Origin of the sequence: Helicobacter pylori (assembly GCF_003637665.1) — a bacterium.
GTDB lineage: Bacteria > Campylobacterota > Campylobacteria > Campylobacterales > Helicobacteraceae > Helicobacter > Helicobacter pylori_CK.
Genome location: NZ_MVWR01000005.1, coordinates 1 through 57,671, shown reverse-complemented (window position 1 = coordinate 57,671; position 57,671 = coordinate 1). Strand labels below are relative to the sequence as shown.

Here is a 57,671-nt window from a genome sequence, read left to right as displayed (position 1 = left end):
TTAAGGAAAAAAAGCATTTGATTTTCCCGGTGAAATTAGGGGATAAGACTTTTGAAGTCGTGGTTCAAGAATACCAAAAAAACCCTGTTACTAACGAGCTTATCCATGTGGATTTACTCGCTGTTACTAAGGGCGTGAAGTCTAAGTTTAAAGTCCCCGTTAAACACCAAGGCACTCCAGTGGGCTTGAAAAATAAAGGGATTTTGATGCTCTCTAAAAAGCGTATCAGCGTGGAATGCACTCCAGAGCATTTGCCCGATCACTATTTAGTGGATGTGGCCCCTTTAGACGTGAATGAGTCTATTTTGGTGCGCGATTTAGAAAAACACGAGAATGTTAAGATTTTAGATCATGATTCTATCGCTGTGATCGGTGTGATTAAGGCGAAGTGATTTCAGGCTATGACGCTTTTAGTAGGTTTAGGCAACCCTACTTTGCGTTACGCTCACACCAGACACAACGCTGGTTTTGATATTTTAGATTCGCTCGTTAGCGAGTTGGATCTTTCTTTCACTTTTTCTTCCAAACACAACGCTTGTTTATGCGTTTATAAGGATTTTATCTTACTCAAGCCCCAAACTTACATGAATTTAAGCGGCGAGAGCGTTTTAAGCGCTAAAAATTTTTACAAAATTAAAGAGCTTTTAATTGTCCATGACGACTTGGATCTACCTTTAGGCGTTGTGAGGTTTAAAAAGGGTGGGGGGAATGGGGGGCATAATGGCTTAAAGTCCATTGATTTATTGTGTTCGAATTCTTATTATCGCTTGAGGGTGGGGATTTCTAAAGGGATTGGCGTGATTGAGCATGTGCTTTCAAAATTCCACAAAAACGAAGAGCCTTTAAAAAACGCTGCGTTTGAACATGCCAAAAACGCCCTAAAATTTTTTATAGAAAGCCATGATTTTAACGCCATGCAAAATCGTTTCACGCTTAAAAAACCTTTAAAAATAGAAAGTTAGGGGTTTAAAGTGCGTTTGTTTAGATTTGTGGGGTGGTATTATTTCAAATACTTTTTAATCGTGCTTTTGGCTTTGGAATTGTTTTTTGTAGGCATTGACAGCCTGAAATACGCCGATAAAATGCCCGATTCTGCGAACATGATCATTTTATTTTTCACCTATGATATTTTATTCGCCCTCAATTACACCTTGCCCATTTCCTTGCTTTTGGCGATGGTTTTATTTTACATCGCATTCATTAAATCCAACCAATACACCGCCCTGCTCTCCATTGGCTTTTCCAAATGCCAGATTTTAAGCCCTATTTTTTTGATTAGCCTGTTTTTCACGGCTATTTATGTGGGGTTGAACGCGACTCCTTTTGTGTATATGGAAGAAAAAACGCAAAATTTAATCTATAAAGACAATTCTTTGAGCGTCTCAGAGCATTTGTTAGTGAAATATAACGATGATTATGTGTATTTTGATAAGATCAATCCCTTATTGCAAAAAGCCCAAAACATCAAGGTTTTTCGCCTAAAAGATAAAACTTTAGAATCTTACGCTGAAGCTAAAGAAGCTTTTTTTGAAGACAAGTATTGGATTTTGCATGACACTACTATCTATGAGATGCCCTTGAGTTTTGAACTGGGCGCAAACGCTTTAAGCACCACGCGTTTAAAAACCTTTAAAACGCTCAAAAATTTCCGCCCTAAAGTTTTAGACACCATTTATCAAAACAAGCCTGCGGTTTCTATCACAGACGCTCTTTTATCCTTGCATGCTTTAGTGCGCCAAAACGCGGACACGAAAAAAGTGCGCTCGTTTTTGTATGTGTTTGCGATCTTGCCCTTTTTTGTGCCGTTTTTAAGCGTTTTAATCGCTTATTTTTCGCCCAGTCTCGCCCGCTATGAAAACCTGGCTCTTTTAGGGCTAAAGTTTATCATTATCACGCTCGTTGTTTGGGGGCTATTCTTTGCTTTAGGGAAGTTCAGCATTTCAGGGATACTCATTCCTGAAATAGGCGTGCTATCGCCCTTTTTTATATTCTTAGCTCTTAGTCTTTGGTATTTCAAAAAGCTTAATAAGAGATTGTGATTTTTAAATCTTATATGTTACTAAGTGGTTTTATTCTTTTAGTTTAAAGGTGGCTAGTGGAAAAATTTAATCTAAAAAACCGCCGGTATATTGGCTCAAAAACCAAGCTTATAAAGTGGGTATTTGGGAGTTTAAAATTAAATAATATCAAAAGCGTGTGCGATATTTTTGCCGGAAGTGGGGTAGTGGCTGGTCAATTTGCCACTATTCCTAACATTAAAAATATTATTATAAATGATATTTTATTTTCTAATGAAATCATTTATCATGCTTTTTTTATGGGGCAAGACGCTGATTTTAAGGTGCTTGAAGAGCTGAAAGAATATTATACTCAAGCTTTAAAGCTAGAAGAAAATTATTTTAGCCAACATTTTAGCGACAAATTTTTCAGCTATAAAGATTGCGTCAAAATCGGTAGCATTAGAGAGCATATAGAAAGCTTGAATTTAGATAAATTAAATAAAGATATTTTATTAACAAGCTTGATTTATTCAATGGATAAGATAGCTAACACGGTGGGTCATTATGAAGCTTATAGGAAAAAAGAGATTTTGCAAGATAGATTTATTTTTGAGCTTATTAGCCCTATAAAGCATGATAAAAATATCATGATAGAGAGAAAAAACGCTAACGAATTGGCTAAAACCTTAAAAATAGACTTAGTCTTTATTGACCCCCCATACAATTCAAGGCAATACAGCCGGTTTTATCATCTCTATGAAAACCTAGTGCAGTGGAAAAAACCCAAACTCTATGGAACAGCTTTAAAGCCATTATGCGAGAACATGAGCGAATATTGTCGCTCTAATGCCAAGAAAGAATTGAGCGATTTAATTGAAAAACTAGATTGTAAAAGGATTGCTTTAACTTATAATAATACCTATAATTCTAAGTCTAGCTCTTCGCAAAATAAAATAGGCTTTAAAGATTTAGTGGAAATTTTAAGCCAAAAAGGAAAATTAAGCGTTAAAGAAAAGGCTCATAGTTTTTTTAATTCAGGAAAAACTGATTTTAAAGAGCATAAAGAATTTTTATTTATAGTGGAAGTGAAACCTTGAAAAAAGGCATTCGTTCTCCCTTTTTCTATGTAGAGGATAAATATAAACTCATGCCACAACTCAATAAGCTATTCCCAAATAACATTAATCAATTTATTGAGCCTTTTGTGGGTGGGGGTAGCGTGTTTTTAAACACTAAGGCTAAAAGATACTTAGCTAACGACATAGATACCAATATTATCAATTTACATAAAACTTTAAGCAAGTTCAATATTTGTGAGCTTTTTGATGAATTGTCTAAAATTATCATTCATTATGGCTTGTCTTTCTCTTTTAAGGGGATTACAGCCCCTGATGAATTAAAAAAACAATATATAAAAACTTACTACGCTAAATACAATAAATTAGCTTATGAAAAACTAAGGGCTGATTTTAACTCCAATCAAAACAACATGCTCTATTTATATTTACTTTTAATTTATGGGTTTAATCACATGATTAGATTTAATTCTAAAGGGCTTTTTAATTTACCTGTAGGTAATGTGGATTTCAATGAAAATGTTTATAATGCCCTAAAAAACTACATAGATTTTATACAGCAAAACACCATTATTTTTCACAATGATGATTATATTGATTTCCTTAACCACACCACTTATTTAAAAGATGATTATGTTTATTTTGACCCCCCTTATTTAATCTCCAATAGTGAATACAACAAGTTATGGGATAGCGATAATGAGATAGCCTTATATGGTGTTTTAGATAGCCTAGATAAAAAGGGAGTTTTATTTGGTATAACTAATCTTGTTTATCACAAGGGAGAGACTAATTTTATTTTAAAAGAATGGGCTAAAAAATATTATATTTTTAATATCAAGAGTAATTATATCAGTTATAATGACAATACTATTAAAGAAGATAGTCAAGAAATCTTTGTAACTAATTATAGGTAATTATTATGACTAAAAAACCGGCACGAAAAATTTTAAGCTTTTCAACCACCATGCGAAACCCTAAAAGAATAGGGCAATTTTTAGCTGTTTTAGGAAAATTTGAAAATCAAATCCTTCAATCTTCAACGATCATGCAAATTATCAAATCCGTTTTGGCTCATAGGCTTTATAGACCTACTTCTATCAATCAAAATAAAGAATTGAAAGAAAAATTTGACTCCAATGAATATGTCTTTAGCGATGAAGAGTTAGAACGCATTATAGAAATATCCCCACAACAGCATAAAGAAATGGGCTTTGAGCATGGATGGGAAAGTCGGTTTGACACTTGGTATAAGCTTATGTGTGAGTTTGGTTTTTGCTACTATGCAAAATATGAGAAAATACTCATCAGCGATAGCGCTAAGATGCTTATTCTTGCTTATTACGATAAAGAAAACGATGCTTTTAAAGAAAGCGTTGATGAAAGCGTAGTTGGGGCTATATTTTTAAACGCTCTGTCTAAATATGAAGCAAGAAACCCTTACAAAAAGAACTTAAACCATAACAACCCTTTCAAACTATTACTCTCGCTTTTGAAACGACTCAAAAATGCCCATCTAACTCCCCTATCTGTCAAAGAAATCCCTATTTTACTTTGTTGGAGAAACGATAACGCTAATGATCTTTATGACTATATCATTCATTTAAGACAAGAAATCGTTGCTATCAATAAAACAGAATTCAGTTACTCAGATGAATTTATCTGTAAAAAATGCCTAAAACTTTTAGAAAGCATCAATAAAATACGATTTAAAATGAGCCAAATCACTAACGAAGCTGTTGATGAATGCATTAGAAAAATGCGTATTGTAGGACTTATTTCATTGCGTGGTAATGGTAGGTTTATTGATATTAACACTAATGAAAATAATAAAATAGATTATATTTTACAAACCCATAAGGCTTTTAAGGGGGATTATTTAGATGACACTCAAGCTAACAAACTCGCCTTTTTTAACCATAGGCGAGTGTGGATAGCTTTCTTGTTAGCGTTACTCCAATCAGCACTAATGAGAGCGTTAAATCAAGCAAATTGAATGAACTAGCAAACACTTATACTAAAGATTTTATCAAGCAAGAATTGCTCATCGCTTGCAACAAGAAACAAGAATCAAAAGATAGTTTCTTAAAATTCATCAATAGGCCTTTACGCTTGGAATTTTTAAGCGCTATTTTCTTGAAACAACATTTTAAGTATTTAAGCGTGATACCCCATTATAAAAGTGAAGGCTTGCCCGTATATACAGCAAGCGGTAATAAACCTTGTAGCTTATAGACAGCCCAAAGTTATACAGAAGTGAGCTTGATTAGAGACAGGAGTCAAAGCAAAATGATACCCAGACACTTAAAAGATTTGATCAACAATAGCACCGATATTAGAGAAAAATTCAGTGTTTTTGTGGCTCCAAATACCCATGATGATGCCAAAGAATATGCAAAATTTGCCCCATTCAAAGACAATATTAATATATGCTACTATGCTATCAATGATTTTATCAAAAAAGCAGAAAACAGTGCAGAGTTATTGCAACTCAATGATGGTTTGAAAGCTTGAAGCACAAAGCTTTCATGTCTAAGCCTTGCCTAAAAACCCTACTGAATTTAAAAAGTATAGACATAGCGTAAATACATGGAATACTGACGGCGTAAGGTTTGGGTTAAACTGAAATTGGTTTCTGCTCCGGTGATAGTGGTCGGATTCCCATTCTCTAGCGGGCCTTGTTTTTTCGCTTTTATAGTGGTAGAGCCTTTGAAAAAATGATTAGGGAGCGTGGGGATTTTGATACCAAACTCAATGCCATGGTGTTCAAAAATATTGGTTCTAACCCCTACATTCACCAAAAATTGGAAAATCGTGTTATTCACTTTAGCGTTTAATTTTCCTGTAGTATAGACGCTGTTAGGGTTGATCCCCACATTGCAACTCGCCGGCGTCGTGTCCCCACAAGTGATTGTGCCATCAGCGTTAGTCATGTAGGCGTCAGCGTCAGTATTAACGCCATAAACATACCCGTCCTTAAAATACCCCACACGATTATTGGTCCAAGTGTTACCTGCAAAATTCACGCCCACAAAAAACCCGGCCGTGGCTTTAGGCTTATCTATAATATTAAAAAGCATGTCTGTGCCAAAACCATAAGTATACATGTCGGCTTTTTGATCGCTCAAATAAAAAGGCGATATAGCGTTAGCGGCTCTAGAATTAGAAAAATTGGAATGCCCATAATCAAAGAAACCATAATAGCGTAGCCCAAACCACCTTTTTTTACCCATAAAATGCTTATAGCCTGTGATCACGCCTAGCCCATACATCGGCTGGTTACGGCCAGGAATGTTTTTATTGGTGCTTAGCATGGTGCGAGAAGTCCAATTGACCACGCAGTTAGCTTGAGTATAGCCTGGCGTTCCTGGTGTCCCTGAAGCGGGCTGACAGCCACCAGTCTGCCCATCAGGCACTTTGCCATCATCATTAGCCGAAACATCGCCAAAAGGCACTTGAAACAATTCGCCGTTTTTGTAAGCGTTGGTTTTTTGATCAGCCCTACCCACTTCTAAGCTAATCCCCACAAACGCGCCATTTTTTTCATAAGCGCTTAAGGGGTTTGTCAGCCATAACGAACTCAAAAGAGCGCCTAAAACTACCGAGCCTTTTTTAGAAATATTTAAAGATTGAGCCATCAAAACAGATTCCTTACGATTAAAATTTTTACAAACCATCTTGCAATCTTGCATTCTATTTTCTTCTTTGCTATAAAATTGATCACCACTCTCTAGGGCGTTCCGCTTAAGTATTACTTTTTTAATTATTTTATTATAGCTAATTGCAGTCTTAAAAGTCAAACAAAAACCACCCTTAAAATTCCCATAATAGTGGGATACTTGACAATAAAATCCTTTTATAGTAGATTAGAAACTCTTTAATTTTCCCATGAATAAAGGATTTTGAATGGATGCGATTTATCCTTATGCGTTGGTTGTTCATTTATTGTGCGCCATTATTTTTATCGGTTACTTGTTTTTTGATGGGGTGATTTTCCCTAATGTGAAGAAAATGTTTGGCGAAGATTTTGCCAATAAAGCAAATGCAGGGATCACTCAAAGAGCGGTTAAAATCATGCCCTTATGCGTTTTAGGGCTTGTTTTAACAGGGGGAATAATGCTTAGTCGGTATATGGGAGGCGATAAAGGCTGGTGTGAAACCCCTTTTCAAAAGATACTGATGGTGAAGGTAATCTTAGCGTTAAGCGTTTTTCTTTTAGTGCTTTTTTCTTTATTGTGTAAGTTTTTGGGCAAGAAAAACCCTATTGGCAAATATATCCACCCTATCGCTCTAACTTTTGGTTTTTTAATTGCCATTTTAGCCAAAACGATGTGGTTTGTTTAAGAGCGTTTCAACCTCAAAGAATTTAAAACCACTAAGAGTGAGCTAGCGCTCATGCTCAAACTCGCTATTAAAGGGTTGATGTATCCTAGCATAGCGACTGGGATTAAAACAGCGTTATAAATCAAGCTCAAAACAATGTTTTGCAACACCACTTGATAGACTTTTTGAGCGTTATGAAACGCTTTTTCTAGCAAACTCAAATCCTCTTCTAAAAGCAAAATATCGCATGCGCTTTTACTCAAAGCGCTTTTTTCAAACCCTAAAGAAACGCTCGCTTTTTTTAAGGCTAGCACGTCATTATTGCCATCGCCTATCATCGCGCACACGCCCTGATAAGAGCTGACGATTTGAGCCTTATCTTCAGGGGTCAAATGGGCATGATACTTAGAAATCCCTAATTTTTTCGCGCACTCCTTAACCGAGCTTTCATTATCCCCGCTTAAAATTTCTAATTCTAAGCCTTTATTTTGTAAAGCCTGAATGACTTCTTTAGCGTTATTTTTCAAACGCTCTTCTAAAATGAATAACGCGCATAAAGTCTTGTTTTTCGCAAAGCCTACCATGATATTAGCGCTCTCTTTAGTCTTTATATCAACCCCCATAGCGTTTAAAAATTTCAAACTCCCCACTAGCAAAGTTTCGTTTTGATAATTCGCTTTCAGGCCATGAGCGAAAAACTCTATCTGTTCTAAATTAACCTCATCGCCATCTAATGTTTTAAGAATCGCATTATGGGCTAAATGCTCTCTCACTTTTAAAAGGCTCTTCAAAAGCCTTTCATCAAATTCTTCATAAATGATTTTTTCTTTTAAAAGGACTTCTTTTTGCGTGAGAGTGCCGGTTTTGTCTATAAAGATTTTTTCCACTTTAGCCAGAGTTTCTAAAAACAACGCTTCTTTAAACACGATCAAAGGGTTTTTAAACACCCCTATCACTAACGCAATGGGCGTAGCCAAGGCGAATGCGCAAGGGCAGCTGATGACTAACACGCTAATACACACCATTAAGGCTTTTTCAAAATCACCCCCCAAACCAAATTGCCATAATAAAAAGCTTATAAAGGCTAAAAACAACACCGCTTTAGAAAAAATATCCGCAATTTGATTCGCGCTGCTCTCAATTAAGGGCTTTTCTAAAAAACTCTTTTTTAAAGTTTCTAACAAACCAGAAAGGCGTGAGTTTTGAAAAGTAGCGCTCACTTGATAGCTAAAAGGCATGCCCACATTCACATAACCCCCTAAAATTGGATCATTAACCTCCAATTCCAAAGGCTTAAACTCCCCGCTGATCAAAGACGCATCCACGCTCGCATGATTTAAAAGCACGCCATCTAAAGCGATTTTAGCCCCGCTTGGCACCCAAACAACAGAGCCTATCGCCACATCTTTAGGGTGTTTTTCTATTTGTTTGTCCTTTTCTACAACGATCACGCTATGGATTTCATGCGATTCTAGGGCCAAACATTTTTCATTCGCAAACAGCCTGGCTTTTAATTCCAAAAACTTAGAGCCAAAAACAAGCGTTAAAATCGTGCTGCTCGCTTCAAAATAAGTCTCTTGGGACACCAGCATGGCATAAAAAGAATAAACAAACGCCGATAACGCTCCAAAAGACACGCTCAAATCCATGCCCAAAACGCCATTTTTTAGCCCATAAAACGCCCCCTTAATGAAAAAACGCCCCACCACCACTAGCACCAACAAGCTTAAAAAGAGCGATACGAGATCCAAATTCCTTTGCATGAGCTTATCCATGCCAGTGCCATAACTCGCACCGCCATAACTCGCGCTACCATAACTTGCGTATTTGGCAATGGCAATAAACATCAAATTCATGGTGGCAAAAAACCCAACGCTTAAAGTGAGCAAGTAGGAGCGCTGCTCTTTTTGGGCTTTTAGGGTGTAATTTTTTGCGTTATAAATTTTAGCCCCATAACCCAAACTCTCAATTTTTTGAACGATTTCTTTAGGGTCTAAGGACTTCTCAAACACGATTTGTAAATGGTGGGTGGTGAAATTCACGCTCACTTTTTTAACCCCCTTTAAGCGCTCTAAAACCTTTTGATTGAGCCACAAGCAAGCGTTACAATGCGTTTTTTCTAGCAAAAGATTAAGGATTAATTCGCCTTTATTGTTTTCTTCAAGGGCTTGTTCTAATTCCAAAGCGCTCATTGAATCTTGGGGCGTTACAGGGGCTAAAGTGGAATCGTTTAATTTGTCATAAAAGCTCTCTAAATTCAAATCCAATAATAACGCATACACCCTAGCGCACCCCGTGCAGCAAAAATACAATTCTTTATGATGGATCACCTCTTTAAAAAGCTCACTTTCTTTAAACTCCAACTGGCAATGCGAACATTTCATTTTTTAATCCTTAATTTAAGGGCGCTAATTGAGAAGCGCTTTGATAGAATAAGTGTTACAAATTTGATAGATGCTTAGAACTTCCTTGGTGTTGTCGCTTTGGTTTTTGGAATGGTGCGTGATTAAAGGGGGCAAAACTTTTAGAGCGCTTTTGGAATTATTCCTAGCCGCTCCAAGCATCAAATGGGCGTTTTTGTCTTTAAAACTTTGGACAAACCTTAAAGTTTCTAGCGTGAGCTTAACGCTTTTTAAGCTCTCTATGACCAAGCAAAGCGACAAGGCTTCATAGCAAAAAATAAAATACCCTTTAGGTTTTAAGCATTTTTTCACTTTAGCCACCAAAGAAGCGAAGTCTAATTCGCTCTGGTGCCTCGCATGCCCTTTAATTTGAGATTTAATAGAGCCTAAAGCGTAAAAAGGAGGGTTGCACACAATCACATCATACAAAATCGGGGGGTTAAAATCTAAAAAATCGCTTTCAAACACTTGAGCGTTGGGGAATTTAAGGGCGTTTTTTTGGGAGCAAAACGCCATTTTGCCATCCTTTTCCACTAAATGAACGATCGCTAGCGGGTTGTCTCTAGCGCAGAGTAAGCCTAAGATTCCACACCCTGATCCTATGTCTAAAATCGCGCCGCTATTTTTAATCAAAGGGCGTGAAAAATCGTATAAAAAAAGCGAATCGCTGTTGTAAGAATAAGCGTTTAAAGGCTGGTATAACCTTAAGAGTTTTCTATCCATAAAAGGGCTTCATTTTCCAAGATTTGCGCATGCAACAACCGCCCCTTAAAAGGGGTTTTTAAAGCGAATGCACTAAACGCTTCGCCAATCATAGACGCATGCGAATGCAAAAGCAATGCGTCTGTTTTATCCCTCAAGCTCTCAAACAATTCCCACCCCCCTTCAATGAAATTAAACCCCTTCTCTATGGGTAAATCTTTAGGGTCATAGAAAGCATTAACCAAACGATTGGGCGCAGAAAAAACTTTTGAATGGGGGTTGATTGGACGCTTGGATAAAATAGCGATATTGGGGTTTTTATTGTGATAAAAGCTGCCGCAAAAGCGAGCGTCTAATAAGGGGTTGTCCGTTCTTATGGTTTTCCCAGAAACAATAAGCGTGTCGCATACCGCTCGCTGGTTGTGCGTGAAAATAACGCTTTTTTGCCCGGTGATCTTACCATGATAATAATCCCCATTCATTCTTAAAGCGAGTTTGAACAAATTAAAACGCCCCTTTTGTTCCATTATCCTAAAAGGCAAGAGCAAGTCTTTAGCCTTGTTTTCTAAATTGTGGCAAATCATTGTTTCAATACGAGCCTTTTTTAGCCTTGCTAAACCCCCTTTTTTAGCTTCGTTTTCTTCTGTGGCAATGACCACTCTTTTAGGCTTTAAAATTTCTAACAATTCGCTGCACGCCGGGGTTTTGCCATAAGAATTGCATGGCTCTAAGGTGATTAAAAAAACGCATTCTGTAAAAGCGTTATCGTGGTGCGTTTTTAAAAAATCGCTTAAAGTTTTAGGGTCTTCTAACTTTTCTAAATCGTTTTTCAAACTGGGGCGTAAAATCTTTAGCGCTGATTGGGCGGCTAAAACTTCTGCATGCGGGGTTTTGGCTTTTTTGTGGGTTTCTAAACTCAAGATCTCATGGTGTTTATCTAGCACCATGCAAGCCACGCTTGGGTTTTCTAAGGCTAGGGTTTGATGCTCCCATGCCTTATTCAAGCACATTTCTAATAAACTCTCATAAAGTCTCATGACGGGAAAAAAGGCAAGAGCAAAAAGCCTTTAATCGCTAAAGCGTTGATAATATCCACAAAAAACGCTCCCACTAAAGGCACGACGATAAACGCTACATGCGATGGCCCGTAGTGGTTGGTGATGGTTTGCATATTCACCATAGCCGTTGGAGTCGCTCCAAGCCCAAAACCGCAATGCCCCGCACACAACACCGCCGCATCATAATCCTTCCCGCATACCCTAAAGGTTACAAGCACCACATAAAGGATCATAACCGCCACTTGAACGCTCAAAATAACCGCTAACGGCACAGCGAGTTTTAACAATTCCAATAAATTCACGCTCATCAAAGCGTAGGCTAAAAACAGACTCAAACTCACGTTCCCTATGACTGAAACCTCTCTGTCAAACACGCTATGGATTTTAAAAAACGACAAGGCATTTCTTAAAATAACCCCCACAAACAAACACCACACAAAAGTCGGCAAAGTGAAACTTTTAGGCATCAAGTGCGATAAAAAAGTCCCCACCAATAAAGCGATCGCAATCAAAGCTAAAGTTTCTACAAAACTGGATGCGGTGATTAGGCGTTGCTCTTTAGGGGTTTCAAAGCCTTTAGACGCCACGCCCTCTAAAGTGTCTTTTTCTTTAGTGTCTTTAGGCTCTAGTTTGTATTTTGAGATCAAATATTTAGCGACAGGCCCTCCAATAATCCCCCCACTCACCAAGCCAAAAGTCGCGCACACCATGCCCACTTCTAAACTGGAGCTAAAATTATAAGGTGGTTGGGTGAAAAAATTAGCCCATGCCGCGCTAGTGCCATGCCCTCCCACTAAAGCGATAGACCCCCCTAAAAGCCCCATTAAAGGATTGACCCCTAAAAGGCTAGCGATAGAAATCCCCACTGCATTTTGACACACCACAAACCCCGCCACAGCCAGCAAAAAAACCGCAAGCATTTTCCCGCCTTTTTGCAAAGATTTGAAATCCGCGCTCAAACCAATGGTGATAAAAAAAGTCAGCATTAAAGGATCTTTTAAAGAAGAATCAAATTGCAAGCCAAAATTGTAAAACTGACGCGCTAACATGATAAAAAAAGCGACTAAAACCCCGCCCACAACAGGCTCTGGAATATCATAATCGCGTAAAAACTTGACTTTAGAAATCACATAACGCCCCAAAAGCAGCACTAAAACCATGCACACCAAAGTGGCATAAATATCCAACTTAATTTCTTGCAAGCTTGCATCCTTATTAATCAAATTTATCTTATTATAATATAATACCCCCCTAAAAGAACGAGATCAGTTAGAAAGTAGGTGTTCCTTGCATACAGTATTACAAATTGGAGCTGGTGGCGTAGGCAGTGTGGTAGCACACAAAATGGGCATGAACAGGGATGTGTTTAAAAATATCATTTTAGCAAGCAGGAGCTTAGACAAATGCTATGCGATTAAAGAAAGCATGCTCAAAAAGGGTTTGGGGGAAATTGGCGTTGAGCAAGTGGATGCCGATGATACGCAAGCCTTAGTCGCTTTAATCCAAAAACACAAGCCTAAAGTCGTTATCAATGTGGCTTTACCCTATCAAGATTTAACGATCATGCAAGCATGTTTAGAAACTAAAACGCATTACATTGATACCGCCAATTACGAACACCCGGATTTAGCGAAGTTTGAATACAAAGAGCAATGGGCGTTTGATAGGGCCTATAAAGAAGTGGGGATTTTAGGGGTTTTAGGGGCTGGGTTTGATCCGGGCGTTACTAACGCTTATGTCGCTCACGCTCAAAAACACCATTTTGACACTATCCACACTTTAGATATTTTAGATTGCAACGCTGGGGATCACAAACGCCCTTTTGCGACGAATTTTAACCCCGAAATCAATTTGAGAGAAGTCAGCTCTAAAGGGCGTTATTATGAAAATGGCAAATGGATTGAAACAAAGCCTTTAGAAATCAAGCAAGTGTGGGCTTACCCGCAGATTGGCGAAATGGATTCGTATCTTTTATACCATGAAGAATTGGAATCGTTAGTCAAAAACATTAAAGGCTTAAGGAGGGCGAGGTTTTTTATGACTTTCTCTCAAAATTATTTAACCCACATGAAATGCTTAGAAAATGTCGGCATGCTAGGCATTAAAGAAATAGAGCATCAAGGCGTAAAAATCGTGCCGATACAATTTTTAAAAACCTTGCTTCCTGATCCAGCGACTCTAGCCAAAGACACCACCGGTAAAACCAACATCGGGTGCTATATGACGGGCATTAAAAACAACCAAGACAAAACGCTCTACATTTACAATGTGTGCGATCACAAAAAATGCTATGAAGAAGTGGGTTCGCAAGCCATAAGCTACACCACCGGCGTGCCAGCGATGTGCGCGGCTAAAATGATTTGCAATGACACTTGGAGCACGGATCATTTTAGGGCTGGGGTGTTTAACGTAGAAGAATTAAACACCGATCCCTTTATGGAAGAATTGATCAAACAAGGCTTGCCTTATGAAGTGATTGAGCGCTAGTTTTAGGCTTCAATCCTCACTTGGCGCAATAAACACCGATTCCCTTTCTATCGTAATATTCTCATCGTCTGCACTATAAGCTTGTATGGTAATAGGGATTAGAGCGTCTTTAGTGCGTTTGTATTCTGTAGCGTTACTCTTTAAGGGTTTTCTTAAAATCACTACCACCTTGATCTTTTGCCCGGCTTTAACCATGATGGGGGTTAAAGGTTTTTTGATTTTAATGTCCTTTTGCCCTAAAATTTTGAAATAAAACTCATGGTCTTTGTTGTCCGTGTTGTGGAATAAAAACACATAATCGTTATCCACATACCCGCTAGATCGCAATTCATACAAATTGCTGTTGCGGTTAATGTCTAAAAGCATGCGTTCTTTTTTAAACGAAGTGATGACTAAAAGAGCGATTACAATAGCGATAACCCCCATGTAAGCGATCGTTTTTAAGCGCACTAAGCGCACTTTTTGGTGCGTGTTTGTGGCGTTGGTTGAAGACCATTGGATGAGTGAAGGGCGATTGTATTTAGCCATGGTGATGGTGCATGCATCCACGCATTCCAAACAATTGATGCATTCTAATTGCAAGCCCTTTCTAATATCAATATGCGTGGGGCAAACCTGCACGCAATGCAAACAATTCACGCACTCATTTTCCGCGCTACGCTTTTTAGGGGATAGAGGGTAGAGGTTGCCTTGATTATCATAAAGCGCTCCGCCACGCTTTTCATCATAAATAGGGTTTAAGGTATCATTATCATACAACACCGATTGCACCCTGGCATAAGGGCATAAATAGATGCAAAAACGCTCCGCAACCACCACTATATCAAACAACACCACAGCCGCGCTAAAAAGCCAAAAACCCATAGCAACAGGGTGCTCGCTAGGGTTTTTAAGATATATAAAAAAATCTTCAGGGGCGATGAAATAAAAGAAAAACAACATCATAAGCCCCGCCACAACAGGAGCGAATAACAAAACGCTCAATACTTTACGGATCTTATAACTTGGGGTGTTTTTAGGGCTTTCTTGCTTGTTGCTGATCTTTTTATGGAGCTTGAAAATCTTGGTTTCAATCACGTCTCTATAAAGCACCCTTAAAAAGGTTTGCGGGCAAGCCCACCCGCACCACACACGCCCAAGGCTAGTGGTGATGAAAAAAATCCCTATAAAAAGCAAAATAACCATAAAAGGCAAAATTTGCAATTCTTCAGCGCTAAAGATCTTGCCTAAAAAATGCAATTGCTTATGCTCAAAGGAGATCAAAAACAAATGCGCCCCATCAATGCGGATAAAGGGCGTGATTAATAGCGCTAAAGAAATCAATAGAAACCCTATATAACGCTTCAAGCGAAACGATTTTAAAAAATGGCTAGAAGATTCAAGCATTCTCATATCCTAAAATTTTTAATCCACTATACCCTAACAACTTAACGCTTTCACTTAAAAAGCAACATGTTATAATGACAGCTATTTTATTTGAAAGGGTATTTATGGAAAGCGTTTTAAACTTCCTAACCAATATTAATATTATTTTCACCCTTTTGGGCTATCTTATTGGGGGGATTCCTTTTGGCTATGCGTTAATGAAAATCTTTTACGGCATGGATATTACTAAGATCGGATCGGGGGGCATTGGCGCGACGAATGTTTTGCGCGCTTTGCAAAGTAGGGGCGTGAGTAACGCTAAGCAAATGGCGCTATTAGTCTTAATTTCGGATCTCTTCAAAGGCATGTTCGCTGTTTTTTTAAGCAAATTGTTTGGGCTAGAGTATAGCTTGCAATGGATGGTCGCTATCGCTAGCATTTTAGGGCATTGTTATTCGCCTTTTTTGAATTTCAATGGAGGCAAGGGCGTTTCTACGATCATGGGATCTGTGGTGTTGCTTATCCCTATTGAAAGCTTGATCGGTTTAATGGTGTGGTTTTTTGTGGGCAAGGTGCTTAAAATCTCTTCGCTCGCCAGCATTCTAGGGGTAGGCACAGCGACAATTCTTATCTTTTTTATCCCTTACATGCATATCCCAGATAGCGTCAATATCCTTAAAGAAGTCGGCACGCAAACGCCGATGGTGTTAATCTTTATTTTTACCCTTATCAAGCATGCGGGCAATATTTTTAACTTACTCGCTGGTAAAGAAAAGAAAGTCTTATGAAAATCAAGCAAGCCGTTCACATCCATCATTTGGTGTTTGAAACGATTTTAGGGATTTTGGAGTTTGAACGCCTAAAACCTCAAAAAATAAGCGTGAATTTGGATCTTTTCTACACAGAATTGCCTAACAAAACCTATTTAGATTATATGGAAATCCAAGAAATCATTCAAAGCACGATGCAAGAAAAACAATACTTCCTCATTGAAGACGCCCTTAAAGATTTGAGCCATATCTTAAAAACACGCTACAAGGAGATCACTGATCTTTTTTTAAAGATCAACAAGTTAGAGGTTTCTAAAAATTCTCAAGTGGGGGCGAGCGTGAGAATTAGCTATGAAAATAATCCTTAACCTCTTTTTTCTCCTTATCATTCTAAAAGCGCACCCCATAAACCCCTTACTAGAGCCTTTATATTTCCCAAGTTACACGCAATTTTTGGATTTAAAACCCCATTTTGTCATCAAAAAAAAGCGATCTTATAAACCCTTTCAATGGGGGAATACGATCATTATCAAACGCCACGATTTAGAAGAACGCCAAAGCAACCAGCCAAGCGATATTTTCCGCCAAAACGCTGAAATCAATGTGTCTTCTCAAACTTTTTTAAGGGGCATTAGCAGCGCTTCTTCACGAGTAATGATTGATTCAGCCGCTCAGTAAAATGCTAAAGCGTTTTTTAATCATATTTTTCTTCATTTTTTCTTAATCCTAAAACAAATTTAAGGTATTATTAAATAGAATAATGTAATAATAACCTTAGGTTTAAAACTTGACTAAATTTTTAGAAAAAAGTAAATGAAAAGGCAAAGAAATGCTTAGAAATCAATTTCGTATTGTGTTTGTCTCTTGTATTGTCGCTAGCAGTTTGCAAGCTAAGGAAGAACATACTTTGGGTAAGGTAACCACCAAGGGTGAAAGGACTTTTGAATATAATAATAAAATGTATATTGACAGAAAAGAACTCCAGCAACGCCAAAGCAACCAAATCCGTGATATTTTTAGGACCAGGGCCGATGTGAATGTGGCCAGTGGGGGCTTGATGGCGCAAAAAATCTATGTTAGGGGGATTGAAAGCCGTCTTTTAAGGGTAACGATTGATGGCGTCGCTCAAAATGGTAATATTTTCCACCATGACGCTAACACCGTGATCGATCCTAACATGATCAAAGAAGTGGAAGTGATTAAAGGGGCAGCGAACGCTTCAGCAGGCCCAGGTGCAGTGGCTGGTAAATTGTCTTTCACTACGATTGACGCTAACGACTTCTTAAGAAAGAATCAAACTTATGGGGCTAAAGCGGAAGCGGCCTTTTATACCAACTTCGGGTATCGCATGAACGCTACTGCAGCCTATCGGGGGAAAAACTGGGACATACTCGCTTATTACAACCATCAAAATATTTTTTACTACAGAGACGGGAACAACGCTTTTAGGGATCTCTTCCACCCTAACTACGATTTACAAGATCCAAGCAATAGCGAAATGAGCGTAGGGACTCCGAGTGAAGTCAATAGCGTTTTAGCTAAAATTAATGGCTATATCAACGAAACCGATAGCATTAGCGTGAGCTACAACCTCACACGAGACAATTCTACAAGGCTTTTACGCCCTAACACCACTTCAGCCCTCTCCAAAGCCAATGACCCAGGAAGCCAGCCAGCGCCTTTTGTGATTGACTTTGGGAAAGAATTAGCCCATACGATCAACTTCAACCACAATTTGAGTCTGAAATACAAGCATGAAGGCGGCCCTAATTTTAACCAGCCGCGCGTTGAATCCACCGCCTTTTTAGGGGTAAGGGGGGGCAATTATAACCCTGTGGTGAATCCTTTCGCTTACAATTCTAACGAGCCAGCCAACCCGGATTATATCCCTGAAGTGAAAGAGTGGTGTAATAACCCAGATAATATCAGCCAATGCACGCAAGGGGCTATCAGGCCTTCTAATGGAGGCTATCAAATAGGCTATGGCGCGCCTAACTCTATTAATTGGCAAGGGGATAGCGATTCTAGTGGAGGGGCGCAAGCAGGGTATGGGCAACTTAGCACTACCATGCTTTCTGCAAACGCGAACGTTTATCATGGGCTTGTCCCTAAAAATCCTGATTATGACATGACCCCCCCTAACGCTCAAAACCCTAGCGCGAACGATTGGACTTTAGGGAATGCGGACGCTGAGGGGACTTTAGCCAGAAGGATTTTTTTAATCAACTCAGGCGTTAATGTTAAAGTAACCCACCCCATTAGCGAAGATTATGGGAATGTGTTTGAATACGGCATGATTTATCAAAACCTGAGCGTTTTCTCTGGATTGGATAAAGGCAAAAACGGCTTTTATAAAAATAATATTGATCCTAACGACCCTAACGGGCCGGGCTTGCCTTACCGCCATTACTACACCGATCAAAGCTCTCAATACCCTCAAAATCTCAACACGCCTAACCCGCTCTATCGTAACATGCCCCAAAATTCGCATGCGATCGGCAATATCATCGGAGGGTTTATGCAAGCGAACTACAATATTTTAAGCAATGTGATCGTGGGTGCGGGAACTCGTTATGATATTTACACCTTGCTAGACAAAAACGGCCGCACGCATGTAACTTCTGGTTTCTCGCCTTCTGCAACCGTGCTTTATAACCCCATTGAAAGCATTGGCTTGAAAGTGAGCTATGCGTATGTAACTAAGGGGGCTTTACCGGGCGATGGCGTTTTGATGCGCGATCCTACGGTGATTTATCAAAGGAATTTGCGCCCATCAATCGGTCAAAATGTGGAATTCAATGTGGATTTCAACAGCAAGTATTTCAATGTGCGCGGGGCAGCGTTCTATCAAGTCATCAATAATTTCATCAACAGCTACGGGCAAGACACTTCTAAAAATGGAGGAGGTAACGCGACCGCAAAAAACATGTCAGGGAATTTGCCCGAAACCATTAATATCTATGGTTATGAAGTTTCAGGGAATGTGAGGTATAAGAATTTCTTAGGGACTTTCTCAGTGGCTCGCTCTTGGCCAACAGCTAGGGGGCATTTATTAGCGGACACTTACGCTCTAGCTGCAACGACTGGGAATGTGTTTATCCTAAAAGCCGATTATGATGTTCGCAGATGGGGGCTTACTTTAACTTGGCTCTCGCGCTTTGTAACTAACATGTATTATGAGGGTTATTCTATCTATTACCCGCAATACGGCTTGATCAAAATCCATAAACCCGGGTATGGCGTGCATAATATCTTTATCAATTGGACTCCGCCTTCTAAAAAATGGCAGGGTTTAAGGATTTCAGCCGTGTTTAATAATATCTTAAACAAGCAATATGTGGATCAAACTTCTGTGTTTCAAGCGAGCGCGGACGCTCCAGCGAGCGATATGATCCCTAAAGGCAAGCGCATGGCGCTCCCGGCTCCTGGATTTAATGCGCGTTTTGAGGTATCCTATCAGTTCTAAAATGAAAGGAATCTTAGGATTTCTTTTTGAATTTTGAACATGGAAACAAACATGAAAAAGCCCTATAGAAACCGCCAAACTCTATGGAAAAAGTTCCGCTCGCTCAATAAGCTCATTAAAATGCTCTTAAGGATTTTAAAAAAGTAGTTTTATCAAAAATTTAGCGAGTTTAGTTTAAGATAACGCTTTATTTAATTCTCAAAAAAGGAACCAAACGCGCTTCACTATGGCTAAAGAAACGCTTGAAATAACCCCGGATCTTTTGAAAAACCCTTATCAAAAAATCATCAACGCGAGCGCGAGCGTTTTTGATGAAACTCATGGGCGATCGTTTTTTAGCCCGCAATTTTATGAAAAGATTGAACCTTATTTAAAAGAAGTTTTAACCCAACCCATTGATTTAGAATGCGATCTCAACACCGCTAAAAAAAAGAACCGCTTAACCCCTTTAAAACAGCTTTTTAAGGCGTGTTTTAACACGGAAGAAATTTTAATTGTGAATAACAACACCAGCGCAATATTCCTCATCGCTAACGCTTTAGCGCAAGAAAAAGAAATCGTTGTTTCTTATGGCGAATTAGTGGGGGGGGATTTTAACCTTAAAGATATTTTATTGAGTAGTGGGGCTAGGCTGCATTTAGTGGGGAATATTAATCGCGCTTATTTAAGGGATTACCGCTTAGCCTTGAATGAAAACAGCAAAATGCTCTTTAAAACCCACAACCCCGCTTTTAAAAAAGACACGCCCTTTAAAGATTTGCAAGCCCTAGCCAAAGAGCATGGTTTGATAGATTATTACAATTTAGGGGATGTGGATTTGTTAGACAGAACGGCTTTAGAAGAGGTTTTAGCCCTAAAACCATCGCTTTTAAGCTTTAGCGCAGATAAATGCTTTAACAGCGTTCAAGCCGGTATTATTATGGGGAAAAAAGAATGGGTTGGAATATTAAAAAACCACCCCCTTTATAGAGCCTTAAGAGCGGATAAAATCACGCTCACCTTGCTTTTTTGCAGCCTAAAAACATGGGTCAATCATCAAGAAGAAATCACAATCCATGCGCTACTAAACCAAACTAAAGACGCCTTATTGCAAAAAGCCCTCAAACTCTACGCCCTTTTAAAGCCTTTAGAATTGAATGTGAGCATCGCCTCTAGCTTTTCTAAAATAGGGAATTTGTTTGGTAGGGAATTAGAATCCTTTTGCGTGAAAATCCAGCCCAAAAATACCCGCGCTTTAAATGGTGAGAAACTTTATTTAAAGCTTTTCCAAAAAGGCGTTATTACAAGAATTTCATGCGAATTTGTGTGCTTTGAAGTCTTTAGCCTGAATGAAAAAGATTTTGAAAAAATCGCTTTGGTTTTAGAAGAAATTCTTAATAAAGCTTAAAAATTCGCTATAATAAAATTTCTTTTAAACGTGCCATATCCCCCACAAAACGCTAGAGAATGATAGAAAACGACAGAACATCAATTTAAAGGAACTTAAGAATGGAAAAAATCAGCGACCTTATAGAATGCATTGCGTATGAAAAAAATTTGCCTAAAGAGATGATTTCAAAAGTGATTCAAGGCTGTTTGTTAAAAATGGCGCAAAACGAGTTAGACCCCCTAGCGCGCTACTTGGTGGTTGAAGAAAACAAGCAGCTCCAGCTTATCCAGTTGGTGGAAGTTTTAGAAGATGATGATGAAAGGTTAATTAACGATCCTTCTAAATACATCAGCTTGTCTAAAGCCAAAGAAATGGATCCAAGCGTTAAGATCAAAGACGAATTGTCCTATAGCTTGAGTTTGGAGAGCATGAAACAAGGAGCGATCAACCGCCTTTTTAAAGATTTGCAATACCAACTAGAAAAAGCGTTAGAAGACAGCCACTTTGAAGCGTTTCAAAAGCGTCTTAACAGCGTTTTAATGGGGCAAGTGATTTTAGTGGATCACAATCAAAACACTTTTATTGAGATCGAGCAGCAATTTCAGGGCGTTCTTTCCATGCGCCATCGCATCAAGGGCGAGAGTTTTAAAGTGGGCGATAGCATTAAAGCGGTTTTAACGCAAGTCAAACGCACGAAAAAAGGCTTATTATTAGAGCTGAGCCGCACCACCCCTAAAATGCTTGAAGCTTTGTTGGAATTAGAAGTCCCTGAAATTAAAGATAAAGAAATTGAAATCATCCATTGCGCGCGAATCCCAGGCAACAGAGCGAAAGTGAGCTTTTTTTCCCATAACGCTAGGATTGATCCCATAGGCGCGGCGGTGGGGGTTAAGGGCGTGCGCATTAATGCGATCAGTAACGAATTGAATAAAGAAAACATTGATTGCATAGAGTATTCTAATGTGCCTGAAATTTATATCACTTTAGCGCTCGCTCCAGCCAAAATTTTAAGCGTTGAAATTAAAAAAATCCCCATAGAAGAATTGAATGCTGAAGAAAAAGAATCCGTTCAAGAGCGTTTTATCGTCAATAACCATTTGCAAAAGGCTAAAGTGCGCTTGTTAGACATTGAAAAATCTAAGGCTATCGGTAAAGGCGGGGTGAATGTGTGCCTAGCGTCCATGCTTACAGGCTATCACATAGAGTTTGAAACCATTCCTAGCGTCAAAGAAAACACAGAAAATGAAAGCGAAAAAGAAACGCCAAAAGTGGGGGTAGAAGCTTTAGAGTCTTTGTTTAAGAATTAGGGGTATCTAAAATTCAATCTCTAAAAAAGCTTTTAACTAAATTCAAAAATTGGGAAGAAAGTTTTTAATGCGACTTTAAATGAGTGGTTTGCAGCTTTTATAAAAATCGTTTTTGTGAGATTAGGATAAAATAACGCTCACCCCCTAATTTTTATTCCACTAGAGATTAGGGGGTAAATTACCTTCAAAGGATTACTATGTCCAAAAAACATGGTAAAAAACCTTTGGTTGTATTATACTTAAAAATACCTTTTTTTAAGTATAGGGTTAAAATCGTTGTTAAAAAAACCCATTAAAACCAAAGGTTTCCCCTATTTAAGGGGTTTCCTTTAAGGTAAAGCGCTTTTTATTTCTTGTGAAGTTTTTCAATACGATTTTAAATGAGTGGTTTGCAACTTTTATAAAAATCGTTTTTGTGAGATTAGGATAAAATAACGATCACCCCCTAATTTTTATTCCACTAGAGATTAGGGGGTAAAATCCACTTTTAGGAGCTTACTATGAAAAATCATCGTAGTAAACACTCTTCTTAAAGAATTATACCTAAAAATCAGTTTTTTGGGTTTAAAGTTTGATCTAGTGATTAAACGCTAATTCTTAAAAAGAGTTGCCCCCTAAATTAGGGGGTTATCCTTAAGTGGAAAATCAGCTTTTCACTGCCCGTCTTCAATGATCTTAATTTCTTCATCGGTGAAGTGGTAGAGCTGATAGACTAAAGCGTCAATTTCTTTTTCTAATCTTTGGGTGTTGGCTTTAGGGTCGTTTTCTTTTAATTGTAGGATTTGCTCCACTAAAGCGGTGATTTTATCGGCTGTAGGCTTGTTTGATTTGGTGATTTGTGGGATTGGAAGAGTTTCAAGTTCATATAAATTAACATGGTTATTAGTGCTTGTTTTTCTAAATAACCAATCAAGAAGTCTAGAATTTAGCAACCCAACAAGAAATTTTGCATGCTCTAGCTCCTTACAATATGAAAGGTTACAAGTATGCAAAAAAAGCATTTCTTGATTCTTTACTTCTATAAGATTAGCATGAATGCGATAAGCGTCTGAAGTCCCTGTAATATTTTGTGTTACGATGATATTTTGATAGTAATTTTTTTCAAAAATTTGTTGAGTGATCTGATTATCTTTTGCAAATAAATATTGCGTGTCTAAAAAATACCTGTGGCAATTTGCACCCTTGTAAATACGACCATTAGTTTCTTTTTGATCTTGAATATCTTTTAAATGTATGGTGTTAATGTTGCCTTGTAGAGATTTTTCCAATAAATCTCTAAGTGAAATCTTGTCTGTTTTGATCTTTCTAACAATTTCCATTTCCCCGCTTTTAATTAGCGGTATTTCATAAAGTGGGAAAAATTTTAAAATTTCATCTTGTTTGATTTGCTCATATTGAATTTGGTTCATTTGGATTTGAGTGTTATTGATAGCAATTTTAAAGGCATGTTCTTTATTAGGTCTATCTTTTAAAAATTCTAATATACATACCCCTTGAATCACATTGCTGAATAATTTTTGTTTTTTATTGAACTCCACAAAATAATGTATTTGGCAATATTTTAACAATAATTCTCTTGTAAATTGTGCAGAACAATCACACATGATTGAACTTTGTGTGATAAGAGATATTAGCCCTTTTTGTTTGGTTAGATTAAAACCAAGCTCAATAAAAACCTTGTAGGTATTTTGTTTTCCAATATCTTTTCCCTCACTAAAAGGATAAAAAATAGATGAATACAATCCTTTTTTAACTTGCATATAAGGCGGATTCCCAATAATGCAATCAAAGCCTAAAAAATCCCCCTCATCATTTAAAACTTCAGGGAATTCAAAGCGCCATTCAAACGCATCGTGATACTCTCTACCACTCAAGGCATCATCAAGCTTTTTTCTTAAAGCTCTAATACGCCCATAAGAAGCAAAAGCCTCTTCCTCTTCTTTGGGGCTTAGTTTAAGTGCGCCAAAAAGGCTTGGGATAAAGTAATTTAACCCATCTAGCAAACTCTTATCGTCTAGGGCAAAGAAATTGTATTTTTTGATGTGTTTTTCAATAGCCTTTTCAAGCTCTGCTTTGGTTTTAGGGTCTTTGAGCGTGAGGGAAAAAGTGTTTTTTAAGTCTTGGATTTTGTTGATAAGATCTGCTTTATTTAAGGGATAGAGAGGGTTTGGGTCTTTGTATTGGGCGACTAAATCTTTGTATTCTTGGATTTTTTGCTTGATATTGGGGATCTTTTTGAGATCGTCATTCAAATTAAAGCGTGAGATAAGCGAATTAGCGCACTTGATGTTAATGTCAATGTTGGGGAGGGTTTCAAGATTGTTAGTGTTCTTACCCTCTTCAAAAATATAATAGCTGTATTTTAAAAGCTCTATCCATAGCCTGAGCTTGGTGATTTCGCAAGAATTGGGGTTAATATCCACGCCAAAAAGGCAGTTTTCAATGATGTCTTTTTTAAGATCAAAAAGTTCTTTTTGGATTTGGTGGTGGGGGTCGTTTTCGCTATGCGGTTTTATGTAGTTAAAGATTTCACCCGTTGGCGTGTGGTGAATGATGATTTCATCGTTTTCTAATCTAAGCTCGTGGCGATACAAGGAAGCAATAAGCCCTAGCTCATAAGCAATCCACACCATTTCATTGAGCGCAGAAACCAAGAAATGCCCGCTCCCCACCGCCGGATCGCAAACGCGTAAAGTGAGAAGGAATTGCAAGTATTCTTTGCGTTTATCCTCTTTATAGCTATCATTTTTGAGATAATTTTTTAATTCTTCTAATTTTTCACACTCTATAATATATTTTTGATTGAATTTATCCAACACGATCTTACTGATACTCTCTTTGCACATGTAGCTTGTAATGAAGCTTGGGGTATAAAAGCTCCCCTCTTTATAGCCGTTGAGTTTTTCAAAAACAAGCCCTAAAACGCTAGGGTTAATCAAACGGCTTTCGCTGGTATTTGTATTATCTTTAATGTCTTTAGGGGTGGTGGTGAAATCATAAGCGCGCAAAAATGCAAAAAGGTATTTTAGCAAGGGCAAAGGCTCTTGTTTTGGGTTGTCTTTTTTGAGAACGGAATTTTTATAGATTTCTAGCTTTTTATTGTCTAAAAGCTTGATTTCATGCCCCTTTAATTCTAAAGGCGTTTTATCAAACAAGCTGGAATTCAAATAAGGGATTTTTTCTAAAATCTTGTCTTTTTTGTCTAAGCGCTCGTTATTTTTCTTGGCTAGGACTTCAAAAAAAAGGTTGTTTAGGGCGTTGAAATCTTTAAAATTATCTGTGGTTAAGAAACGATCTTCAAAATTATCTGTGGTTAAGAAAGATTTTTTAAAATGCTTGAACGAGATTAAAAGGCTTTCTAAAAGCCGTAAAAACAAGATGCGGTTATTCCAAGCGATGAGTAACGCCATGACTTCTTCATCGTCTAAATTTTTGTATTTCTCTTTTAGGGCATAACTTAGGGAGTTTTGGGTGCGGCTGGGCTTGATTAAAATTTTCCCTTTGTCATTTTGCTCTTCTAACCCTAAAATGTAGAGCAATTCTTCATAAAAATCTTTGTTAAGCGTGTTAGCGTCAAGGGTTTTCCTTTGTTTTAAAAGGACTTCTTGGCTTAAAACTTGATAAATCAAAGGAAGTTCTTTAAAATCATCGCTCAAATTAAAGTAAGTGTAGCGGAGTTCGCCTTGAAAATCTTCTTGCAAAAATTGTTCTAAATCTTTGTAAAATTTTGGTTTTGAAGAGTCTGTGCCTTCTTTTTTAGCGTAATTTTTATAGAGTTTTTTGATGCATTTATCTTCGTTTAAAAAAAGCAAATCCTTACAATCAAAGAGAAAAAATTCATGCGCGTTGCAAATAATGGTATGTTTCAGGGAATTGTTTTTTTCTTTTTCTATCTCTTCTAAAAAATACAAAACCATTTGACAAAAGGCTTTACTGAGCGGGTTTTCTCTGTTTTTAGGGAATTCTGTCTTTTTATCTAGGGCTTTGACTTCAATAAGCACTTGGACTTCCTCATCCACATAAATCGCGCTATCCACTTTTTTAGATGTATTGCAGTCATAGCCATAGACATTTTTTAAAAACTTATTGATTTCATTTTTTTGAAATTCTTCATCATCTTGTCTTGGCGCGTTTTCTAATAAGCTGTTTATTTCTTTTTCAAAATTTTCTATAGTTTCCCTTTTGGGTTCTTGGGGATTGTGTTTTTTAATAAAATCCTTGAGCGGGATGTGAGTGAAACGAATCATAAAACGCCTTTGAAATGGGATAAAAACGATTATAACAAAAGCGCCATGAATTTTAAATAAAACGCTTTTCTTTGAAATTGTTCCATGTGAAACATTAAAATAACTCTAATCTTTACGATTTAAAACTTCATTAATCAACGCGCTTAATTGATCATTATTCAACTTGGTTTTGTATTCAATATTCACGCCTTGCTTTTTTAAAGCTTCAAAAAATTTCTTAGCGGTTGAAATTTTCCGCTCTTCTTCAGGGCGTAATTCGCTTTCTCTATCAACCCCCTTAGTTTCTACCACTAACAACACTTTTTTATCGTTGTTTTCAACCACATACCCAAAATCAGGGCTATAAGTTTGATTTAACCCTACCGGGATTTTAACCCTAGGGAGCTTGCCAAAAACAATGATTTTAGTGTCGTTAGATTCTTCAATCGTGTCTTTTTCAATCTCGCTATCCACTTGCATGAAATTTTCATACAGGCATTTTTCTCGCGCGCTTGAATTTTTAATCTCATATTTATCCGCCCCCAAACTCCCGTCTAAAAATTCTCTAATTTCTCCTTTTTCATCATAAAACGCATCGTTTTTTCTGTTTTTAATCGTCGTTTCGCGCATTTGATAGGAAATTTTATCTTTAATATTTTGATAAATGATTTCCAAAAACAGCTCTTCTAAGCGCTTTAAGCCCTCTTGTTCGTTTTTTTTAATTTCATTAAACTTGTTTTCATCAATTTTTTCTAACACTTTAGCCACGCTTTTAAAACTCAATTTCACCTTATTAGACAAGGTGCTGATAAATTCATGCAAACTCCACACGCATGCGCTTTCTCGCTCAAAAATCTCTGTTGTGGCGTTATTTCCCATCGTTTCTACTTTTTTATGCGTCGTAACCGAAACGATTTTTGAACTGACCTTAAAAGAAGAATTAATATTTTTGACAATCTCATCAATCAAGCTCTCGCTATCCATGGCATAAGCGATCCGGGCTTGATGGTTCAAACCCGCCCATAAGGTTTCAAATTTTTTAAAATTTTCTTTATTGATTTTGATTTTTTCAGTTTTTCGCTCGTTTTTGTCCCTCACTCTAGAATTACCAATCAAGCGATCTTTTAAAAAATCTTTTAATTTTTCAAAATCCAAGTATTTTTCATCTTTTAATCTTTCTAGTTCCGGCTCTTTTTTTAAAAATTCGTTTTGATTGAGGGTGAGTTTAAAGTTTTCATCATCTGTTTTTTCTCCAAAACCCAAACCCTCTAACTTTTCAAATAAAGCCCCGTAATACCCTTTTTTAACCATGCCGCTTTTTTCTAACTCTTCTGCGCTAAATACTTGTTTGATCAAGCTGTGTTCGCTTATCTCTTGCTGGATCGCTCCCACAAAATCCCCCTCCACTTGCGGCACGATCACCACCAATTCATTGACAAAATCAAAATCAGCATGCTCTTTAGTGATGCGTTCGCCCTTATCATTCACAGCGAGCCTTAACCCCCTACCGATTTGTTGCAATTTAGTGATATTGGAATGGCTAGGGGCTAATTTGCAAATCGTCATCACATTAGGGTTATCCCACCCCTCTTGCAACGCCCATTGCGAAAAGATAAACCTGAGATCGGATTCAAAACTCAGCAATTTTTCTTTTTCTTTTAAAATGAGCGCGATCACTTGGGCTTCATCGCTCTCTTTCTTGCTTTTAGCAAAATACCCTCCATGCACTCTTTTAATATCTTCTTTAGTACGCTCTAAATACGCCCTATAATTTTCATCTAAAGGCTTTTTTAAAACTTCTTCAAGCTTTTGCTGGTAGAGTTTTTCAAATAAAAGGGCTAATTTGGCCGGCTTTTCATTCTCGCTTAAATAGCTATTCACCCCGCTAATAAACACCATGCACAAGGCTTTAATCCCCTTTTTAAAAAGCCCTTCTTCTCTTTCAAAATGGCTTTTTATCGCTTCTTTCAGCATCACTTCTTGCTCGCCCTCTAAAAGATGAGAAAAAGGCTCTTTTTGATCCAGTAACAAATTAAAGCCATTGAGAAAACGAATCTCAGTTTTAGTGATTTTTTCTACAATGTAATCTTCTAAAGAGCTGATTTGAGTTAGCACCCCTAAATTATCATGCTCTTTGACTTTGATACTTTTAGTTTTATTTTCTAAATTCGTGTAGTTAATTGCAGCTTCTCCTTTTTCAATCCCTTTAAGCTCTAAAAAATACTCATCACTCTCCCCCACAGATGCCACGCTAATGCTTTTCACTAGGGCGCAATCAAACGCTTTTTTGCTGTCTAGCGCGTAAATCAAATTATTATAATCATCTTTAAAAGTCGCCCCAAACCTGAGCGTGATTAAAGCGTTTAATTGTTCCAAATATTTTTTTGTTTTATCGCCTAAAAATCGGTGCGGTTCGTCCATGATTACGATGGGGCGCATACTCGCTAAAGCTTGCATGTAACTTTTTGCACCATTGAATAGATTCGTGTTCTCTAAGCATGATTTATTGATAGTGTTTTTCTCTTTATTAAAAGCAGAAAAAGTCATCACCAACACACAGCATTTATGATTGCTCGCTAAAATGAATCTTTCTACATCTTCATAGCTTTCTAAATGCGTGTTAGAATACTCACTTTTAAAAAATTCTCTTGTGATTTCAACGCTCTTTAAAACCCCTAATTTAATGGCGTTGCTTGGCGTTAAAACGATGAATTTTGACAAATGGTAGTTTTTGTGCAAGGCATAAACGCATTCCAAAAAGCAAAAGGTCTTCCCGGTGCCTGTTTCCATTAAAATATCGCAGTTTAACGACTTCTCAATCCCCACGCTTCCTTGGGTTATTTTTTGCTCGGATCGCAAATTTTGGATATTTTCTAATAAAAGATCTTTGACTTTTTCTGTTTCAAAAAAAGGGTTAAAAATCCTTTGAATGTCTTTTTCTGACTTTTCAAAATAGACCCCCTTAAACACCCCTAAAATTTGCTGCAAGCATTTTTCTTGATAATCCAATCGTTTGAATTTGATTTTCACCTCTACCCCCTACTTTTTAAATCGTTAATCTCTAAATGCAATTCATTCAAATTACTGCTCAACTCCAGATACAAATTATCGTTACTGATAGCGGGCATATACATGCTAATTTTTTCTACCCCCTTATCTTTCAAGTTTTCTAAAACTTGGCTCATTTCTATATCCCCCACAATGAAAGCCGTATTTTCAGCCAGATACAAGGCGTTTTCAATCAAGCAAATTATAGGGGTAGTGAGCTCCAAACCCTCGCAGCCTAAAAGCTTGATTAAAATCGTTTGGGTTTCCATTTTGTCAAGGTTAGAATAAGCGAACAAATCCTTTTGATTGGCTTGACTGAGATTTTTATCGTTCGCATGCGTTTCATCATCAACGATTTCAAACGCTCTAAACCCCACGTCTAAATCGGGGCAAGTTTCTTGGATTTTAGCCCCCGCTCTTTTAATCCTTTCTTCAGTGATGTCAAAAATGCTTGGGGAGGTGGATTTTAGGGTGTTTAAACAAAAATCATGCGCGCTTTTGTTTTTCTTGGGATCAATTTTTTCGTCTAACTGGACGAGAATGAAGCGCCTTTCTTTAAATGCGGCGTTCAAGCCATTAAATAACCCCCCCCCCCTCACTTAATTTTTGATAATCGCTCTTATTACTCTCCAACACCGCATGCGCGGTTGTCCCGCTCCCGGCGAAAAAGTCTAAGATGATGTCGCCTTTTTCGGTAGTTTGCTCTATGAGAAAACTTATCAATTCAACAGGTTTAGAATAATCAAAAATATTCTTAACATTAAAAATTGATTGCAATTTTTTATTTGACATATCATTAGAGTATTTATTATCTAAAAATTCTATACTTGAAATATTTTTAGTGCGGTTAAAATATTCTATTTTATAAGGTTTGCTGTCAGATATTTTAGCCTTTGTGTAAGTTTTTGTATAAATTCTATTGTTTTTAACTTCTACAAAACCATTAGCCAATCCAAAATCAAATTTTGCTTTGCTCCAACGCCAAACCCAATCAATCGTTCCAAAATTACCTTTTTGTCTTTCAATATAAGTTTCTAATCCGCCAGCGTAAAACTTTTCATTACCAATTACAATTTCATAATCCATTTTTTTATTATATTGAAGTGAATTGTAATCCAAATTTTGATTTAATTTATACCCACCTCTTTCATTGTAAAATTCATCTTTTAAAGGATAATCATTTTCATTAATAGCAATTTGTTGAAAATTAATATTATTCTTTTGATAACACAAAACATAATCATGATTTTTAGCGATTTGATTAGTGGATTTTCCTGCTTTCTTTGTTAATCTTGGCATTTCAGCCACAAAATTCCCCTCCCCAAAAATCTCATCGCATAAAAGTTTGAGTTGGGCGGCTTCATTATCGTCAATAGAAATGAAAATCACGCCGTCTTTTTTAAGCAAATCTTTAGCGAGTAACAATCTAGGATACATGAAGCTAAGCCACCCGCTATGGCATTTTGACCCAAAAAGATTCTTGATATAATCCAATTTTTCTTTAGAATAGTCCAATTGTTTTAAAAGCGCTTCATTAGATTGTGAGAAATCATCGCTATAAATAAATTCATCGTTTTTGGTGTTGTAAGGAGGATCAATGTAAATCATTTTGATTTTTTCGCTGTAACTTTGTCTTAAGATTTTGAGAGCGTCCAAATTATCGCCCTTGATGAGAATGTGCTTGCTAGTGGATTTGTTTAAGGGTTTTAAAATCTTATCGTTTTTCTTAAAAGCTTGAGTTAAAGCGATTTTTTTACCCACAAAGTTCAACCCATAACCTTCTTCTTTTATCCCGCTAAAATCCCCTAATAACGCTTTTAATTTTTCTGTATCCAGCGTGAGTTGATTATCATTTTCCATGCTCAAGCAACCGGGAAAATAGCGATTAAAAATTTCTAAATTTTTTTCATTAACGCTTTTTTCTTCACAAACCTCTTTATTTTGCATCTCTATCCTTTATTTTAAATGATTTAAATTACCCAATTACACCTTAATTTTCAAATGTTCCATGTGAAACGCTAGCATTTTTTAAAAAATCTTTTTTCACTTCAGCGATAATGCTTTCATCTTTGGCTAAGTCAATGTATTCAAAACTATTCCCGCTCTGCTCCCCACCCTGGAGTAAATCCCCGCTTTTTCTGTATTCTAAATCCAATTCAGCGATTTTAAAGCCGTCTAATTCATCAGCAAACTTTTCTAATCGTTCGTTTTCTTCTTGAATCGTGCATAAAAAACAATAGCCTTTCAAGCCATTACGAGACACGCGCCCCCTTAATTGGTGCAAGGTCGCTAAGCCTAACCTTTCAGGCGCTAAGATCACCATCACGCTCAATCGTGGTAAAGAAATGCCCACTTCAATGAGCGTGGTCGCTAAAAGAATGCTCCCACACTCTCTAAATTCTTCAATCACTTCTTCTTTATTTTTATCTTGCCCTGAAGTGGTATAAACCTTTTTAAAGCGTTTTTGCCAAAAACTTGCCCCCTCACTGAGTGATAAATACGGGATTTTTTCGCTTTCATTCACTAGCGGATAGACGACAATGACTTGATGGTTTTTAGCGATTTCTTCGCTGATTTTCTCCATCACTATTTTAAAATCTCTTTTATGCAAGATTAAAGTTTCAATCTCTTTAGGGTAAGGGATTTCTCTGATCATGGTCGTTTTCACAAACGCGCTTTTGGCTAGGGCGAGCGTGCGAGGAATGGGAGTAGCGGAAAATTGCAAGGAATGGGGTTTATGACCCTTACTGCTCGCCATTTTTTCTAATTGGTAGCGTTGCTTTGTGCCAAATCGGTGCTGCTCATCAGTGATAACTAGGGCGAATTCATTCAAATCGCGCTTATCAAACAACAACGCTTGCGTGCCTATAACCACATGAGTGATTGTTTCAAACAAATGATTGGATCGCTTCTTGTAACTCCCACCAAGCAGTAATTCCACTTCAAAATAAGGGGGTAAAAATTTTAAGGCTTCGTTATAAAGCTGTTTAGCGAGAATGGAAGTGGGCGCCATTAAAAGGGTTTTATTAGGGTAAGCTAATACCATGCTCGCTAAAATCACCATTGTTTTCCCGCACCCCACATCGCCCACGATCAAACGCTTGCACGCTATAGAACTGGTGAGATCGCTTTGGATTTCTTTAATGGCGTTTTGTTGGTCGTGTGTGAGTTTAAAGGGTAAAGAAGCGATAAACGCTTTCAAGCGTTCGCTATTATTGGGGCATGCGATTTTAGCACTGAATTGCAATTTTTTGCGCTCTAAATTTTTCATATAAAAAAGCATTTCAATGTATTTTAATGCATTTAAATGTTGTGAAGGAAAATTTTTATTCGTTTCAAAATCCTTGACAAAATGCGGCGTGGGGAAAAAGATTTCTAACAACAAACGCGCGATATTTTCTTTAACGCCTTCCTTTTTTAAATTTTCTAACGAAATGAGTTTTTGTAAATTTTCTTGTATTTTTTTATGGTTTTTAACTTTTTTAAAAATTAAAGAAATTTTTCCAAATTCGGTAAGGATTTTAGGCGTGTTAATGATATAAGCTTGATTAAAAGAGCTTTGTTCTAATTTACCATAAATGAATAAACTCTCGCCGGTTTTGAACTGGCTGTAATGGAACGCGCTGTAATTGAAAAAAACAAGTTCTAAATTTTTGTAAAATCGTTTGGAATAGGCAAAAATCTTTAAAACTTTGGCGTAGTTTCTTTTCTCTAAAATACCCACTTCTAAAACGCCGCTCAAGCCCGTTTCAAAACGCTCTAATAAATTTAAATCTTTGTAGCCTTTGGGCGTATAAACAAGCAAGGCTTCTAAAAGCGATTTCACGTTCAATGTTTTTAATAAATTATCTGTTTCTTGCAATTTGTTCTTATCCTAGCCAATCCTTAATCATTTTTATGATAAGATAGTCAAATTATACATTGACTTAAGGAAATTTAATTGATGAAATCTAAAATCACTCATTTTATCGCTATCTCTTTTGTTTTAAGCCTGTTTATTGCATGTAAAGATGAAGTTAAAAAATCGTCTCAATCGCACCAAAACAACACTAAAACCACTCAAAACAATCCAATCAATCAAGCGAATAAGGATATAAAAAAAATTGAACATGAAGAAGAAGATGAAAAAGCCACCAAAGAAGTGAACGATTTGATCAATAACGAAAATAAAATTGATGAAATCAATAATGAAGAAAACACTGATCCTTCGCAAAAAAGAACGAACAATGTTTTGCAACGAGCCACTAACCACCAAGACAATCTCAATTCTCCGCTTAATAGGAAGTATTAAAGTGTGAAATTTTTTTCAAAGGATTTATTTAAAAAAGTAACCCCCTTATTTTTAAGCGTTTATTTTTTAAACCCCACCATTATACAAGCCAAAAGCCGTTTTTATGTGGCTTCTCAATATCAGGTAGGGAAAATGATCATGAAAAAATACAACGATCTTAAACGCACGATTGAGGGGGCGAGCTTTTCTTTAGGTTGGGAGATTAACCCCACTAATTATTGGTTTTATTCTCGCTATTACTTTTTTATGGATTACGGGAATGTCATCCTCAATAAAAGAACAGGTGCTCAAGCGAACATGTTCACTTATGGCTTTGGGGGGGATTTGATCGTGGAATACAATAAAAACCCCTTGTATGTATTTTCTCTTTTTTATGGCATGCAAGTTGCTGAAAACACATGGACGATTTCCAAGCACAGCGCGAATTTCATCATTGACGACTGGCGCAGCATTCAAGGGTTTTCGCTCAAAACTTCCAATTTCAGGATGCTAGGTTTAGTGGGGTTTAAATTCCAAACCGTGCTATTCCACCATGACGCTAGTATTGAAGTGGGGATCAAATGGCCCTTTGCTTTTGAATACGACTCAGCCTTTGTAAGGCTTTTTTCTGTCTTTATTTCGCACACTTTCTACCTTTAAACTAATTCCAACCCCACTGGGCAATGATCGCTCCCTAAAATATCTTTATAGATTAAAGCGTCTTTTAAGCGCGTTTTTAAAGGGTTAGAGCATAAAAAATAATCAATGCGCCAACCAATGTCTTTATCCCTTGCTTGTTGCATATAACTCCACCAGGTGTAAGCCTTTTCTTTGTTGGGGTAAAAATAACGGAAAGTGTCAATAAATCCAGCGTTCAAAAGCTCGCTGAATTTCCCTCTCTCTTCATCGCTAAAGCCCGCATTTTTTCGGTTGGTTTTGGGGTTTTCTAAATCAATTTCATTGTGGGCCACATTCAAATCCCCGCACACAATGACCGGTTTTTTTAACTCTAAAGCTTTTAAAAATTTCTTGAATTCCACTTCCCAACTCATGCGATAACTAAGCCTAGATAAGGCTTGTTGGGAATTAGGGGTATAAACATTCACTAAATAAAACGACTCAAATTCGCAAGTTATTACGCGTCCTTCTTTGTCATGCTCTTCAATATTGATACCATAGCTCACGCTTAAAGGCTCTTTTTTAGTGAAAGTTACCACCCCAGAATAGCCCTTTTTAATCGCGCAATTCCAAAAATCAAAATACCCTTTAAATTCAAAGGTGTTTTGTTCTTGCTGCATTTTAGATTCTTGAATGCAAAAAATATCCGCATCAACGCTATTGAAAAAATCCATAAAACCCTTAGTCATGCAAGCCCTTAACCCGTTCACATTCCATGAAATCAATTTCATTTTAATCCTTATTTAATTTTGAGTGAATTATATCTTTTTAGTCATTTTTTTAAAAAATTAAGCTTTATTTTACCTTTTTTATGTAATAATTATCTTTTGCTTGGCTTGATAGCTCAGTCGGTAGAGCAGAAGACTGAAAATCTTCGTGTCGGTGGTTCGATTCCGCCTCAAGCCACCATTTCAAACTTCGTTGAATAAATAATTCCCCTTTTTGACACACACCACACGAGAGTTTTCAATACTCAAAGGCGTGCTTTTAGCTCGTGGTTGCTCTTCTATTTCTAAGGCCATGCACACCCCTTCTTTAAAGCGCACATGGTTTTTAACCCATTCTTTGTATTCGCTGCTCTCTTTAATTATATCGTTTAAATAATGCCCCTCATACACTTCCACAAATTCCATGAATTTTTCATTCAAATTCAATTCGTTTTGCGTTATTTCGCTTTTTCGTGTGGAAGAATAAGCCAATTCGCTGGTTTCATAAAAAGTTGGCTCTACTTGATCGTCTTGTTTGGGGCGTTCATAAATGGCTTTCACTAATTGCGTGGTGATTTCATATTCACTCTCCCACGCTTGTTTTAAAGGCTCTTCTATCAGATAGCATTGCCTAGTTGTGCCGTCTTTTCTTGCTCTAGCCCTTTTGCATTTTTCCGTAGAGCTTCTGGCTTGAAGAATGGCGAAATTGTTTTTAGCTTCAAAAGTTTGCGGCTCTTCTAAAGGCTCTGTTTTATGAACAGAGATTTTAGTATAGGGGGTAATGATTTTACCGCTTTTATTTTCAGCAGTGCTGTAATCGCAAGGGGTAATGTCTGTCGCAGTCTGTTTGTCTTCATCAACGCGTTTTAAAATGCTTGGGCGGTAGGCTTGTAAATTTTCATCGTCATAAACCCACTTCCCGCATGCAAATTCTTTAACATTAGGATCTCTAATCGCTTGTTTTTCCACATTGTCCCTATTTTCGTTGCTTTCATTGTTTTCATCAATATCAGCGTTAGAGGTGTTGTTAGGGAGCGTTTTTTCGGTGGGTGGCATTATAAAGAGGTTGTTTTCTTGATCTTCTGAAGAATGCTTTAAAGGGGGTTTAGTGTCGTTTGTTGGCGTTTGAGTTTCGTTAGTGGGGCTTATTTTGCTAGGAGTTACTAAAGGCTGTAAAAGGCTGTTTTTAGAGTTTTTAGAGCCTAGTTTGGACTCTGGGTAAGAAAAGTTTTGAGGAGATTGTTGCGATGAATGGGGCTTGTTTTGTGGTTTTTGCATGGGCGCGTTTAAAGAAGGCATTTGGTGTGCGTGCGACTCTTTCAATTCTTTTGAAGAAAAAACAATCTGGGTGTTTCTAGGGATAGTAGGGCGGTTAGGGTTTAAGGTCGTTTCTAAAGAAAGTTTTTCATCAAGGGGTTGATAAACAATTGCAGTAGATATGTGGGTGATAGTGAGCGTGAGTTTTTTGTGTGGGGAGATATTATAAACGCCTAAAACTTGTCTGGGTTCTTTAGAATCAAGGACTTTAGCCTTAAAAGTGCCTTTATGCGGCGAAGTTTTGATCTCTTCTAAAAGCTCGATCACAAGGGCTTGAAGAGGGTTAGAGAAAGTCAGAAAGAAAGACAGACAAAGGGATTTTTTCATGTGTACTCCTTTTTTAATTTGGATTATATCTTAAAAAAAGGTTTAGTAAAAGTCATCAATAAGTTATAGATAGGTAACACTTTAATTAATAATAATTAGTAACAGTAGTAGGGGCGTGAATGGATGGAATGAAACAATAAAAAGCTTTAGAGGTGCGCGTTTTTAGGGGGGTTGTGGGATGTGTAAAAAAGTGAATGAAACGCTTTTTCATAAGCCTTTTTTCATTCACTTGAATTGAAAGCGGTTTTTTTATCATTCAATTCGTTCAGGCGGTTTTTGATTTCTTCTCTAAGGCTTAAAATAAAAGGGCTTTTTTCTTCTTCAAGCATTTTTTTAACGCTAGAATACATTTTAGAAATGCTTGAATGATCCTTTAAATCTAAAAATTGAGCGAGCGAAAGCGTGGGGTTAGGGGTATAAAGCCTGGCGAAATACACGACTAATTTCCTAGCTAGAGCGACATTTTTTTGGCGCGAAGAGACTTTGATTTCACTGGATTTGAGATTCAAGCTTTGCGCGACAGCGAGTAAGATATTTTCCAAGCTTGAGCCTTCAGCATGATCTTTTTGCAAATCTTCTAAAACGGTTTTAGCGAGGTTCAAATCAATGGGAGCGTTCATTAAGTTCGCGTTCACGCTGATTTTAATGATCGCGCCTTCCATTTGGCGGATATTGTCGCTGATGTGTTGGGCGATGTATTCCATCACTTCTTCAGGCAAAGTGATTTGATTGAGTTGGCATTTTTGTTTGACAATGGAAAGTTTGGTTTCTAAATCAGGAGGCATGACTTTAGCGGTTATCCCCCATTCAAAGCGCGATTTTAAGCGATCTTCTAAGCCGGCGATGTTTTTAGGCGATCGGTCTGAAATCAATACGATTTGTTTGCTGTTGGCGTGCAATTCGTTGAAAGTGTGGAAAAATTCTTCTTCTAGTTTGGGTTTTCCTTGCAAAAATTGAGCGTCATCTAACAAGAAAAAGTCGCAATGGCGGTATTTTTCTTTAAAAGAATCCATGGTTTTGTTGTCTAAATGCTTTAAAAAGTCTGTTAAAAAATCTTCTGAAGTGACTAACACGACTTTTTTATGCTTTTCTAGGGCATGGTTACCGATAGCGTTTAAAATGTGCGTTTTGCCTAACCCTGTGCCGCCATAAAAAAGCACCGGGTTATAAGGGGGGGTATCGCTTTGGGCGACTTTTTTAGCGATTTCATAAACGGTGTTATTGCATGAGCCTACGACAAAATTTTCAAAAGTGTAAGAGTCTTTGACGCTCGTTTTCACCGCTTTGTAATTGATATTAGATTGGGCGCTAATTTGGATTTTAGGCGCTACTTCAATACGCACATCCACGCTATGGGCTAAATGCATGCCGACTTTATTCTGGCTTAAAATTTCTTTAAGCAATGCGCCGTATTTAGCTGTAATCGTGGTGCATAAGACTTTGTTGGGGGCATAAAAAAAGGCAATATCGCTCTTGCTCGCGTTAGGGTTGTATTTGAGTTGGCTCAAGTAATTTTCATATTCTATGAGACTAACTTTAGGATTTTGTTTGACTAGCGCCAAGATTTCTTTTTCAATATTGTTGTTGGTATCCATGGCGTTATTATAGCGTGAATAAGTGGTGAATGAAAAAGGAATAACATGTGAATGAAATGTGAATGAAGCCTTAAAATTAAGGTGTTTCTTTTAAGGGTTTGTCTATAATGCTTGCTTTATAATAAGCTAATGGATACAAAAAAAAGGATTTTCATGCTGCTTTGCGCGGGAAGGAATGAAACTTTAAAAAAAGCGACGCCTATTGGTGTGGGCTTGATAGAGAGCGCGATTAATTTAACGAGAATGTGTTTAAAAAACCCTGATACAGAAAGCCTTATTTTTATAGGGAGTGCGGGGAGTTATAGCCCAGAAATTGAGCTTTTAAGCGTGTTTGAAAGCGTTTGCGGCTATCAGATTGAAGAGAGTTTTAGCCATTTAAACAGCTACACGCCTTTGGATAATTTCATTCACATAGAAACTGAAGAGGAAGCTCTTTTTGAAAGGGTGTGCGTCAATAGCAGTAACTATATCCACACCAGCGAAATGTTTGCTAAAAAAATGGTTCAAAAGGGCGTTTTATTAGAAAACATGGAATTTTTTAGCGTTTTAAGCGTGGCTAAGGCGTTTTCTTTAAAGGCTAAAGGGATTTTTTGCGTGAGTAACCATGTGGGACTTAACGCGCATCAGGAATTTAAAGAAAACCACGCCAAAGTCAAACAGATTTTAGAAAACATCATTGATAGTTTAATAATTTAATAGTTTAGCTATCATGGGGCATTCTAAATTAAAGGCGATCACATGTTTGAAAAAATACGCAAGATTTTAGCGGAGATTGAAGATTCGCAAAATGAAATTGAAATGCTTTTAAAGTTAGCGAATTTGAGTTTGGGGGATTTTATTGAGATTAAAAGAGGGAGCATGGACATGCCAAAGGGCGTGAATGAAGCGTTTTTTACGCAACTAAGCGAAGAAGTGGAGCGCTTAAAGGAGCTTATTAACGCTTTAAACAAAATCAAAAAAGGGTTATTGGTGTTTTAAATGTGCGGGATTGTAGGTTATATAGGGGATAGCGAGAAAAAATCCGTTCTTTTAGAGGGCTTAAAGGAATTGGAATACAGAGGCTATGACAGCGCGGGTTTAGCCGTATTGAGTAATGATCGTTTGGAAGTGTTTAAAACTCAAGGGAAATTAGAAAACCTTAAACTAGAGCTTAAAAATAAAGAGTTTTTAAATTTTGGCGTGAGTATCGCTCACACCAGATGGGCCACGCATGGCAAGCCAAGCAGCGCGAACGCCCACCCGCATTTTACAGAAAATTTAGCCTTAGTGCATAATGGCATCATTGAAAATTACGCGAGTTTGAAAAAAGAATTAGAAGAAAAAGGGCATGCGTTTTTAAGCCAAACGGACACGGAAGTCATTGCGCATTTATTAGAAGAAACGCTTAAAAGCGAGAGCGATTTATTGAAAGCTTTTGAAAAAAGCATCAGCCTTTTAAAAGGGAGTTATGCGATTTTAATGCTCCATAAAAGGGCTAAAGAGAGCCTCTTTTACGCTAAATCTTCTTCGCCTTTAGTCGTGGGTAAGGGCAAAGAGGGGGTGTTTTTTGCGTCCAGTTTGAGCGTGCTAGCCCCTAAAGTGGATCAATTTGTCATTTTAGAAGAAAACAGCGTGGGGCAGATTTCTTTAGAAAATTTTAAAGATTTAAAACACATTGAAAACATGAAAGATTACGCTTTTGACGATAAAGATTATTCTAAAGGCAATTTTAGGAATTATTTAGAAAAAGAGATTTATGAGCAGCATAGCAGTTTGTTGGAGTGTTTAGAGGGGCGCTTGGAAGCCTTGAATGTGTATTGCGAGATCGATCCTGAATTTTTAGAGAATGTGAGCGAAATCACGCTGTGTTCTTGCGGGAGCAGTTACCATGCGAGTTTGGCGAGCGTGTATTTGTTTGAAAGACTAGCCAAAATAAGAGCGAGGGCCATTTTAGCGAGCGAATACCGCTACGCCCATTTTAAAAGCAACCCTAACGAGCTTTTTATAGCGATTTCTCAAAGCGGCGAAACCGCTGACACTTTGGAGGCTTTAAAATTAGCCAAAGCCCAAGGGCTTAAAACCATTAGTTTGTGTAACGCTCCTTTTAGCATGATGAGCCGCATCAGCGATCACACGCTTTTGATTAGAGCGGGGGTAGAAAGGAGCGTGGCATCCACTAAGGCGTTTTCTTCGCAAGTGATGCTTTTATGGCTTTTGAGCGTGTATGTAGGCAAACAGCTAGGGACCATCTCTAAAGAAGAAGAAAAGATCCAGGCTAAAAACATGCTCAATAGCGTGAATGCGATGAAAGTAGAGCCTAAATTGCATGAAAAAATCAAGCGCTTATCCAAACGCTACTTGCATGGGCATGGCTTTTTTTATATTGGCCGTGATGTGTTTTACCCGCTCGCTTTAGAAGGAGCGTTGAAACTTAAAGAAATCAGCTACTTGCACGCTGAGGGGTATGCGAGCGCGGAGATGAAGCATGGCCCTATTGCGTTAGTGGATTCCAACCTTTTTACCATTGCTTTATTGTCTAAGCATCTGTTATTTGATAAAACCAAAAGCAATATTGAAGAATTGAGCGCTAGGGATTCTACGATTTGCGTGTTAAGCTCTGAAATTTTAGAGATCGCTGATGATTTTATCCAATTAGAAGAGAGCGAAAGCTACATGGAGGAATTTTTCCGCATGAATTTAGCGGTGCAGCTTTTAGCCTTAGAAATCGCTATGCGCCTAAATCACGATGTGGATCACCCAAGAAACTTAGCTAAAAGCGTTACCGTGGAATAAAAAGCGATATTAGGAGTCAAATAATGGAAGTGATTTGTAAGCACTACACCCCTTTAGACATTGCGAGCCAAGCGATCCGCACTTGCTGGCAGAGCTTTGAATACAGCGATGATGGCGGTTGTAAGGATAAGGAACTCATCCACAGGGTGGGGAATATTTTTAGGCATTCTTCCACTTTAGAGCATCTTTATTACAATTTTGAAATCAAGGGTTTGAGTAGGGGGGCGTTGCAAGAATTGAGTCGGCATAGAATAGCGAGCTTGAGCGTGAAATCAAGCCGTTACACTTTAAGGGAATTGAAAGAAGTGGAGAGCTTTTTACCCCTTAATGAAACGAATTTAGAAAGAGCGAAAGAGTTTTTAGTGTTCGTGGATAATGAAAAAGTGAATGCAATGAGCGTTTTAGCTTTGGAAAATCTAAGGATCTTATTGAGCGAGCATAACATTAAAAACGATTTAGCCAAATACGCCATGCCGGAGAGCTATAAAACGCATTTAGCCTATAGCATTAACGCTAGGAGCTTGCAAAATTTATTGACTTTAAGAAGCAGTAATAAAGCCTTAAAAGAAATGCAAGATTTAGCCAAAGCCTTATTTGACGCTTTACCTGGCGAGCATCAATATTTGTTTGAAGATTGTTTGAAGCATTAGATCTAAAAAATACCGCTTAATAACGCTCATTCTTTAATGTTTTAAAAACGCCTTGTGTTTGATTAGATGAGATTTTAAGGGGGTTTGTTGTAGGATTTCATCACGCCCCATAGTTGCGTTATGGGGCAGACCAACATTGTAAGGAGCATGCCATGCGATCAAAAAATGGCAAACGCTCTTCTCAAAACATTATACTTTGAGTTTGCTTTTTTGGGGCTTAAAGTGATCGTTTCTGTGAAACGCTGATTTTTTCAAGAGCGTTCCCTTAAGCTTAAAAGCTTAGGGGTTTCCTTTATAAGCGGGTTTGTCCTTGAGTTTTGGGGCGTTGGTCATTTTGTTGTAAAACTTATTTTTTTAAAACCCTGATTTTAGCGCTCATTAAATCGTGGTTTAAAGCTTTTTTGATGTTTTCAAATTGGCGTTTTTTGTTTTTAAGGCTGGCGATCTCCTTATCCAAAGCGCTTAAAATGTCAGCGATAGCGATTTGTTCGTTTAAATCTTTAGGAACAAAAAAATCAATTTCTTCAAAAACTTGTTTTGATATTATATAAGTAGCAGTAACTCCTGCTTTTCCTAATAAGTATTGTTTATTGTTTTCCATCAGATAATAAATAAAATCTGCATTAAAATCCTTGTTAGGAATAATAGCGTTTATCTGTTGATTACATGCCCCATTAACTCTTAAAATTGCATTTTTCCCAATACTAGCAATACAAGTAACCAAAACACTATTTTTTGGTATCATTCTTATCGTATCCAATCCTTTTTGCGTGATTTTTCGCTCTGAGTTAAAAATATCTTTATTGTCATTTATATCTGTTGGTGTGATCCAAGAAATTGTTCCATTCCAATACTCGCTAATTTGTGTTAAAGGTGTAGAGCCTGTGATAATAATTCCAAAATCTTTAACTTTTACTCTTTGCCAAGCTTGATTGAAGCCTTTCAAGCGTTTTCTTTGGCTCAATAGTTCAAAGCTTAAAGCTTTTTTAACGCTCTCTTTTTTAAGAATGAGAGAATCTAAAGCATGGAGATAACGATCCAAAGCGCTTAAAATGTCAGCGATAGCGATTTGTTCGTTTAGAGGGGGTAGGGGGATTAAAGTATTTTTAAAATTATCGTTATAAAGTCTTAAGATGGTTGTATGCTCTGTATTCCATTTAACATTAGAATAAGCATAAAATAAAAAATCATTTTTTACTAATGTTTCATCGTTGTCAATCCAAACAATATTTGAGTCTTGAAAATAAGCGGGTTTTCCGTCATAAATGACCGCCCTACCAATAGTTCCGGAAGCAGAAATTAAAATATCGCCTTTTTTTGGAAAAGAATATTTTGTTTGGTATTCTAAAAATAGCTTTTTTGAAATAAAGGCATCAGCGGTGTTGCCAAATGTGCCTATTTTATAGAATGGAATTTCACCATATCGTGTTGTTTGATGCTTCATAACTCTTTTACACATGCATGGTTTGCCAATATTCCCAAGCCTCACTCTTTGCCAATTTGAGGGCAGCATTAATGCGTCCATGAACTCTATTACCCCATTAACCCCAAATCTTTCAAATGCTCTAAAACTTTGGATTCGCTCTCTTTGACTTCTTTGTCCAATTCTAACAAGCTGTTAGAATAGTTTGAAATGATTCCATTAAGGGCGCTAATAAAAGCGTTGGTGCGTTTTAAAATTTTGTTTTCTAGGGCGTTTTTTAGGCTCTTAAGCCATTTGTCTTTGATGATGAGATCTTTAATTTCATTTAATTTCAAGTTTTTATACTGGTGGAACGCTTTTAATTCCAGCTCCTCATGGGCTTTATTTTTCATTTTTAGCACCTTGTTTTTAGCTTCTAGCAATTCTAAAGCGGTTTTTAGGATTTTCTTATCTTCTGAATCGGTGGCGTTTTTTAGCTCTTTTTTCAAAACGCTTTCATTGATTTTCAACTCATAAAAAAGCCCCTCTTCATTAGAATGCTCTTCTATAAATTCTTCAAAATTGGCCTCTTTTTCATTAAGGGCGTTTTCTAATTCTTCTAATTCTTTTGTTTCTTTTTCAAAAAAGCGTTGTTTGATTAAATGTTTAGGGATTAGATCGCTTTTATAGTAGGTTTTTTGAATGACAAAATCCGGCTCCTCTAAATAGTTGGCTTTTTTGTTTTTGTCTTTTAGGGGGGTTAATTTCCTCAATTCTTTAGCGCTAAAAAAACCATTGAATGAAAGAAGGAACCAATCGTCTTGTAAAACTTCATTGTAGTAATCTTTAAAGAGCTGATACACGCCGTATTTGTCTAAAATTTCTATTTTTTCAAATTCGTATAAAACTTTTTGACAAACGCTCTCTATGAGGGTTTTTGGGTTAAAACCTGGCTCTAAATGATCAAAAGTTTCCAATAGTTCCAATCGGTCAAAAGCACTCAAAACAGAAGCGTGGAAAGTTTGGTATTCTAAACTTTGAGTAATGTAATCTTTAATGTTTTCGCATTCTGTTTTTAAAGCGTAATAGCCCTCTTTATCGCTCTTTTTAAACAGCGTGTTTTTAAGCTCTTTAAACACTTTAAAATAAGGGGCGTAGGCTTCAATCTCGTTTTTGGGCAAATAACTGGCCTTGTGGCTGTTGATTAAAGCGAACAAGTCTTTTTCTGATTCTTGCTTGGCGATAATGTAGCGCGGGATATTCAAGTTATAGTCGTTAGCGCTAATTTCTTCTAGGCTCACCATTTTGGAATAATAAGGGATTTCTTTTGAAGCGTTAAAAGTGTCTATCATTTTTTGGACATCTTGATCCCTTAAGCGGTTTTTATTGCCGTCTTTTTTAAAATCCTTGCTCGCATCGATCATAAAAACGCCCTTTCTGGCATGCGCGTTTTCTTTGTCTAAAACAATGACGCATGCAGGAATGGAGGTGCCATAAAAAAGATTAGGGGCTAGGCCTATCACGCCTTTATATAGCCTTTCATTAAAAGATTTTTTCTAATTACGCCTTCAGCGTTCCCCCTAAATAGCACCCCATGAGGTAAAATCACTGCCCCTTTGCCTGTGTTTTTTAAGGATTTGATGATGTGGAGCAAAAAAGCGAAATCGCCATTTTTTTCAGGGGGCGTGCCGTCTTCAAAACGATTGAAACGATCATTAATGACTTGCTTGCTTTTAGGGTCTATGCTTAGCCCATCAGTCCAATTTTTCAGGCTAAAGGGAGGGTTAGCCACAACATAATCAAAGGTTTTTAGCATGCCATTTTCAGTAGTAAAAAGGGGGTTAGAAAGGGTGCTAGAACCCCCTTTAGCAATATCAGCAGTAGCGCTATTGTGTAAGATCATATTCATTTTACAAAGGGCTGTGGTGGAAATGTCTTTTTCTTGACCATAGATAGTTAAGCCTTTTTTGCCGGCCAAACTAGAAGCTTTTAATAATAACGAACCGCTCCCGCAAGTGGGATCATAGATGCTTTTATCCTGTCTAGTGTTTTCATCAATGCCAAGCAAAAGGGATAATAAAAGCGAAACTTCGCTAGGGGTGTAAAACTGCCCTTTGGATTTACCGGATTCGCTGGCGAAATGGCGCATTAAATATTCGTATGCATCGCCTAATAAATCATCGTCTAAAGCCCCATGCGTGCCCAAACTCAAATCAGCAAAGATTTTAACCAGATTAGAAAGGGTGTCTGTCATCGCTTTACCCTCTCCAAGCTTAGTGTTATCGTTAAAATCCACGCTGTCAATCACGCCTTTTAAATCGTTTCGCTCTGCGATCTTGGCGATGATTTTATTGAGCTTGTCGCCTATTTCCTTATCGCCCTCTAAAGCGAGAATGTCTTCATAAAAACACCCTTGTGGCACTTCTATTTCACTAAAGTTATTGTTTCTGGCTTTATCGCTGATGTATTTTAAAAAAAGCAGGTTCAAAACATAGTTTTTATACTCGCTCGCATCCATTCCGCCCCTTAAACTATCCGCTCCAGCCCATAAAGAGCTATACAATTCGCTTTTTTTGATCGCCATTTTTAAATCGCCCTATTTTGTTTTTAGGATTATAATATAAAGCGGTAAAAAGCGTTCTTAAGGGGTTTATGATGAAAACAGAAAGAGAAGTTCAAAAACAAGTCATAGAAACTTTTAAAAGCATGGGCTATGCGTATTTAGGGGATTTAACAAAGAGCGATAATAAAAACATTAATAAAGAAAGCTTGAAAGCATGGCTATTTAAAAATCAAAAGATCAATGATGAAAGGTGGCATAAAATTGAGCAGAAAATCCATAACGCTTTAAAAAACGACTTATACGAAGCCAATCAAAAATTTTACGAGCTTTTAATTTATGGCGTGAGAACTAAAATAAGCTAGAATGAAAACACTCAAACGACTTATCTCATTGATTGGAAAGATGTTTCTAAGAATGAATTTAGCGTGGCTGAAGAAGTGAGCGTTAAAGGGCCAAACGCAAAACGGCCGGATGTGGTGCTTTATGTTAATGGGATCGCTTTAGGGGTGTTGGAATTAAAAAAATCCAGCGTGAGCGTGGAAAGCGGTATCAGGCAAAATTTAGACAACCAAAAGAAAGAATTTATTAGAGATTTTTTTAAAACGATCCAATTGGTTATGGCGGGCAATGAAAGTCAAGGGCTAAGATACGGCGTCATAGAAACTAAAGAAAAACACTACCTTTCTTGGAAAGAAGAGGGCGTTTTAAAAAATTTGTTTGAGACGATTGAATGCTTTTTAAACAAAGAAAGGTTTTTAGAATTTATCCATGATTTTTTGATTTTTGATAAGGGGCAAAAGAAATGCGCCAGATTCCATCAGTATTTTGCGGTTAAAAAAACGCAAGAATTTATCCAAAGAAAAGAAGGGGGGATTATCTGGCACACGCAAGGCAGCGGTAAGAGCCTTACTATGGTGTGGCTCACTAAATGGCTAAGAATAAATACCACACAGCCAAGGATTTTAATCGTTACGGACAGGAGGGAATTGGACGCTCAAATTCAAGGCGTGTTTGAAGGAATAGGTGAGCCTATTTATCGCGCAGACAGCAAGAAGGATTTGTTGGGTGCGCTGTTTGAAAATAAGGAATTTTTGGTTGGATCGCTTGTCCATAAATTTGGTGACAATGGCTTAGAAGACTTAAAAAAGCAACCTGTTTTAAAAGAATGGATTTTTTAAGTTAAATCTAATCTACAAGATAATTGGTAGCTTTATTATACCAAAAATCTATAAAACTAACCTTAAAGAATGTTTTATTTTTTCTTAAAACTCACATTCTTTTTTCTATTATTCCTTCCTTTCTTCTTTTTTTCTTTTTTTTGAAAACACTAATAGCTACATGATCTAATATCAAACAAAAACTTCTTTCCCTTTATTGCAATATAATTATGCGGAAAATTTTTTCCGATTTCTGTTTAATTATCGTATTCATGGGAACTCAAAAGTTTAAAATAGTCTTAATTTTTAGGATATTTAACGGCATTTTACTTCGTTATTGTTGTGAAAAAAGTCTCATTCTTAACCCTACAAGATAATTTTTATAGATTAAAAAATAATTAAGGGAGAAAGATGAGTAATTGTAAAATGAGTAGGGTTAGTAGGGAATTGTTTAATAATATTAAGTCATTTTTACATTATAGGCTTAAAACAATGATACGCATCCAAAGCGTGAATGATTTACAATTGGTCTTAAAATGGCAAGATAGAGTTTTAGAGTGCCAAAGTCTTATCGCATTAAAAGAACTCAACCACAAGCTTTATAATCAAGGCATTAGACATACAATTATGATGCAAGGCTTGTTTTTGTTCTTTGAATATTTTGATAATAGGATTAAGCTCAAATCCTTGCGCAATCTAGCAGAAGAACAGGTTATAGACTTCTTATTTGGATTAGCTAAAAATAGGAAGTCAAGCTCTATGGCTAAATATGTGATGTATTTAAGACAATTCTTTGACTATTTAGACAGAAAAAGAAATTATAACTTTGATTTTGAACTTAAAAATCTATCGTTTGCCAAGAAAGAAACGCATTTGCCTAAACATTTGAATAAAAATGATTTTAAGGCTTTTATCTACGCTCTTCTAAAATACCATCCCAAAACCAGCTTTGAAAAACGCAATCAGTGTATTTTACTGCTTATTGTATTAGGGGGGTTAAGGAAGTTTGAAGCCTTAGATTTGGAGCTAAAAAACATTGCTTTAGAAAATAACCACTACCGCCTTTTAATCAAAGGAAAAAACAACAAAGAGAGATACGCTTATATTGAAAAAGAGTTTTTGCAAGTTCCTCTAAATGCGTGGCTAAGCGATACTAAACGATTAAAGAGTTTTAAGGGTCGTTTTGTGTTTAAGAAAGCAAAAAACAACACCACACAAAAAACTTGCTCTTTAAAGGGCTTTATCGCTAAAATTTTTAAGCTCTCTAATATTGATGTAAAATCTTATGGATTAGGTTTGCATCTTTTTAGGCATAGTTTTGCTACTTTTATTTATGATGAAACACAGGATTTGGTTTTAACTTCAAGAGCGTTAGGGCATAGTTCTTTGCTTTCTACTAAAATCTATATCCATACCACTCAAGAACACAATAAAAAAGTAGCTCTTGTGTTAGGGGGGTTATTAAGAAATGAAAAAAACGAGTAATTTTTTAAGAAATCTTGATTTATTCTAATTTTTGAGTTATAATATTTCTACATTATAAGGGCTTCAGTAGCCCACTTTTTACAAACTACTTAAACATTCAAAATCTTTATTCCCAATGCTTTTGATCAAATCATCTAAAAACAAAGCGATTTTATTAGGCTCAATACCAACCACTAAAATTTTGTCCATTGGAATATTTTCTGTTTCTCCATTGAATGATGTGGCTATTCGTGGGCGGTTGTTCGGCTTGATTTTGAGTAAGTTTTCCCAATGATACGCGCGGTTTCTAATTGTCCATAGCAAGTTTAGGGCAATACGAGCTTTAATATAGTTGTAAAGAAGTTGTTTTTTACCTCTAATAAGCAAAGTATCCTTATTTTCGTGATAATAAGTTTTAAAACGATACGCTCTCAAATCTAACACGACCCCCTCTAACTTATAACAAAAAATAAGCCTAATCACTTTCCCTAAAGACATTTTAGATAAAACTAAAGAATGCGTGATTTCTTTTTTCTTTTCTTTTAACTCGTTGATTAAAGGGGTTAAAGCGCTTTCATCAAACACCCACCCACTCCCTTTCATTTGAGTCAAGCAATAGTCTAAAGCGTTGCGTAAATAGATCTCTAAATTAGAGATTTTAGGCGTGATAGAAGCAATGAGTTTTAAATTCTCTTGGTATTGCTCTAGGCTATCATAAGCGACTAATCTTTCTTCAGATAGAATGAGGGTAATATCATTTTTAAAATGTTGTAAATCTTGCATAATTTCTCTCAAGGTTTTTTGAAAAATTATAACTAAAAATAATTTTCAAAAATTGCCCTAAAAGGACTTTTATCATTTGCTAGCTCTATGAGACTTGGGAAGTTCAATCGTCTCCACACCCACTCTAACACCAGGATGTCCTGGCATGTCTCTCATGTTAGCCGTGGTGCTGTTTATCGTAGATTTTGTGTCTTTGTAAGCTTCTAGCGTTCTACCAAATGCTGAATGACCCACACTCTTAAGACTTCCAGCTATGACTCCAGCTCCAGCACTAGCTATTTGCACACCTTGATATATAAAGCTTTTAGCATCCGTTAGACCACCTTGTGTGCCAAAGATAGCGTTAATCATTTCGGGGACTTTTTGAATGAAAGTCAGTGAAATTCCTATTACTACAATAATGCCAAATTTAGCCACTATTTCATTGCTCCCTCCCACTTTGATTGCGTATTGTAATGCAAAAGAGTTGAATAACACTACTAGCAACAACAAAGGCATGTAAAAAGTCAATGAAATAATTTTTTTCACATAAGATACTAAAAAACCTCTAGTCTGCTGAAAAAACCCTAGCGGTAGCATGAAAATAACCAAAGACAAATAAATAATTTTTTCTAAATAAGTCATAAAAACATAACAGAAAACTTTGAATAATAAAAATAATTCTAATCCTAAAATAACTAATAATAAAACAGCTGCAATAATGGTTTCTAGCGATAGTCCATTATTAATTTTGAAGTCTTCATATAGTTTATTCAAACTCGTTAAAATTTGTCTGACATGGAATGAAATATTAGCGTTAGTGATGCTGTGGTGCGTGTCTATCTTCTTATATTCTCCTACACTATTTGTTTGATATTCCTTAACCACATTAGAAATTCCGGCATTTAGCAAGTTAGCAGGCGTGTCAAAAATTTCTGTTACATGATTTTGAAAGGCAAAACTAGAGCGACCATTACCGTTACTAGAACCATCAGATTTAAAAGCATAATGGTACAAAGAAAGGTATCCTACAAACACAAAAAGCATTAAAAAGGTTTTTATTTCAAATAAATCGTTGTTTTGATAGCGTTTAAAAGAATACAAAAGGATTAAAAGCACTCCTAAGACCATACCAAAAGGTTGGATAACACCAGCTAAAGGCTCACCAATTCCTTTCAAGATCTTACTAGAAAACGAAATAAAAAACCCAAGAATTTCACTATAAAGCCCATCTGCTTGCACAACTAAAGAATCTTGCTTGTTGGAATACAAGTAAGCACCCACTCCTATGACAGCTAAAGCACCAAGCACTAAAGGGTTAGAAAGAAAGGGCAGAGCAAGTAGTGGAGCGGCCATGTTATTTAATCTCTAACATTCTTCTATTTCTTTCACCAGCAGCTATTCTCATAGCAGCCGAGCAATCCACTTTATCGCCTCCTTTTTCAAGGCATTCGCTATCCTTTTTCAAAGCTTCTTCTATGTGGTTTTTATAATATTCTTCCCTTTCTTTCACTTGTGATAAATAATGATCATGTCGCAAATCTTCTATTTTGTATTTTATGACATCCCAAAAAACCACCAATAAAACCCCTAAAATCCCTAATAAAATCCACGAATTTAATCTGCTTTTAAACACACAAAATCCTTTTCAAAGTATTTGACTAATTTTAACATAACAACCCTTATTTCAATACGGATTAAACGACTGAATATTGTCAGAGCTTGGAGCTTCATTATTACTATTTGAATTCACGCCACTCGCCTTTCCTACACTACCATTAGGGAAACCATAAGCGTCTAATCTAGCCCTATAAACTTTTTCTATTTCTTGTTGTTTTTGTTTAAGATTTTCTTGATGCTCTTTGTCATCTTTTAAGGTATCCGTAGGAATAATGTCTTCAAAATAGCCCATTTGTTGCTTGAACGCATAGCTTTGCATTTGTGCCATTAAACCCAGCGTCTTATTCATAAAGCTCAAGTTTTGAGCGATTTCTAAAGCAGTTTCTACGCTTAATTGCTGAAATCGGTGTTTGTAGTCATTGAACACTTTAGCAGCAGCTTCACCTTTTTTACCAGCAATATCCCTACTATAATCTAAATTAAGCTCATCAAATTGCACTTTCAAACGATTAATATTGAGCATGTTGGGGATGCACTCGCTTTTGCCATTTCTGTTTTCTTTCTTGCAATAACCTTTTTTGGCATTCTCATCGTTAAACCCAAAAGTTTTAACCCCCAACTCATTATCCATTTGACTAAACGCTCTATCTTGGGAAGCCACAACAAGCTGTTTGACTTTCGCATACACATTTGAAGCGATTTGTCTTTTTAATTCTTCTTTTTCAGCTCTAAGTTTTTCATAAGCCGTATAGTCGTTATTGAGTAAAGCTAAAGTCATTTGGCTGTCTAATAATTGGATTTTTTTAGCCACTTCTAGATTGCCTTTTTGAATGCAAATGTATTCTAATAAGGCTCTGCCTCTAAGTCCAGCTCCTAAATCGTTTGCCGTGCTGATTTGAGTGTTGCCTATGGCGTTAGCAAAATCCTTTAGAGCCTTTGTGTTAGCGCTTTCTTTCCCCTTGCTCGTGAAAAATTGATGTAAATTTTTCTCTGTAGGGCTTGCATCCTGACTGACATCCCAGTTGAGCTCAGGGCATTTTTCAGAGATGCGTTTGGCTGCAATTTGATTGCGTATATCATAGTTTTGTGCATTTTCTTTGATCCTTTCAGTATTGGCTTGAACTTGTTTGGCAAAACTTTGGATTTTTTCTACATACTGCATGGAATTGGGGATACTTAAAATACTGCCTGTTAGAAATTGATTGGTTTTGTTCAAAACATCATTCGCTTTGTTGATGGAATTAAGTGTCTGATTAGCCCTATCTAATGTGTCTTGAGCGAGTTTGATCCTTTCAGTGATAGTGGATAAATGTTTAGCCCACTTGCTTTCATCCCATGCTCTTTTAGCGCCATTCCAAGCGTTCTGCGTAGGATTATCCACAATCATAGCTACAGCGTTTAAGTGGTTTAAAGCAACCACCAATAATAGAATAAGGGATTTTTTTAAAAAAGTCTTCAACGCTTTCATGTTTTATCCTTAAAAAGGCCTATAAATCAGTCTTTGAGTGCAAGAAATTTTATTATTATGCCAACTATACCAATTTTTACCAATCTTTGTGTTTTCACTCCAAATGCTGTATTGAGAGCAAAAGCCTTCACTTTGATTGAGGTAGTAATTGGACCAATCAATATAGCCTTGCGATTGTTTAAGATCATTATCCTTGTAATAACCTTGATGGATTTCTACATACTTCAAATAATCATTACTCAAATGCAATTCGTTTTTCAAAACGCTTTGAGTCCTGTTGATGGTGGTTTGAGTGGTGATAAGATTATAGGTTGTGGGGCTTTCATTATCTTGGGCTGGGCGTAAATAAGGTTGAGTGGTTTGAGTGGTAGTGGTTTTGTAAGTGGCGTTCCAATCGGTGATACTAGGATCAGTATGGAAATATTGCGGTTGGCAACGATTGACTCTATAAGGTTTTTGGCATTGTTCTTTCTCACCATAATTTTTCCTTTCTATCCTAAAATAATGGCTTGTAGTAATATCGCTTAAGACTTTGGAGCTAGACACGCCCATCACATAAGGGCTAACAACCGCACCACTTTTAATCCCTGATTCAAAATTACAAGGCGTAACTTCTACCCATTCGCCATTAAGCTTGTTATAGCTTTTTAGCATTGTAGGTCTTTTGGCTTCTAATTTAGCGTCATTGTATTCCCATTGACCGCATGCAAATTCTTGATATTGTGAGCTTAATTGGGTAGCAATCCCGCGATTTAAAATCTCTTGCTTGTTAGGGTTACTAGGATCATTGTAATATTGATCTACTATAGGCGTTAAGGTTTGGGTTTTATCGTTTTTTTCATACCTAACAATCCTGTCTTGCACCCTTGCATAATCGCTGCAAGGCACAGCGACATGGATTAAATTATCCATCCCACGAAACACGATTTCAGTTTGAAAGGTTTGCGTTTTCCCCATGCCATAACCTTTATCGCTTGTGGTTTGTAAAGCGCATTTGCTGTCATCTTTGTAAAGTTGCATGGCGTATTGAGCGCCTTGTAAATCCACACAACCACCGATATTTTGCGTTTTATTTTCCCTATCTACATAGTAGTATTGCGTTTGCTTGATAGCTTTACCGGCTTCAAAATCGTATCTATAAGCACACTTAGTGTCATCTCTTAAAGCGTTCATAGAAATACAAGAGCCATCTTTGGCGATAACATCTAGTTTCATCGTGTTATTGGGGCTTAATTCAGGCACTTTACAATACTGGCTAGAGTAATTGTTTTCTTGCGAGTTAGGATTAGTGGCGTTATTAGAACTACTGCCATTAGTTGGGCTAGTGGTGTTAGTAGGATTATTGGAATTGTTTGTGTCTCCATTACCAAAAGGAATAGGGAAAAGCCCCCCATTCCCTAAACTTCCACCACTTGAGCTACCATTATTAAAATTGTCATACCCTCCTGTGTTATTGTTAGTAGAGCCATGATTAGTGAAATTATTCTCATAACCCCCTACAGAGCCACCACTTGAAGAGCTAGAGCCATTCACCCCATCCACCCCTAACACGCCATCTGTATCAATACCACTGCCTATTGCATTATTGTTTGAAGTGTTTCCATTACTCCCATTTGCACCATTACTCCCACTGCTCCCATTTATCCCATCGTTACCATTTATCCCATAGCCATTACTTCCATTTGCGCCATCTTTACCATTGATAGCGTTATCATTGGGGCTGTTAGGGTTGTTGCTAAAAGGCGTGTTAGCATACATGGGGTCATTGGTAGCGTTAGTTTGAGAGATGTTTTCTAGCTTTTGGTATTCTTCTTTGCTAATACCTAAAATCTTAGCCACTTCTTCAGCATTCTCGCCTTTTAAAACAATAATAGTGGATTTTTTGATCTTGGCGTTAGGAGGTATTTTCAAACTGGTTTTAGCGGGGCTAGTTAAAGGAAACGATTGATTATCTCTTAAAAGACTGGTGATTTCTATATCTATGCTGTTAGTTGCATTGTTTCTAAAATAAAACCCTTGAGCTTCTGCCTTAAACACCCTCTTGCCTAACACCACCCTGCTTTCTATCGCCCCATTAGGCAAATTAGCATCAATTTCTTTAGTGGTGATAATACTCAAAGCATAAGCCGGACTAATCAAACCTAATAAAAACGCTCCTAGAATAAAGCAGAAAAATAAAAAATGGTTATATGAATAAGTTTTCATTTGTTTTTGATCCTTTATTTCAAACGCCATTTAACATTGTTTAAAAAGCTTTTGTTGGGGGATTTTTTGTGTTGATTTTTCATTAACGCTCCATTCCAACATCTTTGGATTTAGTTTTTTGTGAATACAAATAAGCACTATACTCACTAGCATTACCGGTAGCGACTTTATAGGGAGTTTTGTTATCGTAAGCTTGTGTACTAAATTTTTTGCCAACATAATTGCCATTAGCGTCCATTTGATTTTCAAACATGTCCGCTACAAGCTTGTTGTAATCGGTGTTTGAAGTTAGATCCAAATTTGAAAGCGAATGATTTTGTTTAGAGTTATTAGATTTAGTGTTAGGCTCTTTTACATTATTTTGTCCTACACTATTTTGAGTGGTGCTATTTTCATTAAAATGAGATAATTTAGAATTATTCTGCGTTAATTCTTCACTCATAGAGGCGTTTTCTTTGCCTGCTTCTTTGCTTCCAAGCTCCCATGATTTGAAAGTTCTTGCATCTATTTCATTGTTTTCTAAAGCGGTGTTCAAAACTTGTTTTTCGTTTGAATTTAAGGGCTGCAGTATTTCTTTTTCTTTTTTAGGGATTTTAAGTTTTTCAGCAATATTTTCATTAAAAATCTCCAATGAATGATTATAAGTTCTAACTAAAAAGCCTTCTGTTTTATTGATGGGCAAGTGTGCGACATTTTTTCTAATGGCATACTCAGTGGTCTTATTGATATTTTTATTGTGCAAAACCGCTTCTATCAGGCAAGCTTGTAAAAATTCCTTATGACTAGGTCTTAGATTACCTTTTTTGTTGTTGATCATCAATAAAAGCACTTGCATTTCTTCATTAGTCATGTCGTTTTTAGCTCTGTCTTTTAGAAATTTTTTAAATTCCTTATCGCTAAATCGCTTGTTAGAGCCTTTTTCTTTTTCTTTTTCATTAAAATGATTTTTAGATTCTTCAATGCGGCTTCTTAAAACGCTGACACCTAAAGAGTGGTTAAAACCTAGTGTTTCTTTTGGTTCTTTTTCCTTGCTTTCCAGTTCTTCTTCTTTTGAAGTTTCTTTTTTATCAAGAGGAATAGGATTAGATTGTAATAAACTCAAATTCTTTTTAAAAACTTTTTCAAGTTCGCCGTTTTCCTTATTATCTTCATTGTTTTGCAATTCAATTTCTCTTTTTTGCTCTCTAATAGGAGTAATCTCTTGTTTTTCTAATTTTTCTAAAGAGCCAGTGAATGCGTCTAATAATTCGCTTGAGTTTTCATCATTGTCAAGGCTGGGATCATAATCTCTATTGGTTTGATAAAATTCTAGCTGCTCTTTAAAGGAAAGACTGTTTAGCTCTTGCATGAATTCTTTGACTAACTCGTTATCTTGGGCTTTTATCATCTCATTTTTATTTTTAGCGAAAGCCAAATCTTTCATAAAGGCTTTCATCATGTCTTTAGACTTATCATTAGAACCAAACATCTCATACCAATACAGAAAAATGCTTTTAAGGTCTTTTAAGTTTTTTCTTGCTTTGTCTATCATGATAAGTTACCTTTCAATACTACTAGAAGCTTTATTTTTCTTTTGATAATAGCTTTGAGATTGAGAGTGCGTTTGGGTTTGTTGCTTTGTTTCATTTGCTAATTGATTGTATTTTTCATTTTTAAGCAGAGTGTAGCTACGAATTCTTTCCAATAAAGCTTCATTCCTGTTATCTGGAGACAAATCTCTATGCAAATCTTCATAAATAATGTTTGTCTTGTCTCTTTTTTCTTGCGAATAATCTTTTTGATGGAAGAGCCTAGTCTTATAGGCATAGTTTGAGAGCTTGTCCAAGTTTAAAGGTTTGATTTTTTCCTCATTGATGCTTGGAAACATTTCTACATTATAAACAAACTTGAATTGCACTTGGGGTTCAATGTATTTGTAAGCAGGTTTGAACACCTTTTGGCCATTTTCAATGACAGCAAACTGCTTGTGTTTAGGTTTTTTAGTGTTTTTATCAATCACTAATTCGCCATTATTATCCACTAAAAGCACAGGCTCTTTGTTTTTGATAAACATCAAACGAACAGGCGAGATTTCTTTATTTTGAGTGGCTTTAAAAATCGCATCTCTTTCTTCTTTGCTCGCTCCAAGCATTTTAGCTTCCTCTAAACTCACCCATGCATTACTTTTAAATCCTAATCGGTTTTTTTCCATATCTAAAAGCATGTCGTTAAGATTGCAATAAGGTTCGCCATTTAAAGCGTTATGCCCTCTTTCTTTGTTGGCCACTATTTCAGGCTTGTCCCAAAAAGGCGAGTTTTTTTCTTTCAAACCTTGAACAATCCTTGTTTTAAGATAATTGATTTGACCTAATTTAGCTTTAAGTAAAGCTTCTTTGCTTTCTGAATTCTCTTGGGTTGATTGGGTTTTTTGCACTTTAGATTCTTCTGGATTGTGTGAATAGTGTGAATCTTGTGGTGGTTCTTGCTTAAGACCTCCCCTTTCTAATAAGATGTTTTGCAAATAGTTAATCATGCTATTGATTTGTTCATCGCTTAAGTTGTTAAGATTATTCATCTTCTTCTTCCTTGTAGGTTAGATTAGCAAAATCTCTTTGAGCGATGTATTCTTCGTGTTGGGTTTCTATGCTCAATTCATCGCAAAACCCAGCTCTATAGAAAGCGTCTTGTTCTAGTGTGTTTTCATTTTCTTGCATAATAGTTCCTTAAAAATATTGATGAGAAAAAACTTGCCATAAGTAAGGTAAATGAAAAAAGGCGCATGGATTTTAAAAAATGCCCTAATTTTGAAAAAAATGTGTGTTTCTTTATTTCTTAAATCTAGTTTTACTTATACTTATTGAAATCTACTCTAAAGGACTACGCATGCAAAAAAAGAAAGCTAAAAACCCACAACCGAATTTATTTAGCGTCTTAGATAATGGCAATATTGCAACAAATAATCCTACTAAAGAATCAGACAAGATCAATGCAATACAAGATCCACTCCCCTATGTTGTGAAAACGCAAATCAATAAAGCAAGCATGATTTCTAGAGATCCTATTGAATGGGCAAAGTATTTAAGCTTTGAAAAACGAATATATAAGGATAATAGTAAAGAAGATGTCAATTTCTTTG

The 57,671-nt window shown here is 36.8% G+C and carries 44 protein-coding genes, 1 tRNA gene and 4 pseudogenes (1 of these 49 running past the window's edge); 25 read left to right on the top strand and 24 right to left on the bottom strand.

The features are described 5' to 3' along the window. The 6 genes and pseudogenes from EAL49_RS04725 to EAL49_RS04700 form a co-directional block, all read left to right on the top strand. On the top strand, positions 1–392 hold the 3' portion of the coding sequence (locus EAL49_RS04725) for a 50S ribosomal protein L25/general stress protein Ctc (protein WP_120829276.1). Its footprint begins 145 nt before the window's first position; the window shows 392 of its 537 coding nt (coding positions 146–537); its start codon lies beyond the left edge, outside the window; it ends in the stop codon at positions 390–392. A 9-nt stretch (positions 393–401) separates the two neighbouring features. Next, positions 402–962 carry an aminoacyl-tRNA hydrolase gene (pth, locus tag EAL49_RS04720; RefSeq protein ID WP_120829273.1) on the top strand — a complete coding sequence of 187 codons (561 nt, stop codon included), beginning with the start codon at positions 402–404 and terminating at the stop codon, positions 960–962. A gap of 9 nt (positions 963–971) precedes the next feature. After that, positions 972–2,039 (top strand): LptF/LptG family permease, encoded by a 1,068-nt coding sequence (locus EAL49_RS04715; protein ID WP_001236083.1) that lies wholly within the window; start codon positions 972–974, stop codon positions 2,037–2,039. A 56-nt stretch (positions 2,040–2,095) separates the two neighbouring features. After that, entirely contained in the window at positions 2,096–3,097 is a 1,002-nt protein-coding gene (locus EAL49_RS04710) for a DNA adenine methylase (RefSeq protein ID WP_120829271.1), read from the top strand. A 50-nt stretch (positions 3,098–3,147) separates the two neighbouring features. Next, the gene (locus tag EAL49_RS04705; RefSeq protein WP_120829355.1) at positions 3,148–3,993 is read left to right on the top strand and encodes a Dam family site-specific DNA-(adenine-N6)-methyltransferase; all 846 of its coding nucleotides are present in this window, start codon (positions 3,148–3,150) and stop codon (positions 3,991–3,993) included. Between the two features lie 5 nt (positions 3,994–3,998). Next, a pseudogene (locus EAL49_RS04700) lies at positions 3,999–5,590 on the top strand (AlwI family type II restriction endonuclease). A 47-nt stretch (positions 5,591–5,637) separates the two neighbouring features. Here the strand turns inward: EAL49_RS04700 and EAL49_RS04695 are convergent. After that, positions 5,638–6,768 carry an outer membrane protein gene (locus tag EAL49_RS04695; protein ID WP_120829354.1) on the bottom strand — a complete coding sequence of 377 codons (1,131 nt, stop codon included), beginning with the start codon at positions 6,766–6,768 and terminating at the stop codon, positions 5,638–5,640. A gap of 214 nt (positions 6,769–6,982) precedes the next feature. Between EAL49_RS04695 and EAL49_RS04690 the strand changes: the two genes are divergently transcribed. Next, positions 6,983–7,420: a CopD family copper resistance protein gene (locus tag EAL49_RS04690; RefSeq protein ID WP_120829268.1), complete on the top strand. Its 438-nt coding sequence runs from the start codon at positions 6,983–6,985 to the stop codon at positions 7,418–7,420. Here EAL49_RS04690 and EAL49_RS04685 read toward each other — a convergent pair. Genes EAL49_RS04685 through gltS form a run of 4 tightly spaced genes read right to left on the bottom strand, consistent with a single transcriptional unit; the run spans position 7,417 to position 12,763 of the window. Continuing rightward, complete coding sequence (locus EAL49_RS04685; RefSeq protein ID WP_120829265.1) at positions 7,417–9,783, bottom strand: heavy metal translocating P-type ATPase; 2,367 nt, start codon at positions 9,781–9,783, stop codon at positions 7,417–7,419. The two genes, EAL49_RS04690 and EAL49_RS04685, sit on opposite strands and share 4 nt — an antisense overlap. A 24-nt stretch (positions 9,784–9,807) precedes the next feature. Then, on the bottom strand, positions 9,808–10,524 hold the full coding sequence (locus EAL49_RS04680; protein WP_120829263.1) for a tRNA1(Val) (adenine(37)-N6)-methyltransferase: 717 nt from the start codon (positions 10,522–10,524) through the stop codon (positions 9,808–9,810). After that, entirely contained in the window at positions 10,506–11,540 is a 1,035-nt protein-coding gene (locus tag EAL49_RS04675; RefSeq protein ID WP_120829262.1) for a bifunctional diaminohydroxyphosphoribosylaminopyrimidine deaminase/5-amino-6-(5-phosphoribosylamino)uracil reductase, read from the bottom strand. Before EAL49_RS04675 ends, EAL49_RS04680 begins: the two co-directional genes overlap by 19 nt. Next, positions 11,537–12,763, bottom strand: coding sequence for a sodium/glutamate symporter (gene gltS, locus EAL49_RS04670; RefSeq protein ID WP_120829260.1), 1,227 nt, complete (start codon positions 12,761–12,763; stop codon positions 11,537–11,539). Before gltS ends, EAL49_RS04675 begins: the two co-directional genes overlap by 4 nt. Positions 12,764–12,848: 85 nt before the next feature. On the opposite strand from gltS, the gene EAL49_RS04665 reads away from it, so the two are divergent. Continuing rightward, positions 12,849–14,048: a saccharopine dehydrogenase family protein gene (locus EAL49_RS04665; RefSeq protein WP_120829258.1), complete on the top strand. Its 1,200-nt coding sequence runs from the start codon at positions 12,849–12,851 to the stop codon at positions 14,046–14,048. Positions 14,049–14,057: 9 nt separating this feature from the next. On the opposite strand, the gene ccoG is transcribed toward EAL49_RS04665, so the two are convergent. Next, positions 14,058–15,434, bottom strand: a complete 1,377-nt coding sequence (ccoG, locus tag EAL49_RS04660; RefSeq protein ID WP_120829256.1) for a cytochrome c oxidase accessory protein CcoG — start codon at positions 15,432–15,434, stop codon at positions 14,058–14,060. Between the two features lie 104 nt (positions 15,435–15,538). On the opposite strand from ccoG, the gene plsY reads away from it, so the two are divergent. The 6 genes from plsY to nusA all read left to right on the top strand — a co-directional run bounded on the left by plsY (position 15,539) and on the right by nusA (position 22,325). Further along, a complete protein-coding gene (gene plsY, locus EAL49_RS04655; protein WP_240461648.1) occupies positions 15,539–16,201 on the top strand; it encodes a glycerol-3-phosphate 1-O-acyltransferase PlsY in 663 nt (220 codons plus the stop codon). After that, a complete protein-coding gene (locus EAL49_RS04650; protein WP_120829254.1) occupies positions 16,198–16,551 on the top strand; it encodes a FolB domain-containing protein in 354 nt (117 codons plus the stop codon). Before plsY ends, EAL49_RS04650 begins: the two co-directional genes overlap by 4 nt. Next, positions 16,535–16,861: a Plug domain-containing protein gene (locus EAL49_RS04645; protein ID WP_120829252.1), complete on the top strand. Its 327-nt coding sequence runs from the start codon at positions 16,535–16,537 to the stop codon at positions 16,859–16,861. Before EAL49_RS04650 ends, EAL49_RS04645 begins: the two co-directional genes overlap by 17 nt. 151 nt (positions 16,862–17,012) lie before the next feature. Next, positions 17,013–19,649 carry a TonB-dependent receptor gene (locus EAL49_RS04640; RefSeq protein WP_120829250.1) on the top strand — a complete coding sequence of 879 codons (2,637 nt, stop codon included), beginning with the start codon at positions 17,013–17,015 and terminating at the stop codon, positions 19,647–19,649. 226 nt (positions 19,650–19,875) lie between these two features. Further along, positions 19,876–21,036, top strand: coding sequence for an aminotransferase class V-fold PLP-dependent enzyme (locus EAL49_RS04635; protein WP_120829248.1), 1,161 nt, complete (start codon positions 19,876–19,878; stop codon positions 21,034–21,036). Between the two features lie 101 nt (positions 21,037–21,137). Next, positions 21,138–22,325: a transcription termination factor NusA gene (gene nusA / locus EAL49_RS04630; protein WP_120829246.1), complete on the top strand. Its 1,188-nt coding sequence runs from the start codon at positions 21,138–21,140 to the stop codon at positions 22,323–22,325. Positions 22,326–22,978: 653 nt separating this feature from the next. On the opposite strand, the gene EAL49_RS04625 is transcribed toward nusA, so the two are convergent. The 5 genes from EAL49_RS04625 to recG all read right to left on the bottom strand — a co-directional run bounded on the left by EAL49_RS04625 (position 22,979) and on the right by recG (position 33,461). Beyond that, positions 22,979–26,572, bottom strand: a complete 3,594-nt coding sequence (locus tag EAL49_RS04625; protein ID WP_120829244.1) for a type IIG restriction enzyme/methyltransferase — start codon at positions 26,570–26,572, stop codon at positions 22,979–22,981. Between the two features lie 105 nt (positions 26,573–26,677). Continuing rightward, positions 26,678–29,581 (bottom strand): type III restriction-modification system endonuclease, encoded by a 2,904-nt coding sequence (locus EAL49_RS04620; protein ID WP_120829242.1) that lies wholly within the window; start codon positions 29,579–29,581, stop codon positions 26,678–26,680. Between the two features lie 2 nt (positions 29,582–29,583). Beyond that, positions 29,584–30,171, bottom strand: coding sequence for a site-specific DNA-methyltransferase (locus EAL49_RS04615; protein WP_162973107.1), 588 nt, complete (start codon positions 30,169–30,171; stop codon positions 29,584–29,586). A 4-nt stretch (positions 30,172–30,175) separates the two neighbouring features. After that, entirely contained in the window at positions 30,176–31,546 is a 1,371-nt protein-coding gene (locus EAL49_RS04610) for a site-specific DNA-methyltransferase (RefSeq protein WP_120829238.1), read from the bottom strand. A gap of 43 nt (positions 31,547–31,589) precedes the next feature. Further along, positions 31,590–33,461 carry an ATP-dependent DNA helicase RecG gene (recG, locus tag EAL49_RS04605; protein ID WP_120829236.1) on the bottom strand — a complete coding sequence of 624 codons (1,872 nt, stop codon included), beginning with the start codon at positions 33,459–33,461 and terminating at the stop codon, positions 31,590–31,592. An 81-nt stretch (positions 33,462–33,542) separates the two neighbouring features. Here recG and EAL49_RS04600 point away from each other — a divergent pair, with 81 nt between their 5' ends. Next, positions 33,543–33,890, top strand: a complete 348-nt coding sequence (locus tag EAL49_RS04600) for a hypothetical protein (protein ID WP_097696850.1) — start codon at positions 33,543–33,545, stop codon at positions 33,888–33,890. A 3-nt stretch (positions 33,891–33,893) separates the two neighbouring features. Next, entirely contained in the window at positions 33,894–34,529 is a 636-nt protein-coding gene (locus EAL49_RS04595; RefSeq protein WP_120829234.1) for an outer membrane protein, read from the top strand. On the opposite strand, the gene EAL49_RS04590 is transcribed toward EAL49_RS04595, so the two are convergent. Further along, positions 34,526–35,278, bottom strand: coding sequence for an exodeoxyribonuclease III (locus EAL49_RS04590; protein ID WP_120829231.1), 753 nt, complete (start codon positions 35,276–35,278; stop codon positions 34,526–34,528). The two genes, EAL49_RS04595 and EAL49_RS04590, sit on opposite strands and share 4 nt — an antisense overlap. Before the next feature lie 102 nt (positions 35,279–35,380). Here EAL49_RS04590 and EAL49_RS04585 point away from each other — a divergent pair. Further along, positions 35,381–35,456, top strand: a tRNA-Phe gene (locus EAL49_RS04585). A 2-nt stretch (positions 35,457–35,458) separates the two neighbouring features. On the opposite strand, the gene EAL49_RS04580 is transcribed toward EAL49_RS04585, so the two are convergent. Beyond that, entirely contained in the window at positions 35,459–36,898 is a 1,440-nt protein-coding gene (locus EAL49_RS04580) for a competence protein (RefSeq protein WP_120829229.1), read from the bottom strand. A gap of 221 nt (positions 36,899–37,119) precedes the next feature. Beyond that, the gene (dnaA, locus tag EAL49_RS04575) at positions 37,120–38,493 is read right to left on the bottom strand and encodes a chromosomal replication initiator protein DnaA (protein WP_120829227.1); all 1,374 of its coding nucleotides are present in this window, start codon (positions 38,491–38,493) and stop codon (positions 37,120–37,122) included. Positions 38,494–38,646: 153 nt separating this feature from the next. On the opposite strand from dnaA, the gene EAL49_RS04570 reads away from it, so the two are divergent. The 5 genes and pseudogenes from EAL49_RS04570 (at position 38,647) to aapA3 (ending at position 42,161) form a co-directional block, all read left to right on the top strand. Then, positions 38,647–39,189 (top strand): phosphorylase family protein, encoded by a 543-nt coding sequence (locus EAL49_RS04570; RefSeq protein WP_120829225.1) that lies wholly within the window; start codon positions 38,647–38,649, stop codon positions 39,187–39,189. Between the two features lie 42 nt (positions 39,190–39,231). Continuing rightward, complete coding sequence (locus tag EAL49_RS04565) at positions 39,232–39,471, top strand: DUF2443 domain-containing protein (RefSeq protein WP_000461845.1); 240 nt, start codon at positions 39,232–39,234, stop codon at positions 39,469–39,471. Continuing rightward, positions 39,472–41,265 (top strand): glutamine--fructose-6-phosphate transaminase (isomerizing), encoded by a 1,794-nt coding sequence (gene glmS, locus EAL49_RS04560; RefSeq protein ID WP_120829224.1) that lies wholly within the window; start codon positions 39,472–39,474, stop codon positions 41,263–41,265. 23 nt (positions 41,266–41,288) lie between these two features. Then, positions 41,289–41,915, top strand: coding sequence for an FAD-dependent thymidylate synthase (gene thyX / locus EAL49_RS04555; protein ID WP_038418271.1), 627 nt, complete (start codon positions 41,289–41,291; stop codon positions 41,913–41,915). Between the two features lie 152 nt (positions 41,916–42,067). After that, a pseudogene (aapA3, locus tag EAL49_RS08625) lies at positions 42,068–42,161 on the top strand (type I toxin-antitoxin system toxin AapA3). Between the two features lie 100 nt (positions 42,162–42,261). Here the strand turns inward: aapA3 and EAL49_RS04545 are convergent. Next, positions 42,262–43,440, bottom strand: a complete 1,179-nt coding sequence (locus EAL49_RS04545; RefSeq protein WP_120829222.1) for a restriction endonuclease subunit S — start codon at positions 43,438–43,440, stop codon at positions 42,262–42,264. An 8-nt stretch (positions 43,441–43,448) separates the two neighbouring features. Next, a pseudogene (locus EAL49_RS04540) lies at positions 43,449–45,901 on the bottom strand (type I restriction-modification system subunit M). A gap of 71 nt (positions 45,902–45,972) precedes the next feature. Here EAL49_RS04540 and EAL49_RS04535 point away from each other — a divergent pair. Further along, a pseudogene (locus EAL49_RS04535) lies at positions 45,973–47,052 on the top strand (HsdR family type I site-specific deoxyribonuclease); the annotation flags it as partial. Positions 47,053–47,448: 396 nt separating this feature from the next. After that, complete coding sequence (locus EAL49_RS04530; protein WP_033618672.1) at positions 47,449–48,522, top strand: tyrosine-type recombinase/integrase; 1,074 nt, start codon at positions 47,449–47,451, stop codon at positions 48,520–48,522. A gap of 78 nt (positions 48,523–48,600) precedes the next feature. Here EAL49_RS04530 and EAL49_RS04525 read toward each other — a convergent pair whose 3' ends face one another. The 8 genes from EAL49_RS04525 to EAL49_RS08255 all read right to left on the bottom strand — a co-directional run bounded on the left by EAL49_RS04525 (position 48,601) and on the right by EAL49_RS08255 (position 57,249). Then, on the bottom strand, positions 48,601–49,284 hold the full coding sequence (locus EAL49_RS04525) for a CAAX protease (protein ID WP_120829220.1): 684 nt from the start codon (positions 49,282–49,284) through the stop codon (positions 48,601–48,603). A gap of 72 nt (positions 49,285–49,356) precedes the next feature. Beyond that, positions 49,357–50,619, bottom strand: coding sequence for a type IV secretion system protein (locus EAL49_RS04520; RefSeq protein WP_120829218.1), 1,263 nt, complete (start codon positions 50,617–50,619; stop codon positions 49,357–49,359). Position 50,620: 1 nt separating this feature from the next. Then, positions 50,621–50,899 (bottom strand): hypothetical protein, encoded by a 279-nt coding sequence (locus EAL49_RS04515; protein WP_000477197.1) that lies wholly within the window; start codon positions 50,897–50,899, stop codon positions 50,621–50,623. 51 nt (positions 50,900–50,950) lie between these two features. Continuing rightward, entirely contained in the window at positions 50,951–52,351 is a 1,401-nt protein-coding gene (locus tag EAL49_RS04510) for a hypothetical protein (RefSeq protein WP_120829216.1), read from the bottom strand. Between the two features lie 9 nt (positions 52,352–52,360). Then, complete coding sequence (locus EAL49_RS04505; protein ID WP_120829215.1) at positions 52,361–54,556, bottom strand: competence protein; 2,196 nt, start codon at positions 54,554–54,556, stop codon at positions 52,361–52,363. Positions 54,557–54,638: 82 nt separating this feature from the next. Then, positions 54,639–56,087, bottom strand: coding sequence for a hypothetical protein (locus tag EAL49_RS04500; protein WP_033770232.1), 1,449 nt, complete (start codon positions 56,085–56,087; stop codon positions 54,639–54,641). A gap of 6 nt (positions 56,088–56,093) precedes the next feature. Next, complete coding sequence (locus tag EAL49_RS04495) at positions 56,094–57,110, bottom strand: ArdC-like ssDNA-binding domain-containing protein (protein WP_120829213.1); 1,017 nt, start codon at positions 57,108–57,110, stop codon at positions 56,094–56,096. Beyond that, positions 57,103–57,249 (bottom strand): hypothetical protein, encoded by a 147-nt coding sequence (locus EAL49_RS08255; protein WP_162973106.1) that lies wholly within the window; start codon positions 57,247–57,249, stop codon positions 57,103–57,105. Before EAL49_RS08255 ends, EAL49_RS04495 begins: the two co-directional genes overlap by 8 nt. A gap of 169 nt (positions 57,250–57,418) precedes the next feature. Here EAL49_RS08255 and EAL49_RS04485 point away from each other — a divergent pair. After that, positions 57,419–57,671 (top strand): DNA methyltransferase (locus tag EAL49_RS04485; RefSeq protein ID WP_120829212.1); only part of this gene is annotated, 253 nt, incomplete at its 3' end.

What these genes read in the sequence shown, in the direction of transcription:
- ccoG (WP_120829256.1), bottom strand. Translation starts at nt 15,434, where the DNA reads ATGCTTGAATCTTCTAGCCATTTTTTAAAATCGTTTCGCTTGAAGCGT.
- EAL49_RS04600 (WP_097696850.1), top strand. Translation starts at nt 33,543, where the DNA reads ATGAAATCTAAAATCACTCATTTTATCGCTATCTCTTTTGTTTTAAGC.
- EAL49_RS04520 (WP_120829218.1), bottom strand. Translation starts at nt 50,619, where the DNA reads ATGGCCGCTCCACTACTTGCTCTGCCCTTTCTTTCTAACCCTTTAGTG.
- EAL49_RS04510 (WP_120829216.1), bottom strand. Translation starts at nt 52,351, where the DNA reads ATGAAAGCGTTGAAGACTTTTTTAAAAAAATCCCTTATTCTATTATTG.
- EAL49_RS04705 (WP_120829355.1), top strand. Translation starts at nt 3,148, where the DNA reads ATGCCACAACTCAATAAGCTATTCCCAAATAACATTAATCAATTTATT.
- dnaA (WP_120829227.1), bottom strand. Translation starts at nt 38,493, where the DNA reads ATGGATACCAACAACAATATTGAAAAAGAAATCTTGGCGCTAGTCAAA.
- EAL49_RS04625 (WP_120829244.1), bottom strand. Translation starts at nt 26,572, where the DNA reads ATGATTCGTTTCACTCACATCCCGCTCAAGGATTTTATTAAAAAACAC.
- EAL49_RS04690 (WP_120829268.1), top strand. Translation starts at nt 6,983, where the DNA reads ATGGATGCGATTTATCCTTATGCGTTGGTTGTTCATTTATTGTGCGCC.
- thyX (WP_038418271.1), top strand. Translation starts at nt 41,289, where the DNA reads ATGGAAGTGATTTGTAAGCACTACACCCCTTTAGACATTGCGAGCCAA.
- EAL49_RS04590 (WP_120829231.1), bottom strand. Translation starts at nt 35,278, where the DNA reads ATGAAATTGATTTCATGGAATGTGAACGGGTTAAGGGCTTGCATGACT.
- EAL49_RS04565 (WP_000461845.1), top strand. Translation starts at nt 39,232, where the DNA reads ATGTTTGAAAAAATACGCAAGATTTTAGCGGAGATTGAAGATTCGCAA.
- EAL49_RS04650 (WP_120829254.1), top strand. Translation starts at nt 16,198, where the DNA reads ATGAAAATCAAGCAAGCCGTTCACATCCATCATTTGGTGTTTGAAACG.
- EAL49_RS04685 (WP_120829265.1), bottom strand. Translation starts at nt 9,783, where the DNA reads ATGAAATGTTCGCATTGCCAGTTGGAGTTTAAAGAAAGTGAGCTTTTT.
- EAL49_RS04680 (WP_120829263.1), bottom strand. Translation starts at nt 10,524, where the DNA reads ATGGATAGAAAACTCTTAAGGTTATACCAGCCTTTAAACGCTTATTCT.
- EAL49_RS04530 (WP_033618672.1), top strand. Translation starts at nt 47,449, where the DNA reads ATGAGTAATTGTAAAATGAGTAGGGTTAGTAGGGAATTGTTTAATAAT.
- EAL49_RS04635 (WP_120829248.1), top strand. Translation starts at nt 19,876, where the DNA reads ATGGCTAAAGAAACGCTTGAAATAACCCCGGATCTTTTGAAAAACCCT.
- EAL49_RS04675 (WP_120829262.1), bottom strand. Translation starts at nt 11,540, where the DNA reads ATGAGACTTTATGAGAGTTTATTAGAAATGTGCTTGAATAAGGCATGG.
- EAL49_RS04580 (WP_120829229.1), bottom strand. Translation starts at nt 36,898, where the DNA reads ATGAAAAAATCCCTTTGTCTGTCTTTCTTTCTGACTTTCTCTAACCCT.
- EAL49_RS04505 (WP_120829215.1), bottom strand. Translation starts at nt 54,556, where the DNA reads ATGAAAACTTATTCATATAACCATTTTTTATTTTTCTGCTTTATTCTA.
- plsY (WP_240461648.1), top strand. Translation starts at nt 15,539, where the DNA reads ATGGAAAGCGTTTTAAACTTCCTAACCAATATTAATATTATTTTCACC.
- EAL49_RS04545 (WP_120829222.1), bottom strand. Translation starts at nt 43,440, where the DNA reads ATGGACGCATTAATGCTGCCCTCAAATTGGCAAAGAGTGAGGCTTGGG.
- EAL49_RS04495 (WP_120829213.1), bottom strand. Translation starts at nt 57,110, where the DNA reads ATGAATAATCTTAACAACTTAAGCGATGAACAAATCAATAGCATGATT.
- EAL49_RS04500 (WP_033770232.1), bottom strand. Translation starts at nt 56,087, where the DNA reads ATGATAGACAAAGCAAGAAAAAACTTAAAAGACCTTAAAAGCATTTTT.
- EAL49_RS04640 (WP_120829250.1), top strand. Translation starts at nt 17,013, where the DNA reads ATGCTTAGAAATCAATTTCGTATTGTGTTTGTCTCTTGTATTGTCGCT.
- EAL49_RS04645 (WP_120829252.1), top strand. Translation starts at nt 16,535, where the DNA reads ATGAAAATAATCCTTAACCTCTTTTTTCTCCTTATCATTCTAAAAGCG.
- pth (WP_120829273.1), top strand. Translation starts at nt 402, where the DNA reads ATGACGCTTTTAGTAGGTTTAGGCAACCCTACTTTGCGTTACGCTCAC.
- EAL49_RS04610 (WP_120829238.1), bottom strand. Translation starts at nt 31,546, where the DNA reads ATGCAAAATAAAGAGGTTTGTGAAGAAAAAAGCGTTAATGAAAAAAAT.
- EAL49_RS04570 (WP_120829225.1), top strand. Translation starts at nt 38,647, where the DNA reads ATGCTGCTTTGCGCGGGAAGGAATGAAACTTTAAAAAAAGCGACGCCT.
- EAL49_RS08255 (WP_162973106.1), bottom strand. Translation starts at nt 57,249, where the DNA reads ATGCAAGAAAATGAAAACACACTAGAACAAGACGCTTTCTATAGAGCT.
- EAL49_RS04695 (WP_120829354.1), bottom strand. Translation starts at nt 6,768, where the DNA reads ATGCAAGATTGCAAGATGGTTTGTAAAAATTTTAATCGTAAGGAATCT.
- EAL49_RS04525 (WP_120829220.1), bottom strand. Translation starts at nt 49,284, where the DNA reads ATGCAAGATTTACAACATTTTAAAAATGATATTACCCTCATTCTATCT.
- nusA (WP_120829246.1), top strand. Translation starts at nt 21,138, where the DNA reads ATGGAAAAAATCAGCGACCTTATAGAATGCATTGCGTATGAAAAAAAT.
- glmS (WP_120829224.1), top strand. Translation starts at nt 39,472, where the DNA reads ATGTGCGGGATTGTAGGTTATATAGGGGATAGCGAGAAAAAATCCGTT.